At 44.9% G+C, this 57,671-nt stretch carries 47 protein-coding genes and 1 riboswitch (2 of these 48 cut by a window edge); of the genes, 5 read left to right on the forward strand and 42 right to left on the reverse strand.

All coding sequences use genetic code 11. From position 1 onward, the window contains the following. From NV381_RS17115 to NV381_RS17160, 10 genes are all read right to left on the reverse strand, one after another. Window positions 1-417, reverse strand: partial view of an N-acetylglucosamine kinase gene (locus NV381_RS17115; RefSeq protein WP_258214507.1) — the start only. 630 nt of this gene lie to the left of the window's left edge; only the first 417 of its 1,047 coding nucleotides appear in the window; it begins with the start codon at window positions 415-417; its stop codon lies off the left edge, out of view. Beyond that, window positions 414-1,229 (reverse strand): HAD family hydrolase, encoded by an 816-nt coding sequence (locus tag NV381_RS17120; protein WP_258214508.1) that lies wholly within the window; start codon window positions 1,227-1,229, stop codon window positions 414-416. The genes NV381_RS17115 and NV381_RS17120 overlap by 4 nt, the downstream gene beginning before the upstream one ends. Next, complete coding sequence (locus NV381_RS17125; RefSeq protein WP_258214509.1) at window positions 1,226-2,050, reverse strand: carbohydrate ABC transporter permease; 825 nt, start codon at window positions 2,048-2,050, stop codon at window positions 1,226-1,228. The genes NV381_RS17120 and NV381_RS17125 overlap by 4 nt, the downstream gene beginning before the upstream one ends. 72 nt (window positions 2,051-2,122) lie before the next feature. Further along, window positions 2,123-3,076: a carbohydrate ABC transporter permease gene (locus NV381_RS17130; protein ID WP_258214510.1), complete on the reverse strand. Its 954-nt coding sequence runs from the start codon at window positions 3,074-3,076 to the stop codon at window positions 2,123-2,125. Window positions 3,077-3,221: 145 nt separating this feature from the next. After that, a complete protein-coding gene (locus NV381_RS17135) occupies window positions 3,222-4,532 on the reverse strand; it encodes an ABC transporter substrate-binding protein (RefSeq protein WP_258214511.1) in 1,311 nt (436 codons plus the stop codon). Between the two features lie 58 nt (window positions 4,533-4,590). Continuing rightward, window positions 4,591-5,439 carry a MurR/RpiR family transcriptional regulator gene (locus NV381_RS17140; RefSeq protein ID WP_258214652.1) on the reverse strand — a complete coding sequence of 283 codons (849 nt, stop codon included), beginning with the start codon at window positions 5,437-5,439 and terminating at the stop codon, window positions 4,591-4,593. Window positions 5,440-5,734: 295 nt separating this feature from the next. Then, window positions 5,735-6,565 (reverse strand): carbohydrate ABC transporter permease, encoded by an 831-nt coding sequence (locus tag NV381_RS17145; protein ID WP_258214512.1) that lies wholly within the window; start codon window positions 6,563-6,565, stop codon window positions 5,735-5,737. Beyond that, window positions 6,565-7,479, reverse strand: a complete 915-nt coding sequence (locus tag NV381_RS17150; protein WP_258214513.1) for a carbohydrate ABC transporter permease — start codon at window positions 7,477-7,479, stop codon at window positions 6,565-6,567. The genes NV381_RS17145 and NV381_RS17150 overlap by 1 nt, the downstream gene beginning before the upstream one ends. A 120-nt stretch (window positions 7,480-7,599) precedes the next feature. After that, window positions 7,600-9,018, reverse strand: a complete 1,419-nt coding sequence (locus tag NV381_RS17155) for an ABC transporter substrate-binding protein (RefSeq protein WP_258214514.1) — start codon at window positions 9,016-9,018, stop codon at window positions 7,600-7,602. 51 nt (window positions 9,019-9,069) lie between these two features. Further along, window positions 9,070-11,028 (reverse strand): glycoside hydrolase family 127 protein, encoded by a 1,959-nt coding sequence (locus NV381_RS17160; protein ID WP_258214515.1) that lies wholly within the window; start codon window positions 11,026-11,028, stop codon window positions 9,070-9,072. Between the two features lie 181 nt (window positions 11,029-11,209). On the opposite strand from NV381_RS17160, the gene NV381_RS17165 reads away from it, so the two are divergent. Then, on the forward strand, window positions 11,210-12,100 hold the full coding sequence (locus NV381_RS17165) for an AraC family transcriptional regulator (protein WP_258214516.1): 891 nt from the start codon (window positions 11,210-11,212) through the stop codon (window positions 12,098-12,100). A 109-nt stretch (window positions 12,101-12,209) separates the two neighbouring features. Here the strand turns inward: NV381_RS17165 and NV381_RS17170 are convergent, their stop codons facing one another. Next, window positions 12,210-12,929 (reverse strand): copper amine oxidase N-terminal domain-containing protein, encoded by a 720-nt coding sequence (locus tag NV381_RS17170; protein WP_258214517.1) that lies wholly within the window; start codon window positions 12,927-12,929, stop codon window positions 12,210-12,212. Window positions 12,930-13,295: 366 nt separating this feature from the next. On the opposite strand from NV381_RS17170, the gene NV381_RS17175 reads away from it, so the two are divergent. Then, window positions 13,296-14,672 (forward strand): hypothetical protein, encoded by a 1,377-nt coding sequence (locus NV381_RS17175; protein ID WP_258214518.1) that lies wholly within the window; start codon window positions 13,296-13,298, stop codon window positions 14,670-14,672. A 546-nt stretch (window positions 14,673-15,218) separates the two neighbouring features. Here the strand turns inward: NV381_RS17175 and NV381_RS17180 are convergent. Together NV381_RS17180 and NV381_RS17185 are read right to left on the reverse strand one after the other, a co-directional pair. Continuing rightward, window positions 15,219-15,971 carry a Cna B-type domain-containing protein gene (locus NV381_RS17180; RefSeq protein ID WP_258214519.1) on the reverse strand — a complete coding sequence of 251 codons (753 nt, stop codon included), beginning with the start codon at window positions 15,969-15,971 and terminating at the stop codon, window positions 15,219-15,221. A gap of 355 nt (window positions 15,972-16,326) precedes the next feature. Continuing rightward, window positions 16,327-17,373 carry an alpha/beta hydrolase family protein gene (locus NV381_RS17185; protein ID WP_258214520.1) on the reverse strand — a complete coding sequence of 349 codons (1,047 nt, stop codon included), beginning with the start codon at window positions 17,371-17,373 and terminating at the stop codon, window positions 16,327-16,329. Window positions 17,374-17,820: 447 nt separating this feature from the next. Then, window positions 17,821-17,956, forward strand: a riboswitch (cyclic di-AMP (ydaO/yuaA leader). Between the two features lie 5 nt (window positions 17,957-17,961). Here NV381_RS17185 and NV381_RS17190 point away from each other — a divergent pair. Continuing rightward, window positions 17,962-18,615, forward strand: a complete 654-nt coding sequence (locus NV381_RS17190) for a CAP domain-containing protein (RefSeq protein WP_258214521.1) — start codon at window positions 17,962-17,964, stop codon at window positions 18,613-18,615. 109 nt (window positions 18,616-18,724) lie between these two features. On the opposite strand, the gene NV381_RS17195 is transcribed toward NV381_RS17190, so the two are convergent. The 14 genes from NV381_RS17195 to NV381_RS17260 form a co-directional block, all read right to left on the reverse strand. Continuing rightward, window positions 18,725-19,771, reverse strand: a complete 1,047-nt coding sequence (locus tag NV381_RS17195; RefSeq protein WP_258214522.1) for an alpha/beta hydrolase family protein — start codon at window positions 19,769-19,771, stop codon at window positions 18,725-18,727. Between the two features lie 4 nt (window positions 19,772-19,775). After that, complete coding sequence (locus NV381_RS17200; RefSeq protein ID WP_258214523.1) at window positions 19,776-21,395, reverse strand: response regulator transcription factor; 1,620 nt, start codon at window positions 21,393-21,395, stop codon at window positions 19,776-19,778. Further along, entirely contained in the window at window positions 21,388-23,220 is a 1,833-nt protein-coding gene (locus tag NV381_RS17205; protein ID WP_258214524.1) for a cache domain-containing sensor histidine kinase, read from the reverse strand. The genes NV381_RS17200 and NV381_RS17205 overlap by 8 nt, the downstream gene beginning before the upstream one ends. A 76-nt stretch (window positions 23,221-23,296) precedes the next feature. Then, a complete protein-coding gene (locus NV381_RS17210; protein ID WP_258214525.1) occupies window positions 23,297-24,637 on the reverse strand; it encodes an ABC transporter substrate-binding protein in 1,341 nt (446 codons plus the stop codon). 29 nt (window positions 24,638-24,666) lie between these two features. Further along, on the reverse strand, window positions 24,667-25,497 hold the full coding sequence (locus NV381_RS17215) for a carbohydrate ABC transporter permease (RefSeq protein ID WP_258214526.1): 831 nt from the start codon (window positions 25,495-25,497) through the stop codon (window positions 24,667-24,669). A 14-nt stretch (window positions 25,498-25,511) separates the two neighbouring features. Next, window positions 25,512-26,447: a carbohydrate ABC transporter permease gene (locus NV381_RS17220; protein ID WP_258214527.1), complete on the reverse strand. Its 936-nt coding sequence runs from the start codon at window positions 26,445-26,447 to the stop codon at window positions 25,512-25,514. A gap of 230 nt (window positions 26,448-26,677) precedes the next feature. Then, a complete protein-coding gene (locus tag NV381_RS17225; RefSeq protein WP_258214528.1) occupies window positions 26,678-27,271 on the reverse strand; it encodes a CBO0543 family protein in 594 nt (197 codons plus the stop codon). 358 nt (window positions 27,272-27,629) lie between these two features. After that, on the reverse strand, window positions 27,630-29,342 hold the full coding sequence (locus tag NV381_RS17230) for an adenine deaminase C-terminal domain-containing protein (RefSeq protein WP_258214529.1): 1,713 nt from the start codon (window positions 29,340-29,342) through the stop codon (window positions 27,630-27,632). Window positions 29,343-29,363: 21 nt separating this feature from the next. Then, a complete protein-coding gene (locus tag NV381_RS17235) occupies window positions 29,364-30,425 on the reverse strand; it encodes an ABC transporter ATP-binding protein (protein WP_258214530.1) in 1,062 nt (353 codons plus the stop codon). A gap of 15 nt (window positions 30,426-30,440) precedes the next feature. Then, window positions 30,441-31,229: an ABC transporter permease gene (locus tag NV381_RS17240; protein ID WP_258214531.1), complete on the reverse strand. Its 789-nt coding sequence runs from the start codon at window positions 31,227-31,229 to the stop codon at window positions 30,441-30,443. Between the two features lie 5 nt (window positions 31,230-31,234). Then, window positions 31,235-32,056, reverse strand: a complete 822-nt coding sequence (locus NV381_RS17245; protein ID WP_258214532.1) for an ABC transporter permease — start codon at window positions 32,054-32,056, stop codon at window positions 31,235-31,237. A 34-nt stretch (window positions 32,057-32,090) separates the two neighbouring features. Continuing rightward, window positions 32,091-33,023, reverse strand: a complete 933-nt coding sequence (locus NV381_RS17250) for a nucleoside hydrolase (RefSeq protein ID WP_258214533.1) — start codon at window positions 33,021-33,023, stop codon at window positions 32,091-32,093. A 102-nt stretch (window positions 33,024-33,125) separates the two neighbouring features. Beyond that, window positions 33,126-34,223 (reverse strand): ABC transporter substrate-binding protein, encoded by a 1,098-nt coding sequence (locus NV381_RS17255; RefSeq protein WP_258214534.1) that lies wholly within the window; start codon window positions 34,221-34,223, stop codon window positions 33,126-33,128. A gap of 277 nt (window positions 34,224-34,500) precedes the next feature. Next, complete coding sequence (locus NV381_RS17260; RefSeq protein ID WP_171652152.1) at window positions 34,501-34,848, reverse strand: DUF2294 domain-containing protein; 348 nt, start codon at window positions 34,846-34,848, stop codon at window positions 34,501-34,503. Between the two features lie 334 nt (window positions 34,849-35,182). On the opposite strand from NV381_RS17260, the gene NV381_RS17265 reads away from it, so the two are divergent. Next, window positions 35,183-35,686 (forward strand): Crp/Fnr family transcriptional regulator, encoded by a 504-nt coding sequence (locus NV381_RS17265; protein ID WP_258214535.1) that lies wholly within the window; start codon window positions 35,183-35,185, stop codon window positions 35,684-35,686. A 73-nt stretch (window positions 35,687-35,759) separates the two neighbouring features. On the opposite strand, the gene hmpA is transcribed toward NV381_RS17265, so the two are convergent. The 4 genes from hmpA to NV381_RS17285 all read right to left on the reverse strand — a co-directional run bounded on the left by hmpA (window position 35,760) and on the right by NV381_RS17285 (window position 41,085). Continuing rightward, the gene (hmpA, locus tag NV381_RS17270; protein WP_258214536.1) at window positions 35,760-36,974 is read right to left on the reverse strand and encodes an NO-inducible flavohemoprotein; all 1,215 of its coding nucleotides are present in this window, start codon (window positions 36,972-36,974) and stop codon (window positions 35,760-35,762) included. Window positions 36,975-37,432: 458 nt separating this feature from the next. Beyond that, on the reverse strand, window positions 37,433-38,803 hold the full coding sequence (locus tag NV381_RS17275; protein WP_258214537.1) for a PDZ domain-containing protein: 1,371 nt from the start codon (window positions 38,801-38,803) through the stop codon (window positions 37,433-37,435). Window positions 38,804-39,064: 261 nt separating this feature from the next. Further along, complete coding sequence (locus NV381_RS17280) at window positions 39,065-40,066, reverse strand: Gfo/Idh/MocA family protein (protein ID WP_258214538.1); 1,002 nt, start codon at window positions 40,064-40,066, stop codon at window positions 39,065-39,067. Between the two features lie 5 nt (window positions 40,067-40,071). Further along, window positions 40,072-41,085: a Gfo/Idh/MocA family protein gene (locus tag NV381_RS17285; RefSeq protein WP_258214539.1), complete on the reverse strand. Its 1,014-nt coding sequence runs from the start codon at window positions 41,083-41,085 to the stop codon at window positions 40,072-40,074. A 381-nt stretch (window positions 41,086-41,466) separates the two neighbouring features. Here NV381_RS17285 and NV381_RS17290 point away from each other — a divergent pair, with 381 nt between their 5' ends. Then, window positions 41,467-42,543 (forward strand): NAD(P)H-dependent flavin oxidoreductase, encoded by a 1,077-nt coding sequence (locus tag NV381_RS17290; RefSeq protein ID WP_258214540.1) that lies wholly within the window; start codon window positions 41,467-41,469, stop codon window positions 42,541-42,543. Between the two features lie 459 nt (window positions 42,544-43,002). Here NV381_RS17290 and NV381_RS17295 read toward each other — a convergent pair whose 3' ends face one another. The 11 genes from NV381_RS17295 to NV381_RS17345 all read right to left on the reverse strand — a co-directional run. Then, the gene (locus NV381_RS17295) at window positions 43,003-44,223 is read right to left on the reverse strand and encodes an ABC transporter permease (RefSeq protein ID WP_258214541.1); all 1,221 of its coding nucleotides are present in this window, start codon (window positions 44,221-44,223) and stop codon (window positions 43,003-43,005) included. Window positions 44,224-44,237: 14 nt separating this feature from the next. Next, window positions 44,238-44,951: an ABC transporter ATP-binding protein gene (locus tag NV381_RS17300; RefSeq protein ID WP_308861971.1), complete on the reverse strand. Its 714-nt coding sequence runs from the start codon at window positions 44,949-44,951 to the stop codon at window positions 44,238-44,240. A 1,715-nt stretch (window positions 44,952-46,666) separates the two neighbouring features. Continuing rightward, the gene (locus NV381_RS17305; protein WP_258214542.1) at window positions 46,667-47,521 is read right to left on the reverse strand and encodes a protein phosphatase 2C domain-containing protein; all 855 of its coding nucleotides are present in this window, start codon (window positions 47,519-47,521) and stop codon (window positions 46,667-46,669) included. A 24-nt stretch (window positions 47,522-47,545) separates the two neighbouring features. Next, window positions 47,546-48,763: an extracellular solute-binding protein gene (locus NV381_RS17310; RefSeq protein WP_258214543.1), complete on the reverse strand. Its 1,218-nt coding sequence runs from the start codon at window positions 48,761-48,763 to the stop codon at window positions 47,546-47,548. 79 nt (window positions 48,764-48,842) lie between these two features. Beyond that, window positions 48,843-50,537: an ABC transporter permease gene (locus NV381_RS17315; RefSeq protein WP_258214544.1), complete on the reverse strand. Its 1,695-nt coding sequence runs from the start codon at window positions 50,535-50,537 to the stop codon at window positions 48,843-48,845. Continuing rightward, window positions 50,524-51,612, reverse strand: coding sequence for an ABC transporter ATP-binding protein (locus tag NV381_RS17320; RefSeq protein ID WP_258214545.1), 1,089 nt, complete (start codon window positions 51,610-51,612; stop codon window positions 50,524-50,526). The genes NV381_RS17315 and NV381_RS17320 overlap by 14 nt, the downstream gene beginning before the upstream one ends. Window positions 51,613-51,876: 264 nt before the next feature. Continuing rightward, entirely contained in the window at window positions 51,877-52,950 is a 1,074-nt protein-coding gene (locus NV381_RS17325; RefSeq protein WP_258214546.1) for an ABC transporter substrate-binding protein, read from the reverse strand. A 119-nt stretch (window positions 52,951-53,069) separates the two neighbouring features. Continuing rightward, on the reverse strand, window positions 53,070-53,849 hold the full coding sequence (locus NV381_RS17330; protein WP_258214547.1) for a response regulator transcription factor: 780 nt from the start codon (window positions 53,847-53,849) through the stop codon (window positions 53,070-53,072). Beyond that, window positions 53,842-55,659, reverse strand: coding sequence for a cache domain-containing sensor histidine kinase (locus tag NV381_RS17335; RefSeq protein WP_258214548.1), 1,818 nt, complete (start codon window positions 55,657-55,659; stop codon window positions 53,842-53,844). The genes NV381_RS17330 and NV381_RS17335 overlap by 8 nt, the downstream gene beginning before the upstream one ends. A gap of 128 nt (window positions 55,660-55,787) precedes the next feature. Next, window positions 55,788-57,299 carry a DUF3604 domain-containing protein gene (locus NV381_RS17340; protein WP_258214549.1) on the reverse strand — a complete coding sequence of 504 codons (1,512 nt, stop codon included), beginning with the start codon at window positions 57,297-57,299 and terminating at the stop codon, window positions 55,788-55,790. A 3-nt stretch (window positions 57,300-57,302) separates the two neighbouring features. Further along, a protein-coding gene (locus NV381_RS17345) for a sulfatase (RefSeq protein WP_258214550.1) crosses the window boundary here: on the reverse strand, window positions 57,303-57,671 show its end. The gene runs 1,083 nt beyond the window's last position; the window shows 369 of its 1,452 coding nt (coding positions 1,084-1,452); the start codon falls outside the window, past its right edge; it ends in the stop codon at window positions 57,303-57,305.

Raw genomic sequence — 57,671 nt, forward strand, 5'->3', positions numbered from 1 at the left:
CGGGTCGAAGCCGCAGCAGATAGATCCTGTGCCTGAGATTAACACCATCCCTCTCTCGCCAAACGTTCCCGCAGCAAGCGCTGTGATAGCGTCATTGTACACAGTGATCACAGCTTGCTGGGGCAGTTCTGCTGCCAGGTGCTCTACAATGCGAGCCTTATCTTCGGGTCTGTCGCTTCCTGCCAAACCAAGAACGATGCCTGCCACCTGCTCCCGTGAAGATCCGGACAACTCCAAGCCACGGCGAATCAACCCGGAGAGCTCGGTTTTCACTTCGTCCCATGGCCTCGACTTTAAATTGCTGGAGCCTCCGTAGCTAAGGGAAAGTACATGTCCTTCTTCATCTCCAACCAAGAGAGCTGTCTTTGTTCCACCGCCGTCAACGGCAAGGAAACGTCTACTGCTCTTTCCTGTCATATCGAATCCTTCCCTTCTGCGCTCGTACGCCCGGAAGCCTCCGAATCCAGACAATTGAACAATTCACTAAGGTCGCTAATCACATATTCGGGAATGTAGCTTTCCGGTAAAGGAGCTCCCTCCAATTCCGGATTTTCCTGAACGGCCAGCTTTTCCAGCAAAACAAGTAGGCCTTCACTTTGTGTCCGTTCCTTTGGAGTCAAAGCAAGCAGCTCCTCTTGCATACGACGATTGATAAGCACCGCTGTTACCCCTATTCTATTTGCTATGGTAACATCGTGATCCAGACGGTCTCCTACGTGCGCGACAATTTCTCCGCCTTGCAGCAAGCCGTCTACCATACGTACATCCGGCTTAGCAAAGCCGACCCGCTCCGGAGTAACAATCTCATCCAGCCATTCGGTTAGCCCGAGCGCTTTCATAACCGGGTATTGATATTTATAATACCCGTTCGTTACAGCAGCAACTGAATACCCTTCTTCTTTTAACCGCTTTAAAGCTGGAAGAACCGTATCGTCAAGCAAATATATTTTGGGTCGAACCGAATGCTTAAGCACCAGCTCTTCGATATTAAACTCTCTGTTCAAGCCCAGCTCTTGTGACAGCCTCTTAACAATTGCATCCCAGTCGTAGGCCGCTACAATGTCTCCACTCACCAGCAAGCTTTCGTGCCTGGCTAGCAGCTGTTTCTTGGCTTCATAAGGAGCGTTCAACTCCCCAGCCAGGATGCCTTCAATCTCTGGAAAAATCCAGGAACCAAAAGGATTTTGCATAAGCGTTCCATCCAAATCAAATGTAACCCACCGCTTCATGATTTCACCGCCCCTGCTGTTAATCCTTCAATAAATTGTCGTGATGCAATCAGAAACGCAATAATCATTGGCAAGGAGGATAAGGTAAGACCGCTGAACAATAAATTCCATTCCGTGTCATACTCACCGAACAAATTCAACATCCCAAGAGGAATAGTCCCCTTTTCTGTCGATTTAATAAAAACCAATGGATAGAAGAAGTCATTCCATACATGAATCAAGTCCGTAATCGCTACGGTAGCCATAGCAGGACGCATAAGCGGAAGCACTATTTTGTAATACACCTGAAAATCATTGCATCCATCAATTCGAGCGCTTTGATCCAGATCCTTGGGCAGCGTCCCGAAGAAACCGAAGAATAGAAAGACTGCAAACGATATATGGCCAGCTATATAAACAATGATCAATCCTATGAGTGAGTCAAGTAAATTCAACTTCATCAACTGCATATACAAGGGCGAAATAGCCAGCTTCATCGGAAGCATCAAACCAAGCATGAAGAAGAATAAGACGGCTCCGTTCCATCGGAACGTATATCTGGCAAGATAAAACGCGGCCATCGAGGAAATGATCAAAATAATAATTACCGATACGCCACTGACAAACACACTGTTAACGAAATATTCATCAAAATGTACCTTATTCCAAACTTCAATAAAATTGACAAAAGAAAAACTGTGAGGAAGGCCGAGCGGCGAAGTAGTAATCTCTTTCTTCGTTTTAAAGGAAGACATAATCATTAAAAATATAGGGTACAATGATATGAATGAGAAAAGGGTCATAACGGCATATTTGGATAATTGTTGTAGCCGGTGTTCCATACACATCCTCCATTACTTACGGAATCCTGTTGATTCGTCTAATTGTGCGAGTTAATAAAACCAGTTCCAGCTCTAGTAGTCGACCGCTTTCTTCTTGAAGAAGAACATGGATATGGCGGTTGCGGCAGAAATAAGGGCAAGCAAAACTACAGCAAGCGCAGAACCGAGTCCGATGGAATCTCCCCCGCCTACAGTGCCAAACATCAAACGATAAAAATAAAGCGCTAACACATCCGTTGAATAATACGGTCCACCAGATGTACCCTGCATGGCATATATCATCTCAAACGATTCAAAGGATGAAATGAAGGTTAGAATCGTCATGATCATTATAGACGGCATCGAAAGAGGAATCGTAATTTTGAATAACAGCGTCAATCCGGCTGCTCTGTCTATTCTGGCTGCTTCATAAATTTCAGTGGAAATGGACTGAAGTCCAACTAGAAAGATAAGTACCGCAAATCCGAAACCATACCAGCTGTCTACCATAATAACCGTAAGAAATGCCGTCTTCGGATCTCCCAGCCATGGCTTGGCCAGCTCCGCCAGCCCAATTGCCTTCAAAAACGTATTCAAAGCTCCGTAGGAAGGGTTCAGAATCAAGCTGAACAAGAAACCTACCACAATAACCGATAACAGCTTGGGAAGAAAAAAGACCGTTTTGAAAAACTCTTTACCCTTTAACTTGCTGTTAATAATCAAAGCCAGCATATAAGCTACCATCAACTTAGCCGGTACAGTAACCAGGAAGAAAATAATATTATGCCCGAATGCATTATAAAATGTTTCTGCGTGGGGCGACTCGGTAAACAAGCGGATAAAATTGTTAAACCATATGAAATCTCCGCGTTTTAATCCTGTCCAGGCAAACATACTGTTCAAAAGCGCTGAAGCGATAGGGTAAACCATAAATCCGACGTAAAAAAGAAGCGACGGAAGCAGGAATAAATGTACAAGATGCTTGGTGTAATTACGTTTTCGTTTCCTTTCAACACCTGTCACTGCTAACTGCGGCCCTTCATTCAAGCCAGTTCGCCTCCTTCGTAAATAAGGTTCCTTACACGGGTCTAGCCTCGGTGAAATTCATTCCGGTTATTTCCAGATTAATTAGCTGCGAGTTACAGATCAGATCGGAAGCGCTGGAGAACAATCCAGCGCTTGCCTGAACCTGTTACGGCTGAGCTTTAAACCATTTACCGCTTGAGGTTTGCACGGCTTCCGCTACCTGCTCGGGAGTCAGCCTGCCAAGATACATACCTTGCAGCGAATCCTCAAATGTAACCTTGGTTGGTGGAGTTCCCAGATTGAAGTTGGTCAGGATCAAATAAGGAGTTGAATTTTTACTGCTGATAGATGCCATCTTTTTCAACAAAGGATGGGTCGGCTCTACTCCAGTAATAGGACTTACACGAGTCAGCTTTTCACTGAACATTTGTCCGAATGTTTTGGATGCGATAAACTCCATGAACTTCAAGGATTGCTCTTGATACTTGGAATCTTTGGCTACAGCATACGAACCGTCGACCCAAGTAACGATATTAGGCTGATCCCCTTTTTTCGCAACAAATCCGGTGAAAAAGTCAACAGGGAAATCCAATTTATTCGCCTCGAAGGTTTCTAAACGATGGCTTCCATTAATATACATGGCAGCTTGACCGTTATAAAACAACGTCTGAGCATCCTTATCATCTATCGCGATAAAATCTTTAGGGAAGTAAGGCTCAAGCTTCTTCATCCGGCTAATTGACTCGACAAAGCCTGGATCCTTGAAATTGCTTTTGCCTTTCAGCAGTGAATCCACGAAGGCATTACCGCCATACGCGCTTTCCCCTATTACAGAATGAGTCATGGAGAGCAAGTAAGCCGCTTTACCGGATTGGGCGATCGGTACTATATTTTTGCTTTTTAATTTTTCACATACTGCCAAAAATTCCTCGAACGTTTCAGGTGTTTTCAAACCCTGCTCATCAAACATCTTCTTATTATAGAAGATAACCGCATTGTTGAGCATGAACGGTATGCCGTACACCTTATTATCACTGCCCTTTGCCGCAGCCAAATAGGAATCAGGAATTTGATCGACACCTTTGACCTTGTCCAGAGCTGTTAAATACTTCCCATCCGCCAAAGTTGTCGCAACATCATAGGGACGCAGTTGAAGGATATCTACCCCAGAGCCCGATACAAGCGTGTTGTTTAGAATGGTGTTGTACTCCGTTGATTTAAATGGCTTGAATTCCACTTTAATATCAGGGTTCTGCTTCTGGAATTCGCCGATTAACGCCTCGTACCCGGCTTTATCCTCAGGTCTCCAGCTGTACATCGTCAGTTTAACCGGATCACCGCCTTGTTTAACCGAAGCTTCGCCCGCCGGCTTCTTGCCGGATTGTGACGGAGTTGTTGCGCTTCCGCCGCACGCGGTTGCTAATATACTCGTCATTAGTAAAAGGGTAGTACCAAATAATAATTTGCTTTTCTTCATTCTTGACCCCTCCAGATAATAGTTATTTATATGAAACCAATAGGTGATTCCAAAAAAGTTAAGTATTTTTGCTGACTGCCTTGCGGGTTTTTTCCAAGGATTTCACGTGACGCTCATGGTCTTTTCGGGCGATACCTACGTACAAAATATCAATGACATTCAGTTGAGCAATTCTCGATGCCATAGCTCCGCTTCGAATGCTGTTCTCCAGTGAGCTCGTGAATAGATTAATTTCAGCGGCGCTTGCAACCGGATTGCTGCCAAAACGCGTGAGTGACAAGGTGACGGCACCGTTTTCCCTAGCAAGCTCAAGAGAATGAATCACATCTTTCGTCTGCCCGGAATAGGAGATCCCAAAAGCAACATCGCGCTCGTCCATATTAACTGCAAGTGTCGCCTGCTCATCCAAACCAAGACCTGTTTCGCACCAATAATTGATCCTCGTAAGCTTCTGCTTCAAATCCATAGCAATTACCGCAGAAGCTCCAACGCCGAAGATAACGATTTTCTTCGCCTTGCTCATGACATCTATAGCCTTCTCCAGACTTTCATTAGAAAGAACTGTCAAAGTGTCCTGTATCGACCTCATGTTATTGTGTGAGATTGAAGCAATTAATTCAGATATAGGTCCATCGATCTGGATCTCTTGATACGAATCCAACTCATCCGTATTTTTGGACATATCGGCGGCAATACGCAGCTTCAACTCTTGAAACCCTTTAAAGTTGAGTGAGCGGCAGAGACGAATTAAGGTAGCCTCGCTAACACCAGCCAATACCGCTACTCTTTGTACCGAACTATTAACTACTTCCTCTGGATTCTCTAATATGTATTTCGCTGCCTTCTGTTCTGTCGGCTTCAAGCTGGAAATTGCCGCTTTCAAACTAATTAAGCCGCCCTTCAACATGGATATCACTTCCTTTTCCAAAGAGAGTACTGCTTTAAGCCATTTACGTTCCTTATTATAATACTTTATTTCATTTTGTAAATGATTTTATGAAATTTTATTTCACGCATGTGTTATATTTCATTACATTTAATTCGTTAACCGGTCTTGGTATAAGCAGTGATAAGGAGATCTATGCAGAATGTACACACAGATCCACGAAGATAATTAACCATTGGTCATCAGAAAAAGAAAAATCGCGCAAGATCCTGCAATCGGCTGGATCTTGCGCGATCTTTCTCTTTTTATACTCAGCTTACCCTTTTATTCCAGTCGTAGCAATCCCTTCAATAAAGTAGCGCTGCCCGATAAGAAAGACTACTACAGCAGGCATTACCATGATCGTAGTCCCGGCCATCAATAAATTCATAGGTGTGTTATTAGCTCCGCGAAGCGTGGATAAGCCTAATGAAACTGTATATTTATTGCTATCATTCAGATAAACCAACTGCCCGAGAAAGTCATTCCACACCCCAACAAATGTAAAAAGCAGAACCACAACGATAGCCGGTTTAATGAGAGGAATAATAATTTTAAAATAAATGGCGAAATAGCCCGCTCCATCAATAACAGCTGACTCGTCCAGTTCTTTGGGAATCGTCATTAAAAATTGTCTGAGCAGAAAAATATTAAAAGCGCCTCCACCAAAAAAAGCAGGAATAATTAAAGGCCAATATGAATTCGTTAGTTGCAATTTGGACCAACCGATGTAAGTTGGAACTAGAGTTACGATACTCGGCAGCAGAATGGTCATAATGATAAGCGTAAACCAGAAATCCTTAAGCGGAAATTCCAGCCTGGCAAACCCATATGCGGTCAAGCTGCTTGTTAAGGCAACACCAATCATAACGGGTACGATGATCATCAGTGTATTGATAAAATATTGGGCAAAATTAATTCTTTCCATAACCTCTGTGTAATTTTCCAGACCAAATGTATGAGGAATCCAGATCGGAGGAAATTCCAAAATTTCTACCAAGCTCAGAAACGAGGATCGAACGATCCAATACATAGGAAAAAACACAATAATCGCCAAGAGTGTCAAGAAAAAATAAGTGACAATTCGGCCTCTCAAACGATAAGTCATTATTTCTTCCCTCCCTCGTAATGCACCCAGCCTGAAGAGGATTTAAACAGCAAATAAGTAAAAAACGATACAATGATGAATAGTACCCATGCCAATGCACTGGCATACCCCATGCTTTGCCGCTGGAATGCTTCACGGTAAATGTAAAAGGCATAAAACAGCGTAGAATTTTCGGGACCTCCTTGAGTCATCGAGTAAGCTTGAGTGAACGCTGTGATCGAATTGACAAACCCAAGGATTACATTATAAAAAATAATGGGCGTCATGAGTGGAATCGTCACAGACGTAAGCTTATGCCACCAACCCCCACCATCGATTTCCACTGCCTCAAGTAAATGCTTGGGGACATCCTGCAAGCCGGCCAGGAAAATTACAATAACGTTACCCGATCCCCACACCGCAATAATGACCATAGATAATACCGATGTATCCGGACTGTTAACCCACATTTGCTTCTCAATACCAACAAAGCTCAATAGATGATTAATAATGCCGAAATCCGGATTGTACAGCCACAGCCAAATAATACTTGTAGCCAGCACCGGAATAATGGAGGGTAAATAAAAGACAGCGCGGAAGAAGGCTCTTCCTGTTATATCCTGATTCAAGAACAGTGCAACAAGCAAGCAAAAAACAATTGAAGCAAACACACAGCCGATGGAATACAAAGCCGTTGCTTTAAGCGAATCATAAAAAAACAAATCCTCGGTAAAAATGGCCTTATAATTGGCTAATCCGATCCATTGCATAGGCTTTAATATCGTCCAGTCAGTAAAACTTATATACAAGCTGTACAGCAAAGGTCCTATTGTAAAAATTAGCACCCCTAGAATGGCCGGTAATATGCAAATGTAACCGACTAACACCTGCTGTCTCTTATGGCTTCGATAACTGGCTGACTTTATTGTAGACATATCGGTTGTTGCCTCCTTCATACCCTTTACTAAAGTGTACAGAGGCCACCCGCGCACCCGCAAGGATCGGCCTCTATACACGAACGAATTCCAGGCTAATGCCTACCAAAGCAATGCTTATTAATTGGCTTTCCCGCTTTCAAAGATCGGCTTGATTTTGGGCATCATTTCGGTAATGGCATCCTTTGCTGTTTTCGTTCCTAACCAGACAGGATCGAGTCCCGGATTGAGTATGTCCCCGATTCTGCTGTAGGTCGGCAAGAAGAACCATGGTGTTGGATAAGTCGCTTTAAGAGCGTAATCGATAACGGCTGTTTTATATTCAGGAGGATGAACAGGCGATTGCGTCCATCTCTTGATTTTGTCCGCATCCGTATACCAGCTCGCTTCAGCCGGCATCCATACGCCGCTATCGATATTAGCCAAATTTTTCTCCGTATTCATTAACCACTTGTAAAGCTCAACGGTTTCTTTGACATATTTGGTGCTTTTATAGATGACGATAGGGGTTCCGGTATTGGTTGTTGCAGGCTTTTTGAAAATTGGCAGAACGCCAATGCCATTTTTCAAGCCCTTGCTTAGCTGAGGATTAATATTTACGAGTTCCCATTGTCCCGATGTCACCATCGCCACCTTTTTAGATAGCAGCAGTTGACCTACATCTCCGGGAAGCCCTGAAGATTGCGCTGCCGTTGGGGAAACATGCTCTACATTCGACAGATCGGCAATTTTCTGAATCGCCTCAATCGTCTCAGGCTTATCCAGGAGCAGCTGTTTACCGTCTTGACTTACTTCTCCTCCGCCATTGCTGATCGCAAATGGTGTCCAGAAGAAGTCTTGACCATGACTGACATTTATTCCGTATTGAACGATGTTTTTGACATCAAACCCGGCTTCGTTTGGATGCTTGCCGTTCTTATCCTTCGTCAATTTTCTAGCGACATCCAGCATCTGGTCCCATGTCCAAGCTTTCTCCGTCTCAGCCGGCGGATAAGGGAGCTGCGCCTCATCGAACATTGTTTTATTGTAATGCAGCAAAATAATTTCGTTAGCCACACTGTAGCCAAGCAGCTTGCCATCCGGCGAAACAAATTTGTTGCTCTCCAGCTTCGGAGTAACGGAACCATCCTTATAAAAGGATGACAGATCCATCAGAATACCGGATTCTGCGTATTTAAGTGCTTGAGCCTCCAGCATCGTGCTTATATCCGGCAGTGTATTCGAGGCAGCCATAGCGCTTAGCTTAGCGCCGAATTCACTTAATGCTACGTTCTGATAGTCTACTTTAATATTGGGATTCGCCTTCTCAAATTCGTTCAGGCTGATGCGAGTTGATTTGGCTTCTTCGTTGTTAGCCCAGTCGGTAAAGCGGATCGTCACCTTCTCTGTGCTTGCAGGAGTTTTGGTTTCTGCAGTTGGAGCCGCAGCGTTAGGTGCAGGCGCTGAAGATGGACTTGAGGTCGGATTGCAGCCCGCTACAACAGCCAGCGATAGAGTGGTGAAGGTGCATGCTTTCAAGAATCGTTTCATTGAACTCATAGTAACCCCTCCAAATGATATATGATGGTTTCGTAACATTTAAACCTGGATTCAGCTTTCTCTAACCCATACTGCCATTTCTCCGCGACCCCGGTTAGCCCAGGAAAAATAAGGAATGAAAGTAGCTGTTACCGACTCGGTTCGAATGTTGTCTTCCACTTTATACAGAAGGTTATCCCAACCATCCGTTTGCTCCCTGTAAGCTTCAACGCTCAGAACCTGAAGCCCTCCCAGCACCTCTGCATGATATTGGACCTGCTCTTGAGTCTGCCGCGCAATCACGATTTGATGCAGGTTCGGCCCATTGTCGGCCTCCTCCATACAATACACAATCGGTCCTCGCTGCAGTGCTACTTTTCCAATCGTCTCCCGAAGCAAGGGATGTCCTTTCATGCGGTTAACAGGCATGGGAAGATTAAGCTCCACCGTATCGCCTGATTGCCAAACCCTGTTGATATACACATATCCATCTACCAACACATCGTCTGTTTGAAACGTTATGCCATTTAGTCGAATCTCAGCTGCTTTGCACCACTTTGGAATTCGTAAAGCTAATGTAAACTCGACTGCTCCTTCCACTGTTAGTTCAAAATGTACATTGCCTTTCCAAGGGAGCTGCGATTGCTGCAGCAAGCCTATCTGATGACCGCCAAGCTCAATGTCTACCTGGCTGCCTATATAAAGATGAGCATAAAGCGTCTGATCTTTCGTGGAGTACATGTAACGCCCGAGTGAAGCAAGCAATCTGGCAATATTGGGTGGACAGCAGGCGCATCCGAACCAGCCCTGACGCTGAGGCTTGACATGACTCAAATTTTTGTTCTTATCACAAGCTTGAGGCCAAACCTCCAACGGATTCACATAGAAAAATTGTCTCCCGTCACGTGACATGCCGCTGATCACTGTATTATACAGAGCCTGCTCCATGACATCGGCGTATTCGCTTCTGGTTTCAATCTGCAGCATACGCTGTGCAAAAAAGATCAAGCCAATCGAGGCGCATGTTTCGGCATAAGCCGTATCGTTAGGCAGATCATAATCCAGAGAGAATGCTTCACCGTGGGCCATCGAGCCAATCGCACCCGTAATATACATCCGCTTGTTAACTATATTGCTCCAGAGTCTTCGACAAGCCTCCAACAGCTCTTCATCGCCCGTTTCGGCGGCAACATCTGCCATGCCCGAGCACATATATACAACCCTAACCGCATGCCCCTCCGCTGTTTCCTGAAGCCTCACCGGCAAATGGGCCTGGCTGTAAGATCGGTCGCGAACCATGTTCAAACCGGAAAAGTGGGTTTTGCGATTGCGGCGTTCGAACTCAATATCGTAGAAGCTCGGACTCGTACCTCGCTCATTGAGGAAATACTGACTTAAGCTTAAATAAGAGTTAGTTCCGGTAGCATGGTAGAGCTTTACCAGTGCCAGTTCGATCTCTTGATGACCATCATAGCCATGGAGCTTCCCAGCTTCCGCACCAAACACCTCATCAATACAGTCCGCCAAGCGACAAGCGACATCCAACAGCTTCTTTTTTCCAGTCGCCCTATAGTAAGCAACCGCCGCCTCAATCATATGACCTGCACAGTACAGCTCATGACATTCCGCCAAATTCATCCATTTCATTTCCGGTTCCTTTAGAGAAAAATAAGTGTTAAGATACCCATCCTTTTGCTGAGCTTTTGCTATGATTTCGATAACTTCATCGGCCAATCGCTCCAAATCGGGGTCCTTTCCTGTTTCGAGCAAATAACTGACAGCTTCCAGCCATTTGGCCACATCGCTATCCTGAAACACCATGCCGTAAAACTCTCCTTGAGCCAAGCCTGCGGCAATTTTGAAATTTTGAATCGCATGACTCGGCGCAGCACCCTCCACTCGATCGTTCAATGCCTCCCACTGATAAGGGACAACAACCTCACGAATCAATCGAATATATTCAGACCAAAATTCATCTTGAATATGAACATTAGCTAATGGAAGCGCTCTGGAGATCGATAGATTATCCATAGTACTCTCCTTTCTTATCTTGCAAGAACAGCTGCTCCAAGACCTGAGTACGGCTTTATTTTTTAAATAATTACAACGTTACAGTAAGCGCTTTATTTAATATATTACATGTAGTAATATGGTATGAATATAGGGTTTTACAACCACTTTTTTAAAAATTTCAACCTATGGAGGCACCGCGATGAATTCACCTATCCTTCATTTCATTTCACCGCCAGTCCCTTATTTTATAGATTGCGGCAGAGCTTATTACCGTCGTGGAGAGTCTCATATTAGCAGGAGCAACATCGGATCCTTTGATTTGATTGTGGTGACTAAAGGGACTTTGTTTATCGGGGAAGGTACGAACGAATGGGCGCTTCAGAAGGGGGAAGCTTTCATTCTCAGACCTGATGCGAATCATTACGGAACTGCGCCTTGTGTGGAGGAAACCGAGATCATCTGGATTCATTTCCATACCTTTGGCGCCTGGAATGAGTGCGAGGGGATGAACGCATGTCTGGAAAACCAGTCTGCTCTAATAGAGCAGCATAAACAAACCGCCTATTTGAACCATGCGGAGGTTTGTCCGATATTCATTCCGAAATATATGCAGCTATCTCAGAAGGCAATCGATATTTTGGAGCAGTTTTTTCAGTTGGAGCACGAGCCGCGATCCCTTCGGAACTGGAAGAGACAAACAGCCTTTCAGCTATTTATGCAGCATCTGGATCGAGACCTGGCAGCAGCATCGGATGCAACAGCCTTCCATCTGGCCGAGAAGGTCGAATTGTTTATTCGCCAAAATTACACACAACGTGTATCCAACCCCCTCCTACAAAAAGAGCTCAATTACCATCCTAACTATTTGGCCAAATGTATGCTGAAGGTTTATGGGATGACACCAATCGACTACTTGCAGCACTACCGCATAGAGCAAGCCAAGAAGCTTCTGATTCAAACGGAATGGTCTATTACCCGTATAGCCGAGGAGATTGGTTTTCAACACGGTTCTTATTTTTCAACCTGTTTTTTAAAAAAAGAGGGCATTTCACCTCTGAGCTTTCGCAGAAAATTTATAGGGAATGCTTAAGAACGCCGAGCCTTCGGTTCAATAAAAATGCCGCATTGATCAGGTTTTCCCTGCCAATGCGGCTTTTTGCCAATAAGATATCGATGAGATTACACGTCTGTCTTCCGAACTATTTGCCAAGCATCGGCTCACCGATAAAACTTTTGTCACCTTGAACGTAGATTCGAAGTGCTTTAGTATCCTTGATGTCTAACTCCAATTCTGTTAATGTGTTCCCTTTTACTTTAAGCTCCTTCACCGCGACATTATTTTCATCCACTACCTTAATTTGCAGGTCTTCTTTAGAAAGGGTATCCGAGGACCATATTTTCGCTTTGAATTTGTTGTATACAAAATTGGTATTAACTTCAATGTTTACAGATCGGGAGCCTCCGGTCACATAGCCATAGTTCAGCACTGTGCCATCGCCTGTAGTAACCTCGGCTGGTGTTCTGCTTGCCAGTCTATAAGTAGCATTCCCGTTATGAACAAATTCTGGGGAAACTTTGATGAAGTTGATACTGTCTTTTGAAATAGTTCCCGCCACATCACCCAGATAAGCCGTTTCCGTGTTGGCATCCCATGTAACTTTAATCCCCGCTGCTTCAGCCACTGCTCTCATCGGCAAATAGGTTGACCCTCTGTAAGTGATCGGCACAAGCTTCGTCCCATCATCCGGATCAACAGGCTCGAAAGCTTTACCATTAAGCATGACCTTGATGCCTGTATTCAAAAATACTTTTACCTCCGTTAATGTTCCTGCTCCCCATACATTTAAAGAAAGACTTAGACACAGCATAACTCCAAGCGTAGTAGCAACTATGCCTTTGCGATTCAATAACTTCCTCATCCCTTGCTCCTCCTCATTATCTGGAATTGAAATTCCAAAATTGATTTTCATTGTAATTCACTTCACCTCGTAAAAACAGTCACTTCAATCCCATGTCCAAGTCACTATTTGTGCAGGTAAAATACTATGACTTTGTATGACCAAGTCATCTATCAATCTGGGAACAGCATTCAATACTCTCGACACTGTGGATGCGGATAAATTGACTTGTTTGTGCCTGATTCGTTACAAACATTGTTGTTCCAACAACGAAGTTCACGTATACTTAAATGCGTCTGGATTTTTTATACAAATTTTTCAGGGATTCATCCACATGGCAGCCTGTCTACGTATGTGCCGACATGTGAGAGGAGGACAACGAGGAAGATGTTTTTGCAATTGGCATACTTTGGGGCTATATTTTGGTTCGGTTTGTATATCATCAACAGAGACTTTAGAAATGTACGTCTGGTTCTAGCAGGTCTTGCTTTATTAGTTCACTCTTGCGGTTTAAGCACAGCTCTTCTATCTCATTATGCTCAAGAGGCATTTCAAAGCATCGTTTTGTTAAAGGTTCAAGACATTTCCTTATTTCTGCCCTTGGTATTGTGGCTGGGTATTATGATTTCTTATACTTCCGATCAGGAAGGTAAGCACATTGTATTATGGCCCCTATGGAAATACGCGGTTTTGGTACTGGCTTTATTCAGTTGTATCTGGCTGATATGCGTTAAAAATTCGTACTGGTATGCAATCTCTTACCAAGCAATTTTATGCACCACTCTCCTCCTCATCCTTGCACTTTCTTTATGGGGAGCCCTTTATTACGGTACCAAAGTATCGGGAATCCATCGCATTTTATTATACTTGCCGCTTATTTTGTATGCTTGTATAACAATTATGACGTTTATCTTACAGGATGGTTCATGGAAGCTGTGGGGTTATGCAGGAAATGGCGTCGGACTGCTGTTGTTTGCATTCTGCATCATGATAACTGAAATTAAGGGCCAGGGGGAATCCTGGCTACCCGATTTTTTCCGTTCATTTGATTATTCCGTCTTTTTTACGCTGCTGTTTTCCGGACAGGTGGCCTTGATCATTAAGTGGGGGGCTGGCTTCAATTATACGATGGTTGCTTTGCTCTTGATCAGTATCGCCATCTCCATCGCATTCCAGGTATTTGTATATCCGATTCGGGCCATGCTGGACAACATCGCATTTGTAACTTTCCCCAAACTGCGCCAAGCGCGTTCGCGGTTAAGGCTCGAGGAAAGCGTTCAAGTTCGTGTGGACGAGGAAGCAGCTCCCGAGGAGATGAATGAGGAGGACTTGTATCGTTTCACGCGGCGAGCTTTAAGCCATATTGGCGATTTCCAGCGATTAGCTTCGAACCCGTTGACGCAATTGAAATGGATAGACAAGCGGCTGCAGGAGCGTGGTGCAAACAATGAGGTGCTTGAGCGGGCTATCGAATTAAAGTCGGTACTGTTGGAAATCATCCGGCAATTAAAGCCACACGGAGATGAGGAATTCGGCACTACCGATGAATGGAGACATTTCAACGTACTCTATTTTCCCTACATTGTAGGCATTAAACCTTATAGCTTGCGTTATTCGGCAGAGCATTTGGATGCCCCGTCAAAAGCTGCTTTGGAATGGTTTCGCACTAATGTGCCGGAACGTACATTATACAATTGGCAAAATGCCGGGGCGAGAATTATCGCGCTAAGCTTGAAAGACAGAGCATCCGTTAACTTAAAATGAATGTTTCCAGAACCGTTAAACACCCGCTTTAAAAGTGGGTGTTTAACGGTTCTTTTGCTCACTTTAAGTTGAAACAGAAGAAAATGATAGCAATTAACTCCTCTGCCGGTGTTCCATGTACGGTTAGCTTCATTATACTTTTAGCGCAGAGATCCCTGCACATACATAACCCTAAACAACACGTCGGTACTGCATCCACGGAAGTGAAGAGTAATGCGGAAGTAATTGTTCCTTTATCACCTGAAAAGTCCAAAAATCAGAGTGATAAGGGAACAGCCAGTTCCGTTATTACTCTGATTTGTGCATAAATGCTCCGATTCGGCCAGCATAACGGAATTCCCGCTTCCGCTATTGCCCCAGATTGGAGGCGGCTGATGGAATAACGGAACTTTCCGTTCCGTACAAAATCCTCCAGGGCTCATCGCTGCTATCCCTATAAAATCCCCCTTGATCATGGGGTGCATTAAAACTTTCTTATAAATTAAAAAAAAGCTTAACCACAAATAATGTGATTAAGCTGGATCAGCTATGAATTTAAGCCAGAATTTACTCGAAATAAGTAAACTCCCAATCGCCTTCTTCTGCACTCCATTTAGTAGCATCCGTATATTCCGGTACTCCAGTGAATTCAAGTGTATACTCGATCTCTTCTCCTGGTTTCAAGTTCACTTTCAAGTTGCTGAAATATTGATCTGCAACTTGTTTACCTTCACCAGCATCATTGAATAAAGAGATTTTCACATCAACTTTGTTTACAGTATCGATGTTTTTGCCACCAATATTTTTGAAAACCCCACCGGCTTTTAAAGTACCGTTGTCATAGCCAAGGCTTGTAACTACAAAATCAAGCGCTGCTTCAGCTGCAGGAGCTGCTTCAGGGGCTGGTGCCGCTTCAGGAGCTGCATCTTCAAAATATGTAAATTCCCAATCGCCTTCCTCTGCACTCCACGCTGTAGCATCCACATATTCTGGTACGTCTGTAAATTCAAGTGTATATTCTGCTGTCTCGCCTGGTTTGATATGGACTTTCAAGTTAGAGAAATACTGATGAGCAACTTCTTTACTTTCTCCCTCAGCATTAAAAAGAATAATTTTAACATCCACTTTATTTACTGTTTCAATGTTTTTGTCCCCAGTGTTAGCAAAAGTACCGCTAGCTTTCAAAACTCCATTATCATAACCAACTGCAGTTACTACAAAATCCAATGCAGGATCAGCCAATGCTGCTGATGAAACTCCAAACAATGATAAAAGGACAACTACTGAAGCAAATAAATAATTCAACATTTTCTTTTTCATTTTCTCTCCCACTTTCAATTGTAATATAAATAAAACTGTAAAGCTGAATTCCTATACCTTATCTCTCTCTAGGGCTCCTTAACTTGCATACCCCATATTTTATCGATTCCACAAGTAATAATCATGTGACTAAAGTCATAGAAACTCATAAAAAGGCAGAAAAACACGCATTAAAAGGAATGTTGTCACATTTTAGATATATTTAAATAAAACCTAGTTTACTATTCTCGGAAACCTCTATGAATAACGAAACAGCCTGCCTATAAGGCAAGCTGCGCATACTGCTGTTTAAAGTTTTTTTAAAATGCCTTGATTCAAGGCTTCGAAGTATGAACTTAAGAAGTGCCGTAACGCTTCAACTAAAGCTGTCAGCTGCTTTTGAAGCCAATACCCTATTCAACCAATCATAGGCATGTTTCCCGGATATCTCATGCGTCCCCTCAAACAAGCTCAATTCCAATTGCTCGCTTGCTCCCAATAACTCGTAAACCTTTTTTAGCTGCTCGTGCGCTTCCCGTGTTGCGTGAACGGGAAAAATCGGATCACTCATCCCCGCTTCAAGCAGCAATGGCTTGGGAGAGATCAAACTGAGCAGATCCGGCAGTTCCGCGGTCAATGACAGACCGGGAACGTAGTTGTCAATACAATGATGCATAGCCAGAATGCTCGATTGGAACGTGTTCGCATAGCCGCTTACAACGGCAGCGGAAATCCGGTCATCAAGGGCAGCTGCGAATGAACAAACCATCCCGCCGCCCGAAATGCCCATGCAACCAATGCGTTTCACGTCTACATCCTCGCGAGTGTACAAGTAGTCTATGAGGCGCAGCGTTTCATACACGCGATATCCAGCCATCGTCTGTCCCATTGCCAACAGAAAGGCGGACAAACGCTTGCAGGAGTTCGATTCCAGGTTATCCTCAGCCAGCTTCCGGTCTCCAAACCCGAATAACTCTGGAGCAACAGTTATAAATCCCCGTTGGACCAGCTCAACAGCGAAGTTCTTCTGATAACCGAGATCTGTCGTTTTAGCTGTGCCATCCGGGTTCAGACCTACAATATCCTTGCTGCCGTAACCGTGGCCGTGGCATGCAATAACAGCCCCAAGCTTGCCCTCGTGCTGAGTCGACTTAGGGATCAGCACGAAAAAAGGCATATGAAGATGTGCGTAGGTCTGAATCTGCATACGCTTACGGATATAGGTTCCACAGTCCACTGATTCGAGAACAACCGGTTCAAGATCAGCAGCCTCGGCCGGGAAACCACCGAGAAGCTCAACGAACCGTTGTCGTAAACGATTCCTCCACTCGCTCCATTCCTGTTCTGAATTCGCCCGGAATCTTTCTATCGGGCTGATGCTGTCATACAAATACTTCAGATAATGATCCGGATTCCACACCATTAATCCACTCACCCTCCCGCATCGCATTGTACTCGCATATTAAGTGTTAAAAGTCATAGTAGGTTCCTTATAACATAACCCAATCTCGCCATTGTTCCAAGTCAATATTTTGTCTATAAACAAGGGTACGTTCGGATTGTTCTACCGCAGCTTCGATTATGGCGACCGCTTATTCATAATGGGAATGAAACTTACTTATATAATTGAGTCAATAATACAAATTAAGCCCGGTATGGGACGTCTTGCGGACGGACCTTACCGGGCTATTCATATCATTTCATTCATCTCAATCATGACCCTCTATGATCTTTTATCCTCTAATAACTTATATAATCTACGTATTTTTTGGAAAACATTGTGCAATGACCTCAGCAAATACCCGTGATAAAATGAAACAACCTCAAAAGGGACGCTAAGTTGCTAAACTTTGCCTGTTCTTATTGAGAAATAAATCAAAGGCCAAAGCTTCTTATGAAGCGCGGGGGAACCCATACTTCGGGGTGAAGCCACTTTCGTGGCAGGGTGATTGCTCTTTGACCCTAATCCGTCAGCTAACTCCGCAGGCACAAAAAAGAGAGGATGATTTAAATGCGTTTCAAGAAATCCGTATTGACAGGTGCGCTTGCACTAGGTACTTTGATTGGGGCTGGAGTTGTTTCAGCTGCTCCTTACCAGGTAACAGGAAATGATACTATGTGGCTGATTTCCCAGAAACAAGGTGTTAGCTTAACCTCCCTGATTAAAGCTAATCCTCAGGTGGTCAACCCGAATATTATTTGGCCTGGACTGGTATTGAATATTCCTGGAACAGGAACAACTGCCGGCAGCGGTTCAACTGTTCAACAACCAGGAGCTGGTACAACTGCAACCGTGTCCGATTATGCCAGCCAAGTAGTTACCTTAGTGAACCAGGAACGTGCCAAAGCAGGCGTTAAGGCGTTAATAAGCGACAGCTCTCTGTCGTCAATGGCGCTCGCCAAAGCGAAGGATATGTACAATAATCATTACTTTGATCATACTTCCCCAACCTATGGATCTCCATTCGACATGATGAAATCATACGGCATTAAATATTCGTACGCCGGTGAAAACATCGCTATGGGTCAACGGACACCACAGGAGGTTATGAATTCCTGGATGAACAGCCCAGGTCACCGACAAAATATTTTAAGCCCGAACTATACCAAAATCGGAGTAGCTTATTATAATGGTGAATGGGTACAGGAATTTATCGCGAATTAAGCAATCAGACTGTCCGCAGGACAAGTCTCCCCAGACTGCCGGGAATTACCGGCAGTCTTTTGCTTTTATTGCAAATGCATTAGAGGTAATAATGCCTGAAAGGTTACAATTAAAGTCCCCATTGCTCTCTTACAAAATCCCATACACGGTTTTTAAAATAACGGTGCCCTCCGTCTCCAACAAACAGCTCGCAACGATCAGCAGAGCCGAATTGTCCGTATATATTTTGTACATGCTGGAAGGAAATATGTACCCCTTCAATGGGAAATAGCGGATCTGTCTCTCCATTGATCATTAGCACAGGACGCGGAGCAATCAAGCCTACCACATCATACATTTCCCCGACTTGCATCATCCCCGGAACGACATTACAGATACAATGATGAACAGATACAATCGAATGCTCGAACGTACAGAAGTAGCAGCCCGGAGCTACCAGACTAATACGCTCATCCAAGGCCGCTGCGAATACGCATACAGCACCGCCGCTTGAATTACCCGTTATCATGACCTTCTCCATGTCAAGCTCCGAACGAGTTGCTGCGTAATCCAGCACTCTGCTGAAGTCATGAACCCGTTCACCAATTAAGGACCGGCCTAACAATAGCGATATTCTCTGCATATCATCGCAAGACTTGCTTTTCCCCTCATCCATGTCCTCTTGACGAGCCATCTCCCAGAACCCCCGTACTTCCGGTACAATTGCGGCATATCCCTGCGAAACCGCCTGCTCCGCCAAGTTTCGATCCTGAAGAATAGCCTGTTCCCGATCCTCTGGAGTCTCGAAGTTTCCAGCGTAATCTTCCTTGCCGCGCCTCCCATGTCCGTGTGCGCATATTGTCAATGGCACCGGCTTGACCCCATTGTGCGGCAGCAAAAGATAGAACGGCACCTCTATACCCGTTTCGCTTGTTATATAGATCTTCTCCCGCGTATATTGCGGGAACTCAATGGTTTCCGTTATTCGCGGCGACAGCGGTACGTCAATTGACTGTCGTCTTATGAGCTCAAAACCTGTGATTTCAGCCAGCCTGCTACGAAAAGACTGCTGCCATTCCTGCCACTCTCCTGTATCCAATACATTACGATAATCGAATTCACGTTTAGTTTTCTCCAGTACCGTCTGGATATACTTCTTTTCGTCAAAATAAATCATTCGTTTACCCTCCTTGTTTCATTGCCCCGCTGTAGGCCAAGGGCGACACACCCATTTCATTTTTAAACAGCTGGATAAAATAACGCTTATTATCGTAGCCTAACAAATAAGAGATTTCTTCCACTGTTTTGTCCGTGTTATCCAACAGCTCTTTAGCCTTATTCATCTTGGTTTGGATTACATACTCGATAAAAGTCAACCCGGTTTCCTTTTTATACAACCTGCTGAAGTAGGATGAATTCAAATGCAGGTAATCAGCCACCTCCTCTAACGTTATTTTTTGATGCAGATGCTCCTCCACATATCTCTGAGCTTTACTGATTTCTTCGCGCTTGGATTGTTTGAAAATAGTGCCCATTTGCTCAAGCATTTCATGCAGATGCACAAGCATCCAACTTTTTAATTGATTCGTATGTTCAATTTCGCTCATCGTACTGTGGAGAACCTCAACAGAGTAATTGGTTTGGAACTTTTGCAGCGATTTGAATTTGACCCGCATGTCCAGCAGAAGCTTCAAAACCCATTCTTTTATCATTTCGGGAGGAAAACGCTCTGTTTCCACAAAGGACATCCATCTGGCAGCCGCCTCCTCCAAGCCTTGGGCATCTTCATGCAAAATAAGCTGCTTCATTTCCTCCAACGCTTGCAAAAAGTAGGTAAATAAATCAGCCTTCGTAAATTCTTCTTTCGTGATCGCACCAATAAACCCCTCAGGCAAATAAAACCGATGATCCCATGTATGTAAAAGCTTCAATAGGTTAGCCTTGAGCTCCATCGGCTGGCTGCATCGATCACCTACATAAAAAGAAGCTTCTACCCTCAAATATTTATTCAGTGATTCCTGAACTTTTTTGATTGTATCGTAGACCAAGCTGTAGCCATTCTCCTTCAAAGTCAGACGGCAAGGGATGAGCATAAATCCTGACTTGATGCTATAACGAAAGCTGACCGATCCCTTCACCGGCCCGAGTACTTCGTCCATCACATTTTCTAGTGCGTAGAGCAGCATATCGTCGGACATATTCAAATTCTTCTTCGTTTGCGTATGCCGTTCGATGGTGTAGAGCACAAGCATATAAGGATTTGCGTCAAAATCAATACCATACTGCTTGATTACATTCAGCCACTCTTCCAAATGCCATATCGGATTATTCAATGTACCCAGCAAAAATTTCTGCTTCAGCTCCGCCTTGTTGTCATTTACAATATGCTCCAGTTGATGTCTCTGCTTGCGATTCTCGCTCTGCTCATCCAAGCGTCCGCAAAGCTGCCGCAATTGGAAAGCAATCGTATCCGGTGTTATGCTCTCCTTCAACACATAATCCTGCACATTAAGCTTTACCGCCTGCTGAGCATACTGAAAGTCGTTATAACAAGAAAGGATTATCGTACAAAGCTCTCCGTTTAATGCTTTTAGCTGCCGGATCAGCTCGATTCCCGATATTTGCGGCATGCCGATGTCTGTAATCAGAATGTCAGGCATTTCCGATTTTGCTTGCTCAAGCGCTTCAAGGGGATTTTCATACATACCATACAGCTGCAGATCCAGCTCATTCCAAGGGATGACTTGTGACAAATATTCCAGAACAGGGTAATCATCATCGACCAACATAACTTTATACATCTGATTGCTCCTCCCTGCGGCGCCCCTTTGGAATATAAATGTGGATCTTAGTACCCACACCATCCTCGCTTTCAATCGATAGCGTGCTGTCGTAACCATATATTAACTGCAGGCGTTCATAAGCATTTTTTAAACCGATTCCTGAGACACCTGTATAGTTAAAGCTGCTTTCCTCCGTATCCGTATTTCCGGAAAATAATTTCTTTCGCAGCTCATCCAACATCTCCTGCTTCATTCCCTCTCCGTTGTCCTCCACAATAACAGCTAATCCATTGGCGTCCTTCCGGCTGGAGATTCGAACGCTTCCTCCCTTATGCTTCAATCCGTGATTGATGGCATTTTCTACAAAAGGTTGAATGGAGAAGCGCGGGACTTCTTCCAATAATGTCTCCGAAGCAGGGTTAAGCTCCAATACAATCGGCTCCTTATGTCTAAAGTTGACCAGCAACACATAGTTAGAGATCAGCTCCAGCTCATCGTGCAAAGAAATATACTCATTATTGCGATTGATGGTCATTCGAAGAAACGCAGATAAAGAACCGAGCAATTCAGCATTTTCCAAATCGCCCTTCATCCATATTTTCATCCGAACGGAATTAATAATATTGAACAGGAAGTGAGGGTTCACCTGTGCCTGCAGCATCTCAAGCTCCGCCGCCCGCTTCCCCGTCTGCTCCAAAGTAATCTGCCCAATCATTTGCTGTATACGGTCGAGCATATAATCGAATGAATGGGCAAATTCTCCGATTTCATCTTTAGTCGTTATATTTGATCTGATGGATAAATTGCCTGATCGTACTTTGGCAGCTACCTTACCCAACAGCTTGATCGGCTTGGTCCATTGATTCATAAGGTAGAGCAATATAACCAAAAACAAGCCAAAGCACGTAATAGTCAGCAGTAAAACATTTTGATGGACACGGCTGATTTTATCGATCGCTTCTTTATAAGGCGCCAAGCTTACTAAATACCAATCCGAGAACGGCAGCTTATGTGTGACCAGCAAAAAATCTTTGTTCTGATCTTTAACGATGAGCGGATTCTCGTTCTCATTGCCTCCGATCCCCACCCCATTGCGTTTCATGTAGGGAAACGTCGTACCGATTTTGGCTGGGTTCGTGTGCGAGAGCACAGCTCCGCTGCTGTTCACCAGCATAATCTCCTGCGTACTGTTGTAATTTTGAAAAATATTATGTATATCCGTTTCGAACATACTGGCGATAATATACCCGCTTGTGATAGAGGAATTTCGGATCGTACGGGCAACCGTAATCAGATACGGACTTTTACGCGCACTTGAAGCAATATAGTTAGCCTGCGTTCCAACCCAATAGGTATCCAATGCATCTAAATTTTCCAGTTGCTGAAACCAGTCCAGACGAGTGAAATTCAACGGATCGTAATCCTGAAATTCGGAATAATTGGAGTAAGCGGTTCCCGCAGTATCTATGACGGCCAAATAAACTGGATTGCTTGCAGCCGTCTCCACATTGGCGAACTTCTCGTTCATCTTCTTTATATGAAAAAATTGGGCTGTAGAGCCCTTATCCGGAATCCTGTCATTCAAAATAGCAGTAACCTCATTATCAAACTGAATGACATTCGTGGTGTATATCATATTGCTGATCAGATTCGTAATATAAATATCCATTGTGTGCAAAGATTGCTCCATATTAGCAACCGCCTGTTCCTTAAGCACATCCTTGGTGGCATAGTTGGATATAAGCACAGCAATGACCATTGGAACAATCAAACATAGAATCGAGGAAACGAGCAGCTTTTGCCTAAATGATTTGATGTTAAAGATGTGTGCCCTTCCGTTCATACACTCACTTCTTTTCCGTTGTTAAGAAAAGGATCGAGGAGATATCTTCTCCTTGATCCTTATACTTTAAGTTTCATTACTTTTTGTTTGCCGACACTATTTTGTTCAATGCTTCGGTCCCTTTGGAAATCGTTGTATTGAGGTCCTGGACGCCAAGTAAAAATTTTTCCGTTTCAGCATTGAATGCTTTCGAGGCTTCCGCACTATATGACGGAGGCATATCCAGCTCTGCAAACTTGAATGTATTCAATACGTGCAGGAGCGATTCCTTATCCATAAATTGCGGTTGCGCCACATTACTCATGACCGTATCTACAAGCTTGGATTTATCCGCTTTCTTCCATGCCGGAAACTCCTTGCCTTGAAGAACCAACCCTTCCGTCGATAAATACCTTGCCACCTTATAGGCTTCTTCCTTATGCTTAGACTTGGAGGATACGGCGATGAAATCTCCATTAACTCCCGTTAATCCGCTCGGATCATCCTTGGAAAACTTAGGATATGGAGCGTATACCGTTTTGAAGGTTGCCGGCAGCTGTGCCGTGCCTCCGGATTCCTTTACTAGCCAGGACCCGTCAAATACCATAGCGATATTACCTTTCATATAAGCGGCCCGGCTATCCAGCTTTTGCGCGATGATATCTGCATACGGCATTGCCGTTTTATCAATTTGCTGCGCTTTCCACATCATTTCCAATGATTTTTTTGTTCGAGCGTTATCGAGATTTGGCGTTCCGTCTTTTCTATACATCCCATTTTCCTGCGCTTGATTCGAGAGCACGGGATTCAACAAAGTATTATGAAAATGTCCCCCGTATATTTTTTTAACACCCTCGCCTTTAGTCAGCTTCCTGGCATAATCCATGTAATCATCCCACGTCCAATCCGTTGGTACGGGAAGTCCGGCAGCATCCAAATATTCTTTATTCAACAGTACCAGCTTTGCACTGTATTTTCCAGGTATAGCGTAATATTTCCCATTAAATTTCATATCCAGCATGTATTCTTCGGTGTAATTGATTCCTTCCTTCTTCATATACTCATCAAGCGGCTCCAGCATCCCCATGCCAATACGCTGCGTGTAACTACTGGAGCTATTCAGTACAAAGACGTCTAACTGCTCACCGGATGCAGCCAATAAATCCAGCTTTTTCATCGCGTCAATCGCACTTTCAGTTAGAAATTCATACTCAAGCTTAATACTGGGGTTCTTGGCATTGAAATCGTCAACCGCCTTGTTGATCGCTTCCCTTTCGTTCGTGTACCAACTGTGCAGCTTGATGACGATTGGCTTCTTTTCAGTCGAATTGACGTCTTTATTTTTCGTGTCCGGCGTGCTTTGCCCAGAGGAACAACCGATCATTGTGCCAAAGGATAAGACAACTATAGGCAGAACCGCTATCCATTTAATTTTCAACCTATTTCCCCCTACTAAACGTTTGAATTTCAACCTTTTACACCCCCAAGAGATATCCCTTCAATAACCTGCCTTTGCCCAATAACGAAAATAACGAGCAGTGGAATAATCGCTGAAACGGTGCCTGCCATAATAAGTGAATAAAATTGACCATTTTCGTCTGCAAAAGATTGAATGCCTAATTGAAGCGTATACAAATGCTCGGATCGAAGAAATATGAGCGGATTCTGATAATCATTCCAGCTCCATATAAATCGCAAAATCGCATAAGTGGCAATCGCCGGACGAACAAGAGGGATACCGATATATAAGAATGTCCGATAATGCCCTGCACCGTCAAGCTTTGCTGATTCCAAGAGCTCCTTATTAATTCCAATAAAAAACTGCCTCAGTAAAAAGGTCCCGAGCACGCTAAAGCTGCCTAGCAAAATGAGACCCGTATGACTGTCAAACAATTGCAACCATCGGTAGAAAATGAACTGCGGTACCAGAATCGCTTCATGCGGAATCATATATGTACATAACAGCAGGAGGAAAAGCACATTTTTCCCTTTAAAATCGATTTTCGAAAATCCATAGCCAGCCATGCAAGAAATCACAATGGACAAGCATGTTGTGATGCCGGTTACTTTCAGAGAGTTCCAATAGAAAAGCGGGAAGGGGGATTTCCCCATCCAAACAGCTTTATAATTTTGCACCGCATTCCAGTGCTGAGGAATCCATTCTACGGGATAGTTGAACACATCAGCCTCGGGCTTCAATGAGGCAGAAAGCATCCAGATAAACGGTAGCAGAAAAGCGATTCCTAAACAAGACATGATAACGGTGATAATCATTTTTGTCGGGCTGAGCCTCGTCATGCCTCCAACTCCCCTTAATAGTTAACCCATTTCTTTTGCCCATACCATTGGATAAGGGTGATAATTAAGACGAACACGAAGAGCACCAATGCCATCGCCGATGCATACCCGATATTCAAATTAATGAAAGCCGTTTCATACAAATAATAAACGAGAACCGAGGTCGACCGCGCCGGACCTCCCTGCGTCAAAACACTAATAATATTAAACACTTTGAAGGAACCGATAATCCCTGTCACCAGTAAGAAGAACGATGTCGGCGATAGCATGGGAATGGTTATTCGCGTGAGCTGTACCCACGGACTAGCTCCATCCATTTCCGCCGCTTCGTAAAGATCCTTCGGAATTGACTGTAAGCCGGCCATATAAATAATAAGGTTAAACCCGATACCCGCCCAAGTCATTATCCCCATTAGAGAAGGAAGCGCATAATCTACATCGGCCAGCCATTTGGGAGGGTTGGAAATTCCCATGGAGATCAGCATTTGATTGACCGGACCATGGCTCGGATGAAATAAGACTTGCCAGACGATTCCAATAGCTACAATACTCGAAATATACGGCATAAAATAAATAATTTTAAAGAAGTCCTTGCCATAAACCGATTTATTGATAACAACCGCCAAGAGAAGAGCGAGGATCATCGTCAAGGGAACGATCAGAATGAAAAGCATATTATTCGTAATCGCCCTCCAAAAAATCGGATCGGCCTCTAACCGCTTAAAGTTTCCTAAGCCTACGAATTTCATCTGATCAATTCCCGCAACAAAGTTCCAGTCGGCAAAGCTTAACAACAATGAAGCGATGACAGGCACCATTACCAACAAGAGAACTCCGAGCAGCATCGGACCCACGAATACATAACCGGTCAGCGTTTCGATGAGCCGAAGCCGACTCTTGCCAACCGCTGCCTTTCTTGCCTGCAAACCGACAGCCGTATTGGAATGCAATGAAATATCCCCTTTCCATAAGAAGCTTTTAGTTGATCAACTAAGTTAGTTTCATTATAGAGAAGCAAATTTTTTTTCGTAATGCAGAGGTTTGACCGAAATGTAATTATTTTTACTAAACCAATAAATGTAACAACAACACATATGTATAAACTAAAAAGCAGGAGACAAGGGTATCCCCGTTGCTCCTGCTTGACCAACCAAACTTCACTTTTGAATTATAAAACTGCCTACACCTTAACGGCTTCCTTGTTTTCTATTTCAAAATCAATCCTTTTTGAAGAGTTAGTCGGTAATACATTCGCAAATACATCATTAAGACGTGAAAGTATGCCTGTACTCTTTTGCTTGGCTGCCGGTTTATTTTCTTTAGTCCATTCTTTTAATAATCCTACAAACCCTCTAATTGTGAACAAGGTGAAATTAATCGATACAAAAGTATGCAAAATAGACCAAGATTTCCATTTAAACAAATTCGTCTTTTTCTCCAATATCCATTGTGCTATAGACATAGGAACACTAAAGTATAAGCTTCTTAGAATGGTTACCGATGGTTTAGTATTGTATGTCGATCTTACCCACAGCACGCTAAGGAGAGGATAAAATAGCAGATCATACAAAATATTCGTATCAAAAATTTTGGGGTAAGGGCGAACTGGATATTCAATTCTTTTGCTTTTAATAAAAATGGAATCAATTGAGCTCGATAATACGCCTTTCGCGAAAAAAACAGTTAGGTACATAAGCAAGTTTTTTCGTTTAAACACGAATGGAATAGAGGCAAAACTAGATACCCACAGCAATCTTAACAATAACCTTTCCAAATTAAATTCCTCCCTACTTGGCAACCTCTTATAGTATTAAAAGAAAGGAACCTATCTATGTATTTAAAATAATTCTAAATTTCGGAAAAACAGTGGACTCTAAACTACCCGCCAATACTAAATCCACGGAAGTGAGGGCAATGCGGAAGTAATTGTTCCTTTATTAGCTGGAAAGCCAAAAAAACAGAGGAATAACGGAAGCGCTTGTTCCGGTATCCCTCTGTTTTTATTCATAAATGTCCAATTCAGCCGACATAACGGAATTCCTACTTCCGCTATTCCCTTAGATTAGAGCTGGCTGATGGAATAACGGAACTCTTAGTTCCGTACAAAATGCTACTTCTTATATACAATTGAACTAATCACCGATTATTAAAGAAACAACTTTGCCTTCATTCACATCAATCAAACCATGATCCGTAATTTTCAACGCTGGGCTGACTGCCAATGAATGTGTGCTAATCGACATAATCGGGTTATAATGCTTATAGCCTAACGACTTCATCGCTTTGCGGATCGACTCCAGCTCCATAGCTGTCTGCTCCAACGAAGCTTCCGTTAAAATTCCGCCTACCGGAAGATGAAGATTGGCAAGCAGCTTACCTTCATCTACCACACAAAAGCCGCCTTGATTCTTAATCACTTCATTGGCAGCCAGCATCATATCCTCGACATTATGCCCTACAACAAGCAGGTTGTGATTGTCATGGGAATAAGACGTTGCTACGGCTCCTCGTTTGATCGTGTCGCCGCCGATTAAACCGTATGCTCGATTCCCGTTTTTTCCGTAGCGTTCAAATGTAGCAATGAGCCCGTAGCCACTTTCCTCCCAGCGAAGCTCGCCTTCACGAACTTCTGCCTCGCCCTTATGCTCTTCAGTAAAAGTCGAACCGTCTTTTACCATCATCACACGGCATGCATAGCGGCCATCCGCAGAATCTACTGCCACGGAGAAAGCTTTCTCATCCAGCAGCGGCAGTTTAACACTTGTGTAGTAATGCGCAGGAAAGGCACCCTGACTTGCTTTCGGGCTATATGACTCCGTGGCGTCGTATACTTTCCGGCCATCTTTAAATACTTGATCAATGGTTAGCTCCGAGAGGTTGGAAATCAATAAAAAATCACTGATTTTTCCAGGAGCAATAGCTCCACGATCATACATTCTCATTCTTCTCGACGGAGTGAAGGTACTCGCGTAAATCGCTTTCTCCGGCTCCATCCCCATTTCAATGGCTTTGCGAACGATATGGTTCAAATGCCCCCGCCGCTGGAAGGAATCCGGCATCACATCATCGGTTACGAAGCAGAAGTGCTCGGAAACATCATGCTGAATCAGATAGTCCATCACTTCTTGCGTCATTGATTTTTCCTGGATCTCAATAAACATCCCTGCACCGATCCGTGCTTCCATTCCTTCAATCGTTTGATGGGTATGATCGGAATCTACCCCGCTGTATATAACCCTTTGCAAATCCAGGTCAAGCAGCTTTGGGCAATGCCCTTCGATGATTAGATGCGGATAATTATTGCGGATATGATTTAAAATTTGATTCGTCTTGCAATCAGGATCCTTAATAATATCTACATAGTTCATAATCTCGCCTAAGCAAATGATTTTTTCCGAACGTAGGAGCTCATCCAAATCTTCAATTTCGATAGCTCCACCCGTCGTTTCCATGGAAGTTGCGGGTACTGAGCTTGGAATCGCATAAAACATATCGGCTACACAAGCTTTGCTCGCCTTGATCATTTCCCTCACGCCATCAAGCCCAAAAACATTGGCCATTTCATGAGGCTCCGGCACTATGGTCGTTACTCCATTCTTAATAAGTCCATAAGAGAAAGTTTCCGGTGTAACCATCGTGCTTTCAATATGAAGATGGATATCAATGAGTCCGGGAATCATGTAGCGTCCTTGTCCATCGAGACATTCACCCGCCTCGAAGCTTTCGGCGCCCCGATTTCCGATATATAGAAACTTTCCATCCAATACCGCGGCATTGCCAAGGATGAATTTTTTAAAATAGCTGTTGTAAATTTGCACATTTTCAATCAGCAAATCGACACGCATTTGCTTGCACCTCCAAGTTCACTACTCAACTAAAACCAATTTCTCGCTAGGAAATAGAAGACGGATTTCACTGCCATTAGAATAAGGGTCTTCCATTTCTTTGTTAACGGTGAAATCTCCCAAATCAGTCTCCACCACGTACTGGTAGCTTCTCCCCAAGAATGTGCTTACCTTCACACGTCCTGCCAACCGGTTCGGACCCATTTCTATTTCCTCAATCGAACCGATAATGACATCCTCAGGGCGAATAGCGCCCTTCTTGCCCTTCTGCTCACCTTTGCCAGGGTTTTTAGCCGCGATAAAAGTATAGTCCTTAACCTTAAGTTCGACCTCGTCGTTTCTTTCTTGTCTTTCATCAAAGGTTATAAAATTATTAAAGCCGATAAATCGTGCTATAAACTCTGTCTTCGGATATTTGAAAATCGTAGCAGGCCGATCCAGCTGTTCTATAATCCCTTTGTTCATAATAGCCACCTGATCCGAGATAGAGAAGCACTCTTCCTGATCATGGGATACATAGACGGTAGTAATGCCCAGCTCCTGCTGAATACGGCGGATTTCCACCCGCATGTTCACACGCAGATTGGCGTCCAAATTGCTCAACGGCTCATCGAAGAGCAGCAAATCCGGCTCGATTACGAGTGCCCGAGCGATTGCGACCCGCTGCCTCTGGCCTCCAGACAGCTCCTTAGGGAACCGCTTTTCAAAGCCGGACAAGCTAACCGTATCGAGCATTTTACGCACGCGGCGGTCCAGCTCAGCTCCGCTTACCTTGCGCAGCCGGAGACCAAACGCTACATTGTCGTATACCGACAAATGCGGGAACAAGGCATAGCTTTGGAACACGAAGCCAAAGTTGCGCTTATTGACAGGTACACGTGTGTAGTCCATACCATTTAACGTAAATCGGCCTTCCTTGGCCTCCAAGAACCCAGCGATAAGACGCAGAGTTGTTGTCTTGCCGCAGCCGCTAGGGCCGAGCAGCGAAATGAGACTCCCTTTTTCCACACTGAGGTTAAAATCCTTCAAAATATATTGCTGGTCATAGGCAACCGATACACTCTCCAGAGTTAGCAAAGCCATAAGCGAAAGCCTCCATTATCGTTTGGTAAAATAGGATAGACCCATCAGCCGTTCAATTACGAACATAAACACCGCTGTAAAGATCATAAGAATTACGGATATTGCGGCAATCGTTGGGTCAAAATGGTTTTCCACGTACGTCAGCATTTGTATAGGCAGCGTGCTGACCCCCGGACCGGTCATAAACACGGAAATATCGACATTATTAAAAGACTCCAAGAAAGCGATAAGAACGGCTGCTATTATGCCGGATTTAATATTGGGCAGCACCACTTTGAAAAATGTTTTGAGCTGTCCAGCACCCAGACTTAAAGCTGCTTCTTCTATAGCAAAGTCAAAATTGGATAGGCTTGATGCGATAACTCGTATAATAAAGGGCAGCATAACCACCGTATGTCCAATCAACAGTGCCGCATAAATCGGCAGGTTATACGTCACGATTACATATTTCAGCATCGTAAATCCAAGTACAATACCTGGAATAAGTACAGGTGAAATAAACACAGCATTCAGTAAACTCTTCCCTTTGAACTCAAATCGGCTTAATGCATACGCCGCCGGCATACCTATCAGCAGCGCCAATAAGTTACCAATAAGCGATACGATGATCGAGGTGTAGAAGGTTTTTGTGAACATGGAAACTTCCAAAATGTTGCTGTACCACTTAAGCGAGAAGCCTTGGGGCGGAAATTTCAAGACGCTCCCCGGTTCGAATGAAGTGAAAGCAATGATTACAAGCGGTCCAAGCAGAAATATATATACAAGCAGCGTAAACAGGCCTAACCCTCGATTCTTCTCCTGCATCCCTTCTACCCCTTCGGATTTAATTTATTAGCCAGCTTGTTCATGAGGCCAATGACCAGGAACGTGATGATGATCATGATCGTGGCGATGACAGAGGCCAAATACCAATCGTTAAGCGTAATGGCATTTTGATACAGAAATGTGGAAATGACTCGCTGTTTCCCGCCTAACAAGGCTGGGGTCGTATAAGCTGTAAAGCTTCCGACAAAAACAAGAATACTCCCTATAATTAATCCCGGTACGCTTAGCGGCACGATAACCTTGCAGAAAGCTACAAAACGGTTAGCGCCAAGACTCTCCGCCGCTTTGATCAGATCAGGATCGATATTCTCCATAACACCAACTAAAGTAATGATAATTAGCGGTAAAAACAAATGGACCAGACCGATTATCATCGCAGTAGGTGTGTACAAAATGTCTAAAGGCTCTTGAATTATCCCTATGGCAATAAGCGAGTTGTTAAGCAATCCCTTTTTGCCCAAAATGATCATCCAGCTGAAGGAACGAACAACCGAGCTTGTAAGCAGTGGAAAAATAGCCAGCGCAAGCAGAACCGCCTTTTGCCTAATAGAACGCCTGGAGATGTAATACGCAACAGGAAACCCTATAACTATGCACAACAACGTAGTGAATAGGCTGACACGCAATGTGGTCGCCAAAATTTTAAGAAAATAAGGATCCTTGAAAAAGTGCATATACCCTTCAAAGGTAAATGCTCCTTTATTGAAAAAGGTTGAGCCAATCGTCAGAAGAATCGGCACTACCATGAACACCGTCAGAAACAGCAGACCCGGTATCAATAATAAATATAAATACGTTCTCTTCATGTAACTTTTCTCCTGTTCCTTGAGTTAGCTTTCGCTAGGCACGCAGAGCCCGGGTAAATAGCTGGAGAAATTCGTCTGCCCTTACCTCGAGGCAAACATGGACATTCGGCTCCCTAGACAAGCGATTCTGGAAATCACATACCGTTTGCCCATCGCAAAGCTCGCTTTTCGTTTCCACATCCACATAATAATGTTTAGTGGTAACCAATGTCCGGTCAATAGCTACACCTACGGCCAACGGGTCATGCAATGCACAAGCTCGGACACCATACCGCTCGTAGTAGCGCTTCATATAATCGGCCGTGCTTTCCTGGACATAGCGGCTGATTGGAGTATCTCCCAGGGATTGAATATGCTCCTCCGTCAGCAATGCCTTCCGCGTAACGTCCAAACCAACAAGCGTTAAGGAAGGGAAGCCGGCTTGAAGAACAATCTTCGCTGCTTCAGGATCTACATAGATGTTATATTCCGCAGTCGGGGTTACATTTCCGAAGCTCGCCACTACACCGCCCATAACTATGACTTCCTTCACTTCATGAACCAAGGCAGGATATTTCATCACGGCAAGTGCCAGATTTGTCAGAGGCGCGGTCATTATCAAGGTGACTTCCCCGGGTTGACGTCTTACCTGTTCAATAATGAAATCAGTGGCATGCCCCTCCTGAACGGTTTTAAGAACCGGCATCTCGCTTAAGGCTCCGCCTAGTCCGTCCTGTCCATGAACCCGATGCTCAAAATAGGACGTACGCATTAGCGGCTTATCTGCCCCTCGAACGACTGGAATCTCTTGCTCCACTCCAGCCAGCTGCAAAATTTTGCATGTATTTACAGTCGCCTGATCCAAGGATACGTTGCCATTCACTGTGGTGATTCCCAGTATATCCAGCTGCCCGCAACGGATCGCCAGTAAAATGCCAAGGGCATCATCAATTCCTGTATCCACGTCGAGGATGACTTTCTTCTTCATAATATTTCCCCCCTTATTAATAGCCGTGACAGAACAGATAACAAGGGTACATGCTCTGTCATGCTAGATCATATACCCTTGCACTTCTATATTATTGAGCTCTTATTGGGTTACTTCACGATTCCAACGGTCGATCCAGGACTTTAGATTCTGGTTTACAGCTTTCATATCCAATTTGCGAAGCTTGCTCACAACATCAGCGCCGTAAGTGATTCCAGTTGCTTCTTCAGGAGACAATTTCAGCGTTGTGTTGACCGGAGAATCTACTTTAGCTTTAGCCGACTTCTCTTGTACTTCTTTGCTCAAATGCCAGTTGATGAAATCTTCCGCTACTTGCTTGCTTTTGCTTCCTTTAATCACATTGACTGTATTCATGATGGCGTAACCGCCCTCTTGCGGTGTAATGAACTTTGTATCCGGTACTGCAGTTTTCAAATCTTTAACGTACATTTCCATAATTGGTCCGGCAGCAATTTCGCCTTGTGCGTACATGTTCACGAATTCGGAGGTTTGGCTGTAATACTTAACAACCCCTTTGTTCAATTCCTTGATCTTGGCAAAAGCCTGGTCCGCATTAAATGCAGTATTGCCAGCTACAACAGATGCTGCATCCAAAATCATCGGACCGCTTGTGGATGTGATGTTAGGCAGAGTCAGCTTCTTAGTAAGCTCAGGACTCCACAGGTCGCTCCATGATTTGATTTCTTTACCCGCGGCTTTCGGGCTATAGGCGATACCCAATTGACCGATGGTATACGCTGGACCATAATCTTCACCAAGCGGAGCTTTGGCCAGATCATAAATATCCTTCAGGTTTGGAATGCGGCTGCGGTCGATTTTATCGAACAAACCTGCTTCAATACCTTGCTGTGCATAATAATCGGATAAATAAATAAGATCCACGCTTGAGCTGCCTTGCTTAACTTTGTTAAGACGCTCAGCATTGTTACCGGTTTCCAGTACGATTTGTACGTTATGTTCCTTCTCGAACGGTGCGTATACTTCTTTCTTAAAGAAATCATCGGAGAAACCCCATGTAGAAATAACCAGCTTGGTTGGTTCGCCCTTCGGTGCTGGTGCTGGTGCAGGTGCAGTACCGCCTGCTGTATTCCCTTGCTCTTTGGCTGGAGCTCCACATCCCGTCAAAGCCATTCCTACCACGGTTAAGGAAAGCAGCCCTTGCAACATTCTCTTTTTCATAATCATCGTCCTCCCATTTTTTGTATAGATATATAATTTGAATCGTGAATCCCTGTTTTATAATACTAGTATCCTTTCCATATCCCGGAATATACACGGAGTGCCAAACGATACCACTAAAACAACCTTCTTATGTACTAAAAAAAACAAAAAGTACCCTTGATAGAATAAAATCTTCTAACAAGAGCACTTTTCATTGTAAACAATGCAAAGAGACATCCGTTTCATATCATGTGGTTTCCTCTTAAGATAGATCAAAAGAGAAACGCCGACTGGACTATTCAGTTTGTTTAAGAATAATGTTCGTAATGGCCCATTGTGTCGGTGGATCATAATCCCTTAATACGGCTTCGATGGATAGGCCCATTTCGAGTTCCAGCTTCTCCCGGATTTTCTTCTTGTAAATGGAGGACATATAAAAATCAACCTCATGCTTCAGCGTCGGGGCTTCTCCCTCTAAAGCTGAAGAGCGCGGAGAACGGCGATGCTTGGCATGAATCGTAATGATATTATGATCCAATGATGCCTTTAGCAGCGTAGTGCCAAATCCGAACAGCTCCTTGGCAATCTCGTTATAGAGGTGACACAGCTTCTTCCTGTTTTCACTAGAATCTATTAGCGGCATGGGATCACCTTCTGGAGCATTTTTTGACCCATAATCATATAATCTATTTGTATATAATACATAGAATTGAACAATTTATCAAGCAATCGTTCGTCTTTTTATATAAAAAAAGCTGATTTTCATTCTGTTTTCATAAAAGAGTGACTGTTTCCCGAATGGGTTAGTAAAATAAGGATAATTTCGCTATTTTTGCTCAACATTTCAACCTGATATAATAAATAGAGAATCTGCAAAAAGCGGGCAGCCCATTAGTTCAGACTCTCGCTTTTTTACATAGACTAGTGTTTAAAATGCCAGCTTTTCTGTTGAAAAGCTCCAAGGAGGCTATAGGAATATGATTTTACATAGGGGAGAAACGTTGTTTAGGCAAGGAGAATCTGGCCCGCTCTACCATCTGAGAAAAGGTCTCCTGAAAATTACCCGAATTCATGAGGATGGTAATTCTGTACTGTTGAATATCATTGTGCCCGGAGAAATTATCCCCCATCATTCGCTCATTAGTCCAAATCCTTATAATGGAACAGCCGTCGCGCTCGTTACCTGCGAAGTTATAATGCTTCCAGCGGCAGATTGGTATATCGAAAATGAGCGTGATCCTGAGAAGTGCCGCGCCATCGCTCTGCAGCTGCAAGAGAAGCTTCGTATGATGCAGCAGCGTATCGATCAGCTTACCGAAACCGCTCCACTCGAGAGACTGCGTAAGCTGCAGCTCTGGTTCCAGGCTTATATCGGACCAGGCAAGCTGACCGATGTGCTAACGCAGGATGAGATCGGTCAGTTCATCGGGCTTCGCCGGGAAACGGTTAACCGATTGCTGCGGATCAATCCGCTTCAATAAGCGACCTTGATAGCGGCTGATTTGGCTTGGGAGTGACATGCATATGCAATGAAGGAACTGTAAGGTATACCTTCTACAATGTGCTGGCCGGACCAAAAAACTCATAATGAATGTTCGTCTCACGAACTCCCCACTCTTTAAGTATTTCATTGACAGCCTTCATAAAAGGTATCGGTCCGCAAAAATAAAAGCTGGACTCCTTAGTGCCGACAACGCTTGTCAGCCATGGAAAATCAATTAAACCTTCTTTATGAAATGAGTTCAACACCCGATCCCGATCCGTTGGTTTCGCATAACACCAATAGACGGATAATTGCGGATGCTCAAGCGCAAGCTCCTCCACATGCTCGCGCATCGCGTGCATATCTCCATGTTGAGCGGCATGGATGAAGGTCACGGGACGGCTCGAATCTGTTTTTGCCAATGTGTTCAGCATGCTGATCATCGGAGTTAATCCCACTCCTCCGCTTATTAATACTACGGGCTTGGCATCCTGCTGCTCCAAAGTAAAATCGCCAGCCGGCGCAGAGATTGCAAGAACATCTCCTTCTTTAACCTGCTCATGCAAAAATACCGAAACCTTTCCAGCGGGATGCCCCTGGATCGAATCTTCCCTTTTAACCGAAATTCTATAATAAGGTTTCCCTGATGCATCTGAGAGGCTGTATTGACGAATATGAGTATGGGGATCGTCCGGGATTTGTATGTTTACACTAATATATTGACCCGGTTTAAAAGCTGCAATCGCTCCGCCATCCTGCGGAACCAAGTAAAAGGAAGTAATTACGTCGCTCTCCTTTACCTTACGTGCTACCCGGAATGGCCTGAACTCAGCCCATCCTCCATACTGCTCTTGAGATTGCTTATACATATCAGCCTCAACACTAATGAATACATCCGCAATAACGTTATAGGCTTCTCCCCAAGCTCGCAGAATCTCAGCATTAGCCGCCTTGCCCAGCACTTCTTGGATGGCTGCTAGCAGATGCTCCCCTACAATTGGATAGTGCTCGGCTCGGACACCTAAACTCCGATGCTTATGGGCAATCTGTTTAACTACCGGCAATATAGCTTCTAATTTATCTATATGCTGTGCAGCTGCGTATACTGCATTAGCTAATGCAGTCTGCTGCTTGCCTTGCTTTTGGTTAGCATGATTGAAAATATTCAGCAGCTCGGGATGATTGGCAAATAGAAGCTCATAAAACTTTTTGGTGATAGCCGTTCCATGCACTTCCAGGACAGGTACTGTTGATTTTATGGTTTGTATAGTTTTTTCACTTAGCATTGGGTTCGCTCCTTTGAAGTCACTTGATATGACTGTAAGTATAAACGAAGGAACGGCCCCCCTTAGTGATCTCAATCACATCAAAAGGCAACGATTTGTGACCGGTTCGCGTGGTATACTAAATAAGTCCTGAATAGGCTTAATCGAAGCTGTAGGTTGCTACATCGACGGTTTGATTAATAGCGGAAGTCATCATTCCGGTATTTCCAAAAAGAACATAAAAACGAAGAGATAGAGGAACCTTTCGTTCCTGTATCTCTTCGTTTTAACGCATAAACTGCGCGCTTTCTTCCTAATAACGGAATTACGCTTCCGCTATCGTCTCGAATTTGGCGAAGTAGATGGAATAACGGAACTTTCTGCTCCGCAACAGTAATTCTCAGCTCATTCCATGGCAGCACTGGTATTAGGTTTGGGCCGCTGTCTTCCTAAGCACCTTTAGAACAGAAAGAGCTGCCCTATTGTTTTGGATGCAGCCTCAACCAATTCAACATATCATCCAAAGTACGAACAGGCACGATCTGCATTCCTGGCGCTCCTTTTCTCGCATCCTGCTCATTGGAATAAGGCACAAAAAACACATCTATCCCCGTCCTGCTTACGGTATAAGCTTTTTGCTCCAATCCGCCAACAGCACCTACCGAACCGTCCGCCTCAATCGTTCCAGTTCCCGCTACCTTGTTTCCATAAGTTATGCCGCATGGGGTTAGTTGATCGATCAATGTAAGAGCGAGCATAGCCCCATGCGACGGTCCTCCTTCATGAAGCAAAAAGCTGCGATAGTTAACGGCTTGTGGAATATCATATTGCAGTTTATTGCTAACAATAATTCCAAAAGCAGCCCTGCTTGGGTCTGTAGGATTTACCTGTGTTTTTGTTCGAAAAGTCACCGGTTTAGCATCGCGCAGCACTTGAACCTCCACCTCGCTGCCGGGCGTCACCGATACCATGAACTCCGTCAGTTCCTGAGCATTCGAAATTTTATGCTTGTTGATCGCCTCTATCACATCACCTGGCTGGAGGATGCCTTCAACAGGGCTGTTTTTCGTAGTCGCCGTGATAATAACTCCGGTCGAGGTGATTCCTTTTCCCAGTCCAAGCTTCTGAAAAGCAATGGCGCTCCCCGCAGCGTTGGCATCCTCCTTCATGATTCGTACTTGTTTGTTGTATTCCCCCAAAGAAACCTGAAGTTTATTAACTTCAATCCCGTAATGGGGCAGCAGCTTCGCATATATCCAATCGATTGGGAAGGCAGGCCTTTCAAACACGAGGACGCCTGTCATTGCTCCATGCGCACTTGCTCCAGAGGCCTGTGCATACCTGTTCATATTGACGGTTAATCCCGGGTAGGTGACCAAATAGCCCGTTGGGCAGCATAAAACAACCAGTAAACCAATCGTTGCAATTAACGTCCACAAGCTGCGAACGGGTATTCTCCGATTTTTTCTTTCCCTAAGCATTAAATCAACAAAAATGAGTAACCAGGCTGCAGCCAAAGCACTCATCCAATACTCCAGCTGTTTGGGCTGCGTAAGCATAAAGAACAGTGCAACTGCTCCAGCGGCGAACACGGCTGCGCTTCTTATTAGAGCTGCAGCAGCATGATGAGTTGCATGATTACGCAGCATAGCTAAGATAATCAGTACAGATGCTGACATCCATAATAATGGAATAAGTGCAACCACATAAACTAATAAATCCAGAGCTTCAATCCAATAAAGCCCAGTTCCGAATCGCAGTGGATCAGGCAGCCAAATTAACTCCCCTGCTATAATTAACAATAGAGTCAATGCCATACCCGAATAATAAAGTCGCTGCGCAAACCGCAATAGCAATTCCCCCAATTAATCTCATTTTTCAATTGTTTTTTCATTTGCTCTTTCAAAGTATAAACCTTTTTTCGGAATCCATGCTAAAAAATTCCCCACAAAGTGTGATCTTGCTTCGAAGTTGATTCAGAACCTTTGCGGGGAACCCCGAAACATATAAATTCTGGCGTAAAAAAAGAAAAGTCAGTCCCGCACATCGGCGGCTGACTTTCCTTCATTCCTTAAAGTCCCAGCTTAAGGAGCATTCCCATTCCCGACAGCTTATGCCTCCAGCAGTTCGCTTATCGCAATCGTATCTTTGCGCTTCATCGATTCGTAAGCTGCAAGCGCGACAGCTGTCGCCTGCAGACCATCCTCTCCCGTAATCGGGACCGTATGACCTTCAGCTATGGACTGAACGAACGCCTGCACCAAATAGCTATCCATTCGATCACCCCAGTAGCTCCATTGAGCTTTCAGCTTATCATCCTCGTAGATCTCGTTTTTCTGGGCAAAGGCATCGATGCTAATTACACCTTCCGTGCCGATGATTTCCATTGTAACATCCCCCCAGAACGGGAACGATTTGCTGCGTGACCAACTCGTATCAATAACGCCTACTACGCCGCTGTCGAATTGGATATGAACCATCCCTGCATCCTCTACAGGTATGTCGTGAAACAGCTTGCCCGATTCCGCATACACAGTAGCCGGTTCGCTGCGAACTATCCAGCGCATCAAATCCATGACATGCACCGTATGGTCAAGGATGGCACCGCCACCTGACAAGACAGGGTCAATGAACCATCGCCCCGGCATCGTGCCGCGGTTCGTTCCTTTGACTGCTATGATGCTCCCGATTTCGCCGCGGTCTATAGCTTGCTTGGCTTCGATCACAGCCGGCAAATAGCGGCAGGGGAATGCTGTCATTAGTTGAACCTGGTTGCGCTCACATGTTTCGATCATTGATCGCATCTCACTTACAGTTATCCCTAACGGCTTCTCGCATAACACATGCTTGCCGGCATTCGCGGCATCCATCGTAATGCGGGCGTGGTGTACGTTCTCCGAGCATATGATCACAGCGTCCAAATCAGCGGCCAGGAGAGCATGATAATCTTCGTAATAAGCGATCCCATGATTGCCGGTTACAGCTTCTACGCGTGCTCTCTCTTCGTCAGCAATACCTACGATTTCAACCTCGGGCATCACCAGCAGCTCTTGTAAATAGCTGTTGGCATGAGAGTGCGCGAAGCTGATCATCCCTATTTTCACTTTGGTCATTTCCATCAGCCCTCCTTAACAGACAGTCCGTCGGATTCCTTGAAGAAAACAGGCTTGCCCGACTCTGCGGATTCCATTGCTGCAAAAGCGATTTCCATAGCTCTGTAGGCATCATCTGTTGTGACGATTGGAGCTTCATCCTTAATTATACAATCGATAAAATGCTTCAGCTCATAGTAGTAGGGATCATGAAAAGCCGGGCTTGAGGGAACCGCTACCCGCGGACTGCCTTCCTTTAGTTCCGAGGGCGCCTTCTGCAGACGAATCGAGGATACTTCATTCGAGTTAAAACGAATAATGCCTTTGTTTCCGGCAAACTCCACCGCTGTTGTGAAAGGACCCGGATAGCCCCAATACCCTTCCAAATTAGCAATGGCGCCACTTTGGAAACGAAGGGTAACCAAGGCATAATCCATCTGCATGCTGGTCCGGTTCATCGCAAAAACCGACTGAACTTCACCGAGCACGCTGCGTAAATAATCTATGTCATGAATCAGCAAATCAAGAATAACGCCGCCGCTTTTGGCTTTGTTGCCATACCAAGGCTTAGCTTTTGCAGGATGTCCTCCAACGCGCTTCGTATGTGCAACTCCGACTTTACCGATTCCCCCTTGATGGATTCTGCGCGACATATCGGTATAATTCGGGAAGAAACGGACGACATGTGCTATGAACAACCGGACACGGTTTTGTTCGCAAACACGTATCATCTCATTAGCCTCCTCGAGGGTAGGGGCTATCGGCTTCTCGCAAATAATATGTATGCCAGCTTGCGCGGCCAAAATGACATATGGCTTATGCAGATAGGTCGGTAGACAAATACTGATCACATCGGGTTTGACCGCAGCGATCATTTCTTCAAACTGCGTATAAGCGGTCGTACCACAGTCTGCTGCCAGCTGTGCGCCCAGCTCCTCCTGCTCATCACAAACACCGGCAAGCTCAACCCCCGGCATAACTGCATAATTCCTGGCATGGGTTTGACCCATGATTCCACAGCCGAGTACGGCTACTTTCATCTCTATCACACACCTTTCTTCGAGTCTGGCATGACAAACCACGAAGCGGTTGTACTTCACCGCTTAGGGTCACAAAGGTCTTATTTTTTGTTATACCTCTCATAAGCGGCTTTGTAAACCTTCATTACTCTTTTGGATCCATTTTTTCACATTTGACGTATATTTGTCCCATTCACTTGATGCCACAGCACTCTCGATGGTAGGTACAACCATGAATACTGAGTGTCTCATTCCGTTTTTTTGGCGAATACGGTATCATCTAAAGTGTAGAAAATACTAGAGATATTCAAGTTCGGGTACAAGCTCCTCCTGGGAGCTCAAGCTACTTAGGGTAAAACCAATAGAAATTTGCCGCAAATCCATATAAAGGAGATCACTATCATGAGCATTCAACTCGAAACAAAGCTTTGCCAATTGTTTAATATCCGTTATCCTATCTTCCTGGCTGGAATGGCGGGAGGCCCTTCAACAGCAGAGCTAGTGGCTGCAGTATCCCGTGCAGGTGGAATTGGTACTCTGGGAGCAGCTTATATGGAGCCTGCTGCGATCCGCCAAGCCGTTCTCAAAATCCGCCAATTGACGAACTCCCCCTTTGCTGTCAACTTATTTGTGACTCATGCTGCTGACGATAACTCGAGAATCGGGGAAGTCCAGCAAGAGCTGAACCGGACTCGGGATATCCTTGAAATCCCTCATGCTTCCGCGCATCCCGTTCAAACACCGGACCGTTTTGAAGAACAGTTTGCGGTGCTGTTGGAAGAAAAGGTGCCTGTCATGAGTACGGCCTTTGGCGTTCTTCCGGAAGCATTGATGAAACAGGCCCAATCAGCGGGTATTCGAGTTATTGCAATGGTAACTACCGTAAACGAAGCGATCCTGGCTGAGCGGGCGGGATGCGATGCAATTGTTGCTCAAGGAGGCGAAGCTGGGGGGCATAGAGGGACCTTTGATATTTCAAAGCATTCGATGGGTGCAAATATCGGTACCTTTGCCTTAGTGCCGCAAATCGTTGACCGAATCAAGATTCCAGTCATTGCCGCTGGAGGCATTATGGATGGACGCGGGCTTGTCGCAGCCCTTGCGCTTGGGGCACAAGGAGTCCAGATGGGGACCCGTTTTCTGACTGCCATTGAATCTGGAGCACACTCCTCTTACAGACAAGCATTGATGGAAAGCACGGAGGAGAGCACAGTCTTAACCAAAGCATTCTCAGGCCGCCCGGCAAGAGGAATTATCAACCCATTTATTAAGCAATGGGATGCGAGCGGCATAGAGCCCCTCCCTTTCCCCACGCAAAACACAGTGACGCGTGACATTAGAAATGCGGCTGCCCAGCAAAGCAAAGCGGATTATATGTCTTTGTGGGCAGGACAAGGCACCCGCATGCTGACTTCCGGACAGCATGCCGAAAGCATCGTTGCCGAGACCATCCAGCAGGCTCTTGCTATATTGTCATAAGACTAAGCTGCATTCATCTTTTCCAATGCGCGCGAATCCTGGGCGCGCGTTGCGGCATTGCATGGCGGCAGGTCGAACCCTACGAGTCCTTTTGTAAAGTAAACATGGTGCTGTCCCTAAAGTAGCTTTAACTACTAGGGGACAGCACCTATACTCTCCAAAAGTTTATGAAGTGTGAATTCTAAAGGGACTAGGATTTTCGGACCGCTGTTGAAAGAAAGGTGATAGATGGAAATCCTCCCGTTAATCTAGCCTGGATATCGTTTGAAAGCAATCTAACTGGAAAAACTGCATCTAATATAGGTAATATCGATGATATTAGCCAAAATACGTAGATTTAGCATGAGAAATTCCAGCTATAGGGCCAGGAACGCTATTTTTCGGTATAATTAACATGACATTTTCCTGATATTTACCTAGGGTTCACTAGGCTGCCATAGCCCCGTTTTATGATTAAATTCAATACCAGCTTGTGAAGACTGACGATGCACCGTAAGCCAAAGGAATCGCAGCTCCCAGCATCAATAGAGGTCCCCACCAGGTGAAGAAAGAAATGCCCACACATAGACTAATTAATAGAAGAGCCGGCAGTACCAGAACAGGCAGCGCTGCTTGGAGTGCTTGATGTTTGGCATTATCTTGTATATCAAACAGCTTAAGAAATGGTGCAGATAATTCTTCCTTGCAGAACAGCTTTCTCCAATAGGCCAGCAGGCATGCCGCGGCTATCCAGACGATGATTTTGAGCGGTTCTGGCAAGAAAAACAAACCGAGACCCATCACAAGTACAAACTGAATAGTTAACTTCCATTGTGTACCATTACGAAAGAAAGATTTGGTCAGGAAATCGGATAACCCGCTGCTCGCTCCTGTGCCGCGGAACAGCCGCTGAGATTTTCCGAACATAATTGGACGTTTGCGGGCCGGTCTGCGTTTCCTCTCTGAAACCTGTATCAACATGATAGATACGATTCTCATCCGCGAATCCCTCTCGCGAGCGATATCGGCGAAGAAAGCCCCCTTCTGCCGCAGCCGGAGTTTACTCAAGAACACAAGCAGAACCAGTAATAGCGCAATACCAATCCAGCTATAAACAAACGTATTACTCAGATGAGTGACAGGAGCTTGGTACAAGAAGAAAACCCCTGCAAACAGCGCAACTCGTACCAGCCAAAGAACGATTCCGTACAAGTGAAGTGCGAGCAACTGGCGAGCCAGTCCCAAGTTTATTTTTAACAGATAAGTAAAAATAAACAGGCATGTAACCTGTGCCGCAGTAAAATTAAAGGTTCGAACCAATAAAGGAAGGAATACGATCATTAGCAGTAGAGTAGTAGCACCCTGTAAAATAAGTGAGTATCTCCATCCGAGAACCATCAGATGTTTAAACCAGCTTTCATTCTGCCTTAGGAACAGCTGATCCCCTTCCTCCACAAAGTAACGAATGGTCCCTAGCCAAGCAAATAAATAGAATATTGCAGCAACAACAGGTAAAGGAATCCAACTAAACCATGCAGGCTGAAGCTGCCACAACGAATAATATTGATAGCCTACTACAAGCAGCAAGGGGATTACAAAATATAAAGCTATAATCCAATCCACTGCTGTTCGCAGCGCTCTGTACTGATAACCCCAATCGGAAAAAACTCGTCGAATAAAAAGCTGCCGGCTGCTCTTCAATGTGCCGCCCCCCATCATAATAAGGAATGAAAGCAATCGAATAAGGGAGCGTCCGGCATGCCGCACTGCTTTTGAATGTCCTGCAGCGTACCGTTAGCTACCAGCCTGCCACCCGAGAGAAGCACGAAAGAGGTACAAATTCGTTCGGCTGTATCCAGCACATGGGTACTCATCAGAATGCCCGCACCTCGCTTGCGTTCCTCATCCAGCATACCAAGAAAATCCTTAATGGCTTTAGGATCTAACCCTATGAAAGGCTCGTCCACGATGTACACATCCGGCTTGTTAAGAAATCCGAGAATTAGCATTATTTTCTGCTGCATTCCTTTGGAGAATTTTCCGGGCAAATGATGTTTTTCATCCAAAAGCCTAAAACGGCGCAATAAATCATCCGCTCTATCCAGAAAAACGGTTCTATCCAGCTCATAAACAGCAGCCGCAAACTCCATATGCTCCCATAACGTCAGCTCGTCATAAAGAATCGGATGCTCAGGAATATACGCGTAGCTCCTCCGTTCACCATAAAAGGAAATCTCTCCTTTAAAATCCTTCAGCAAGCCTAGAATACTCTTGATCGTTGTACTCTTCCCAGCACCGTTAGGTCCCAGCAGTCCAACAAGCTCGCCTTGCCGCACATCAAAATTAATCTGTTTGATAACATCGGCCTGTCCTTCATATCCGGCTTGCTCAATATGTACTTTTAAAACCTCTAATCGTTCCTCTATCACTTGTGCTCACTTTTCCTTCCTTTATATGCAATGACTCTAAGCGATGGTCGTGATAGTTAGTATGGAATAGCAATGCTCTCTTATCGAATTATAAAACACAATACCAAATAAATCATCTTTTGCTCATTCGCGGCAAGTGTGAACGGCTAGGGTGTCTCTATGTACAATTTACGTTTGTGCCCGGGAATGGGATGGGGGTGTAGGATACGGATCGATGCAGATCGGATTACGGTATCTCTCCTCTATAGCTACACACCTACACTGCGGCATCACCCTGAATTTATGACTCCACTGCTTATTGGATATGCACTTCTGTAAAAGTTAATTGGGATGAATACCAATATAGAGTCTCGCTGTGACCTGAACATAGTTGCTTGCATCCGCTACACACCTACACAGCGGCATCACCTCTGGATTATGACTCACTGCTTATTGGATATGCACTTCTGTAAAAGTTAATTGGGATGAATACCAATAAGGGGTCTCGCTGTGACCTGAGCATAGTTGCTTGCATCCGCTACACACCTACACTGCGGGATCACCCTGGATTTATGACTCACTGCATATTGGATATTCACTTCTGTAAAAGTTAATTGGGATGAATACCAATAAGGGGTCTCGCTGTGACCTGAACATAGTTGCTTGAATCCGCTACACACCTACACTGCGGCATCACCTCTGGATTTATGACCCACTGCTTATTGGATATGCACTTCTGTAAAAGTTAATTGGGATGAATACCAATATAGAGTCTCGCTGTGACCTGAACATAGTTGCTGCACCCGCGGTTCAAGATAATAGCGGAAGTGATCATTCCGTTATTTCAATTGAAAGCACAAAAACGGTGAAATAGAGTAACACTTCTTTCCGTTATCTCTTCTTTTTGCAGGTATAATGCCTGCATTTCCCCAAATAAAGGAACTGTTGCTTCCGCTATCGTCTCGAATTTGACGAAACGGATTGAATAACGGAACTTTAAATCCGTTAAGGCATTTCTTAACTTCTGGAATGCCAGCACTGGACTTGACCGAGAAGCGTACGCAATATTAAAAAGGTGAAGCTACCGTTCAAACTTACTTTTCTAATAGTTCTACGCTGTGCTGCCTGCCCCTTCTTTCTTACCTAACCGGTTCGGTTTTCGATCCGGTATTCATAGCCCTTTTCCCTTTTAGCGCTGCCTGTGAGCTACCAATCATTTGCTTAGACGGAAGTGAGGTGCGCTATTTCATTGTTTTAACGATATTATTCGAGTGAAGCGGAACTATGATCCCTTATTTGCGTTAAAATATGGCATTTCAGTCTATTAAAGTCGGAATAACGTATCGTAGTTCCGCGACTTCATGAAATGAGATGGGTTTCCGACCAATAGAGCATTGACGTTCCGTTAGTCAGCGGAATTCATGTTAGATGGATCCAAAGACATCGCACAGGATAGATGAAAGTGTTCATCATGTCCCCCCCACCAGCACCCCCGCAAGAGAGACTTCCCCTGCGCTCTAGAAAGTGAATGAAGCAGTCCCAAACCAAGTACAAAGACGCCTCCAAAACCACTATGCAAGTGGGGATGTAAGCGTCTTTTTTGTAAGGAAATTCCCATCAGAGTGGAAGTTCGAAAATCCAGAAATGTCTTTTGGGACAGCCCCAAAACGTATAAATTTTGTTAAAAAGGACAGACAAATGATAACTCCATTTGATCCGCCCTTAGTCATCCATTTTTAAAATTGTATCCACACTGCCGTCTTATCGTCCGACACTTTAAAGCGAGGGTATTTCTGGCAGTTAGAGTCCTCAACCTCTAACGATATTAACCAATCCGCATACGAGGATAATGATTTTTCCATAACCGCCTGAACCAATCTTTCCAACCCTCCTGAATCATTGCTTCCGCGCTCTACAGGATGAAATAATCCATCGGTCACCATAAGCATTGCTTTTAGGTTAATACGATTGAGAGTGCCGTACTCGACCAAATCGGCCAGCTCCGGCTCACCGCTCAATACCGAATATCCGCTAATCGTATTCATCCGGGATTTGTTCTTTATAATAACGGGCTTTACCATTTCCCAAAGCTGTTCGCGACTCGTAATGCCGTTACGAATGCCCTCCTCCCAAATTCGCTTGGATTCCAGGTCAATATGCGCCACCTGATCTCGCGATACAACCCGAACGCTCTTATCTTCATAAACAGCCGCGATCATACAATCTCCGACTTGGGCATAATCCACACTATAATCGTGGACACGGATCAGGGCTAGCGCACTCGTCCACAAAGAAACCTTGTCGGCAATGTTTACTCCCGCCTCCACCATTTTATCCCTTAATCGCTTGTTAGCCTGAATGACCACTTGCTTCAAAGTAGTGCTGTCAACTTCCTCCGCTCGCAAATCCTCCAGATAATGCTTTATACAAGCGGAAGCCAAGTACCCGCCGGTTTCCTGGTTCGGCCCCCGGTAAGGATGAATCGATGTGGCTCCATCCAATACTCCATAAATATGCAAACTCTCATTCATAACCAACGCATCTTCATTCCATTCTCCGCTGCCTTTAATGGAGATCGTATCAATGTTCATATGTTATGTTCCTTTCTTACGACTTTATGGAATAACCATTTTTTTCTTCCACTCTGTTATAGGGACGCCAGGCAACAATTCCAATTGCTCCAATACCTCATTCCTCTTTTTCCAGCGGATAACATCCTCGGAAGAAGGGAGCTTTGCCAGCAACAACAAAGCAGGGTCCAGCAGTCTTTTTCTTTGAGGGTCTAAGTTGCCTTGTAGTAATTTTCCAATGGCCTCAATTCTCGCTGGGATAATACCCATATTTTTCCATATATTCATTTGGGTTTGATCTTCCATCATATAGCGGATGAACGCTTGCTCTGCCTTTTCTTTTATACTGTCTGACTTGAGGACAACCATCCCGTCAACTTTGGGAACAATCCCTTGCCCTGTTAGAGGAGGAAAATCACTCATTCGAAATACAAATTTACCGCCGACATAACGTTCAACAATGGGCAGCTTATCGGACGAGGATAAGAAAAAACCGATTTTCCCGTTTATAAACTTACTGGCAGCCATATGATGATTAAGCGGCTCCATTACTTTTCTGCCATGTACCCAATCTTCCCACAATGCTAAGGCCGGTCCTGCCGTTTCCCATTCCTTTTGGTCAGCAGGGTTATAATATAAATTTTCGAAGAACCATGGAAGCTCTGTATCTACGGCAAGTCCGTTTTTTTCCTCCGCCCCACTCCCTGAATCCTTGATCATTCGCTCGGCAGCCTCTATGACCTCATCCCATCCTGTGAAAACCTTGGGCTCAAGCACTTCACGTTTGGACAAATCTTCTTTGTAGAAAAGAACCGGCAAACTCCCGCCCAGCGGGACAGCCCATTGATGCTCTTTGTACTGAAACGGGGTGGAAAAGGCAGGTACCATGAGACTGGAGTCTACCCAATTCTCCAAAGGAACGATCGCCTCGCTATCAGCCAGCTGAGTTATCCCGTAAAAGCTGTGAACCTCAGCCAGCTGAGGGCCTGTATTCGCCGATACGGCTGCGACCAATTCATTCATTAGCTGTTCGCTGGATCGAAAAGTTCGGATATCCATACTGATTTGCGGATGCTTCCGCTGAAAATCGGCAAGAAGCAGGCTCCATTCTTTGCTGTAAACCCATATGGTAAGCGTAACAATTTCTATATCTTTGCGGGGGGAAGCTTTGTCCTGAGGGCTATACCATAAATAGTAACCTGCCCCTGCGCATACAAAGGTTAACATGATAGCTATGGCTAGCAGCAGCTGCTGTTTCCTCACGATTTATCCTCCATGTTTCCAGCATTCTTACGCCTCATTGTAGCACGGTTCGAGCGCGGAAGCATCGATGTATTACAGCTTACAGCTGCAGCCCTTTTTTACTTAACTTGTTAGCAATCAAAAGTGAAATCAACGTGCTTAGCGACAGCATAGAGGCTAGTGCCGCTCCAGTGCCATAGTTGGATGTAAATACTTCACTATAAATCGTCACTGAGATCGTTGCCGTTGCTCCATAGTACAAAACGACGGTGGAGCTTAGCTCATTGATCGTTGTAACCCAGCTAAGAATCGCCCCGGAGAGCACGCCAGGCGCCATTAAACGACCTGTTGTCTTGAAAAAGGTTTTCATTGGTGGAACGCCGAGACTTATCGAGGCCTCTTCTACGCTTCGGTCAAGCTGATGCAAAATCGCCGTACTCGAACGAATCGTATAAGGCAGCTTTCGCACGACATAAGCAATAACCAGAATAACCCATGTACCGGTTAGAACAAACGGCGGGTTGTTGAAAGCAATGATAAGACTTATCCCGAGCACGGTACCCGGCATGACATAGGGGATCATGAGCAATCCATCCAGCATAGCCGTAACCTTCGATTTACGTCTAACCAGTACATAAGCAATCAGCATTCCCATTACAATCATAATAACTATGGAGATCAAGGAGAAGGTGTAAGTATTAGCGATAGCTTTAGGCACACGGAATAAAATTTCTTTGTAGCTGCCCAAGCTGAAGCCTGATTGAAAAACCGGCCCCTTTGTTTTGATAAAAGAAGTTACGATGACTGTCGCCTGCGGTATCATAGACACGCAAGCCACAAACAATGCGGCAGCAGTAAATAAAAATTTCGGCAGCGGCTTCAATTGTTTGATTTTGGGCGTCCGCATCCCGCTTGTATTGTAATTTTTTCTGGACACAAAATAACGCTGCAAAAACAAAATTGCCGTCGAGCATACGATTAAAATGACACTAAGCGTGCTCGCCATGGCAGGGTTTCCGCCCATTTCACTAATAAACTGTTCATAGGCAAGAATAGGCAGTACTTTAAACCCTTGCCCGAGCAGCATCGGTGTGCCGAAATCGGCAAATGCCGCCATAAAAACCATTAACGCGCCTGCGGAAAGTGTAGGGAAAATAAGCGGCAGCGTTACAGTCCGCAGCCTGTGAAAGCTTGAGCGTCCCAGGCTTTCCGCAGCTTCCTCAAGCGAGGTGTCGATTGTTTTCAAAGCACCTGTCACATATAAAAAGATATGAGGGTAAAACTGCAGTGTAAAAACGAATACGATGCCCTTCCACCCATAAACAGAGGAGAACGGGATGCCAAGGCTGTGCAGAAAATTGGTCAGAAACCCGTTGTTCCCGAGCATTAATATCCACGAATAAGCACCTATAAACGGCGGGGACAGCAGGGACATAATGACCATGATCTGAATGAGTCCCTTGCATTTGATATTATAACGGGCATTCACATAGGCTAGCGGAACACCGATAAGTATGGCAAAAATGGTAGTGAAAAATGATACCTTCAAGCTATTCCATAAGGCGCTGTAAAAATATTTCAGCTTGATGAAATTGGCATAATTCTCAAGGGAAAACAAGCCCTTGTCATTGAAAAAACTATTGAATAGCAGCGAAAACAAAGGGTATACGATGAAAGCAAACATAAAAACATACACAACTACTGTAACCCATGTCCAGAAATCCCAGCCTTTTAACCGAAGCTTAAGACCTGATGAGAACCGTCCTGCATTCGGTGTAACACTAGAAGGATGCACGATACAGGACCTCCTTCCCGCTCTGGTCAAACATGGTCGTTTTCTCCAGCTGGAGATTTACGAAGATCCGATCCTTCTCTTTCCTTAAAGATTGCGGTTCGATAGCATGCTCCTGTACATCGATTAACATACCTTCAGCTAAACGGATCAAGTAGCTCGCTTTTTCTCCAAGAAATGTAACACTTTCAATGTGGCCCACAAGCGTATTTTCAAATGGTTGGGCTTGAAGCTTGATTCTCTCGGGACGAAGCGCAAAAATCACTTTGCCTTGATAAGCTTTATTAGTCCGTAAATGGAATTCCCCTCCCAGCAAACGGATCGTCGCTGCTTCACCGTTAGCCATACACTCTCCTTCCAGGAAGTTGGAGGTTCCAATAAAATTGGCAACAAACTGGTTCTCGGGATAAGCATAAATATCTTGAGGTGAAGCAATTTGCTGGATTTGCCCCTCGCTCATAACCGCAATCCGGTCTGATACAGCCAGCGCCTCCTCCTGATCATGTGTCACATAGATCGTGGTGATATTAAGCTCCTTTTGCAATCGGCGAATATCCGAACGCATCTTGATCCGCAGCTTGGCGTCCAGATTGGACAGCGGTTCATCCATCAGCAGCAACCCTGGACGGATGACTATGGCACGAGCCAGCGCAATCCGCTGCTGTTGGCCACCGCTCATATCCGACGGGACGCGGTCCCGCAGATGCGTCAGCTCTACAAGCTCAAGCGCTTCCATCGCCCGCTGCTCCATCTCCTTCTTCGGAACGCTGCGTGCTTTAAGCCCATAGCATACATTCTCGTATACGGTCATGTGCGGGAAGATCGCGTAGTTCTGAAACACCATGCCAATATTGCGCTCATGGGTCGGGACATCGTTGATCTTCTGAGCTCCGAAGTAGATGCTTCCTTCCTCCTGGCGATAAAAACCGGCAATCGCACGAAGCAGCGTCGTTTTGCCGCATCCGCTCGGTCCCAGCAAGGTGAAAAATTCCCCTTCCTCTATCGTAAAGTGAGCATCATTCACAGCACGGTGCCCGCCAAAATATTTGGTCACATGGTCAAAAACAATCTTTTGCATATTCGTTCCTCCAATTCGTTGCTTGCTTGAAAAAAAGGATGCCTTAGCTTGAAGAGGTTGTTCAAAAAGTCCCCTTTTGATCACAAAGTAACTCAGGAAGCCTATTCGGCATCGAATGCTGCGTTACCCTCGAAGTCCGGTGCTCATGCAGGTTTTGCCTGCACTCTGCTCCTCTTCTACGGGTTCTCGCAACCTTCTCAGTGCTGAAAAGCTGACTTTTTAAACTCGCACTTAAAGTAAGGCACCGCTTGGGTTTAGCGTTCTTTATTCTTGACCTGTTACGATTTTACCGAAGCGCTTGATGATATCGTCTTTTTTGGTTGCTGCAAAATCGAAATCGTAATCAACCAGTTTGATGTCTTTCGTTTGTGCCACTCCTTGTACGGTTTCAGCGTCCTTGCGAACGGAACGGCGTTTGAATTCCTTCTGAATTAGAGCCTGAACATCCTTGCCAACAAGGAAGTCGATGAATTGCTTGGCTTGATCCATGTTTTTAGCGCCTTTGATTACCGCTGCTCCATCCGGTACGGCCGAGGTGCCCTCTGATGGGTAAATGATGCCAACCTTTGCACCGCCCTCAACATATCGAAGCGCTGCTTCCTCCAACGTCACGCCCAAAGCAAATTCTTTTTCCGCTACGCCCTTATAAACAAGACCCGACCCGGAAAGAATTTTACCATCCAAGTTAGTCACAAATTTCTTAACGAAGTCCCAACCCTTGTCTTCCTTGCCATAAGCGGTCAATATAGTCACTAATTGCGTATAGGATGAGCCGGATTTAGCCGGGTCTGCAAACGCGATTTTACCCTTCCATTTGGCATCCAGCAGATCGTTCCAGCTCTTAGGTTCTTCGCCTTGCTTTACCAAATCCTTGTTGTACATAATAATCATCGGCAGAGCGGCAAATGGAGTCCATATATTATTCTTATCCACGTACTGCGGTGACAAGTTATCGAATTCCTTAGTTTTGTATGGCTCAAAATATTTCTTGTAGGCTTCCAAAGAATCCGCGCCGCCTGCCCAGAATACATCACCAAGCGGATTGGCCGCCTCAGCCTGAACCCGTTTGAGCAAATCGCCGGTACCACCAGAAATCAACTGCACCTCTATACCGGTACGATCTTGAAATTCTTTCACAATCGGATTGTTCACTTCCGCTGCATTTGGCGAATAAAGCGTCAGTTTGCCTCCCTTTTTAGGCGCTGGCTGTTGTTGGGATGCATTGGGACTTGCCGGTGTCTCCGGCTTTTTGTCCGTAGCGGCCTGCTGCCCTCCACAGCCAACTAAAGATACCGATAGCAGTAAGGCCGTTAAAATCGTTGAAACGGATTTTCTCATGTTTATACCCCTCTCTACTTGCATTGTTTATTATATTTGTAATACTACAGCTCATTTGAAGCGCTTTCAATGCGACAGAATTTCATTTTTGTTAAAATTTTTGCACAAAAAAATCCGCTTTACAGCGGAAGAACCTCAATGCCGTATCGTTTTCGAAACTCTGTTGGCGTTTCTCCAGTGTATTTCCGAAACACCTGGCTGAAGTAACGGGAATCCTGGTAACCTACTTGAATAGCGATTTGATATATTTTGAGGCGGGGATTTAACAACAGCTCCTTGGCGTGATTTACCCGAAGATCGGTCAAATAATCCATAAAGCTTACACCTATTTGTTTCTTGAACAATCTGCTGAAATAGCTTTCGCTCATGTTATAACGATCGGCCATGCTTTGAAGAGTAATATCCTCGCCATATTTTTCTTTAATGAACTGCTCAATCTCCTTAAACCCGCTGTTCTCCCTGCTTTCCAATACGCTTTTGTGAATCCGGTTCCACTCCCCCGCCTCGGCAAGCACCTTCCGTTCCCCGACCAGCTGGTTCGTAATCCTTGTAAACACCTGGACAAGCTCTTCGGGATTCGTTGGCTTCAGTACAAAGTCCGCCGCCCCCAATTTGACCGCTTTTTGAGCATAGCTAAAATCATCAAACCCTGTTAAAAAAACAATTTTTAGATGGGGGTACAGCTTGACGGCCTGCTCAGCCAGCTCAATACCGTTCATCGCCGGCATCCGAATATCGGTTAATAAAATATCCGGAGCATGGGATTGAAGCAGCTCAAGTGCATGCAAACCATCGCTCGCTTCCCCGATAATTTGGCAATTCACTTCATCCCAAGGGATCGTTTGCTTCAGTCCCTCGCGAACAAGCCATTCATCTTCCACTATAAAAAGGTTAAACAAGCCGCTCTCCTCCAGCCTGCGTCATGACGGGAATCTCAACAATGACTGTTGTTCCCTCACCGTAAACGCTCTCAATATCAAAGCAAAAATCATTGCCAAAGTATAGCTCCAGCCGCTTTCGCAGATTTTCAAGGCCTATTCCCGTTTTCTCGCTTGAACTTGTCAAAAATTGACCGCTTCTAATATGCTCTACCACCTCAGGCACCATACCCACACCATTATCCCTAATTTCAAACCGAATTCTTGAGGCTGCTCTTGTGCCTTTGATTTGCAGCAGTCCTTTTCCGAGCTTCATCTCTAACCCGTGGGTAACCGCATTTTCCACAATAGGCTGAAACAGCAGCTTCAAGGTGTACAATTGCTCAATTCCGTCTTCCATTTCGATGTCGGCGTCAAATTTATCACCGTACCGCATTTTTAGAATAAACAAGAAATTATGAATCTGTTGAATATCCTCACGAATCGGGATAAAAGGATTGCCCTTACGTATACTGAACCGCAGCAGCTCCCCAAGTGAAATGGCTGTCTTGCTTATATTATCCAGCTTATGAATCCGTGCCATCCAATTAATAGAGTCAAGCGCATTGTATAAAAAATGGGGATTAAACTGGGCTTGAATCGCTTTTATTTCGGCCTCCTGGACCATCAGCTGCTTTTTATACACCTCGTCTATGAGCTGTTTGATTTGCAATACCATTGCATTAAAGCTGAGCCCCAGCTGTCCAACCTCATCCCTGTATTTTGACGAAAAGGCCACATTAAGATTGCCACTTTCAACTTCAAACATAAGCCATCTAAGTTTACGTAAAGGTTTGGTAATGTTCAAAGCCAATATATAGGCCAGCCAGCAGGAGATGATGAATCCCAGGCTGATGCCGAAGAGCGTCAAATTTCGGATACTCAAGCTGGCTTTGCTAAGGGAGGTAACCGGCACGATGCTGATTAGCTTAAACCCGGTTAATTCAGATGTATCATAAACAACCATTCCATCGGCTCCATCTTCAAGCGTTAGCTTAAAGTACCCCTTTATCCCCTTCAACACTTGTTCTACATACGGGGCATCGAGCTTGGTGCCAATCTGGTGCTTGTACGGCGTGCTTGAAATAACGTAACCGTTGCGGTCCAGCAGCAGCACCTGCCCTCCGTTCTCCAGATGGGCTTTGTTGTACTTATCGGCTAACGCGGATTCCATAATATCGATGGCAGCATATCCGATCGGTTGATTGGTATCAATTTTCTTTAATAGTCTTCCGCTGCTCAACACAATCCCAAAGTCATCAGTCTTCTTCATGTTGTAATGCGTATCCCAAACTACATTGCCACCGCCGAGCCGCATTCTACGGAACAGCCCCCAGTTCACATTGAATTCATCATATTGGGAGGGGAGCAAATCGCTTGTAAAATATCTGTCACCGTTTTCACCCATTAGGTAAATGGAGATATCCCAGTTTTTAAATCCGAGCAGCGAATCCAGAATGTCTTGCATTTTTTTCCGGTCTTGCTGTTTTTCTGCGAGAGAACGGTTTTTATCTTTGGATAAAACATCCTGGATTTCACGGTTGCTGTAGATGTACATGGTGAGCTGCTCAATATCCTTAACAAAATAATTCAGGCTATAGTTAACCTGGGATAAATTTTCTAATATCGTCTGACAAACTTGATTTAACACGACCTCCGATGACTTATAATACGAAAATGTGCCAAGCAACGATAACGGTATGACAACCAGAGGGAGAAACAAACCAATAAACTTATTTTGCAAATTGATGCCGAAAAAAAATCGTTGTAACCTGCGAAGCAAGCCCTTCATGCTCTCCCCCCTCTTACCTCACACATTAAGCCCCGCTGCGGAAAACGTCAAGTAGGAGTCTGTACGGGGATATGAAAACCACAAAACCACAATACGAGGGTTAGTCGGATTGTGGTCGTTAGCTTTCTTTAAGGTGTCAGCACATAAATCGGTGAAATCCAGGCAAATTGATTATTCGTTTGGCGAATCTCAGCATGATAAACGTCACACCCAGAAGCCGAAGCTTCAGCATCCGTATCCGTCCACACTTCGCTAAAGCTGTACTCATACTCAGGAACGGCACGGTGGAATAAAATCGCCTCCGAGTTATGAGCTTTTAGATGAACGCTGCGGCTTCCCTGCAGGAGCTCGCCAATCGTTGCGGATAGCTGCTTCCCGTTCAGTGTTACATCAATGACAGTAGAGCTATCTCCATTAATTTCAAAAATCAAGGCAGCCGTATGGGAATGCAACGTTGTCGGATTTTTAAAGGTCGTGCATGTCCACGAAACCTTCGTTTCCGTTTGCTCAAGCAGCTCGTTATGCAGCTCATTAAGATCCGGGTTATCCTTCATCTCGGGAGTCGGAGCCAGCACGCTGCGCCCTCTAAAGCATGGTTCCACAGATTCCATAATACCTCCTTGTATGTTGGCTGCCCCTTCCCAAAAGTAGCCATCCTTGGAGTCACCCCAGCCCATTTCTACGCGTACCTTAAATTTGCCGGCAGATGGATTGCATCTCGTACGCAGCGATTCACCGGTAATCGTCTGCCAAGGCTGAAAGTTTTTATAAACAACGACTTTATCAAGACGGTCACAGCCCTTCACATCCAAACGGACTTCCCGATTGCCTGCTGCTTGAATCTCGCTGCCCATATCGGCACCGTTAATTTGAAAGCCGCATTGTATTTTATCGCCCGTCACCGCGTAGGTGCGGCGCGCTGTCATAGCTTCCCATATGGAATCGCGCGTTTTCTCCTTAGAAAGAACCGCCAGTCGCCCATCGCCGTATGATCCTGGGTATCCTGCGTGATGATCCGTAGAACCGACAAATCCAAAACGAAGTCCCTTACGGATTCCGGCAAGCACCGTGCTCCGCGAATCCCTTGGACCCATATCGTGTAAATAAGGGTGGGTGCTGTCATCTGACATTCCGCAGCCATGCTTGGAATATACTTCGACAATCGGGCTGATTGTGGAGTCGAATGTATCCCAATTGCCCCCGCGGTATCCCGGTGTATAACCGACATGATGGGGAACGGCAATGACTTCCCTCGGCTTAAGAGCATTTACAACCTCATAAGGCGAAATACCTTGAAACAATGGCATATCATCTTCCTTGCACAGAATATGATGATCGCCGTATTCGCTGGAATGCGCCTCATATCCCTGAAACGTGACAAATTCATGGGGGACGTTCGCTTTTTTTACCGTCTCCAAAATTTGCTCCCAACGCGAAGCCAGCTTGGCAAAGCCCTTTTCATGAAAGTCGATAAGGAATTCAAGCTCCTGACTTCTTTCAGGCATATCGTGCCATGAAGCATGCCCAATAATGGAGACGAAATCAAGCTGCCCCCGCGCCGCTTTCAGAGCATTTTCCAAGCTGCCGTAACCGTAGCTAATTCCGCAATGATTGTGAATATCTCCCCAATAAATGTTCATATGTTATTCTCTCCCCGAATATTTCATTTTTAATGCATCTGCTTGCTTGTTCCACCCTGCTCTTTCCAGCCTTCCTACCCATTGCTCCGGCAGCATATAACGGAAAGGTCCGCCCGTCCGGATAATTTCCTGCATCGGATCAATTGTCCGTCCGGTTTTGTTCAAGTTCTCCGTCACCCAGCGTTCCAAGCGCTCCTCCATCAATTGGATGATCTCCGGATACTCTTCGGCTACACTAACGGTTTGATTGGGATCGTTCTGCAAATCATAAAGCACGACCTCATCGAATTCGTACATCCCCTCATGATACGTGCGGATATAATACCACCGTTGATCGCGCACAGCTCTCTGACAAGCGTACAAGCCATGCTC

Origin of the sequence: Paenibacillus radicis (ex Xue et al. 2023), from assembly GCF_024722015.1 — a bacterium.
Taxonomy (GTDB): Bacteria; Bacillota; Bacilli; order Paenibacillales; family NBRC-103111; genus Paenibacillus_S.

Excerpts from the sequence above, each read along its gene's own strand:
- NV381_RS17205 (WP_258214524.1), bottom strand. The coding sequence starts at position 23,220 with ATGAACGGAAGGGCACACATCTTTAACATCAAATCATTTAGGCAAAAG.
- NV381_RS17320 (WP_258214545.1), bottom strand. The coding sequence starts at position 51,612 with ATGCAAAAGATTGTTTTTGACCATGTGACCAAATATTTTGGCGGGCAC.
- NV381_RS17280 (WP_258214538.1), bottom strand. The coding sequence starts at position 40,066 with ATGACCAAAGTGAAAATAGGGATGATCAGCTTCGCGCACTCTCATGCC.
- NV381_RS17165 (WP_258214516.1), top strand. The coding sequence starts at position 11,210 with ATGAATTCACCTATCCTTCATTTCATTTCACCGCCAGTCCCTTATTTT.
- NV381_RS17150 (WP_258214513.1), bottom strand. The coding sequence starts at position 7,479 with ATGTCTACAATAAAGTCAGCCAGTTATCGAAGCCATAAGAGACAGCAG.
- NV381_RS17125 (WP_258214509.1), bottom strand. The coding sequence starts at position 2,050 with ATGGAACACCGGCTACAACAATTATCCAAATATGCCGTTATGACCCTT.
- NV381_RS17230 (WP_258214529.1), bottom strand. The coding sequence starts at position 29,342 with ATGCGTGTCGATTTGCTGATTGAAAATGTGCAAATTTACAACAGCTAT.
- NV381_RS17180 (WP_258214519.1), bottom strand. The coding sequence starts at position 15,971 with ATGAAAAAGAAAATGTTGAATTATTTATTTGCTTCAGTAGTTGTCCTT.
- NV381_RS17135 (WP_258214511.1), bottom strand. The coding sequence starts at position 4,532 with ATGAAGAAAAGCAAATTATTATTTGGTACTACCCTTTTACTAATGACG.
- NV381_RS17335 (WP_258214548.1), bottom strand. The coding sequence starts at position 55,659 with ATGAAGGGCTTGCTTCGCAGGTTACAACGATTTTTTTTCGGCATCAAT.
- NV381_RS17285 (WP_258214539.1), bottom strand. The coding sequence starts at position 41,085 with ATGAAAGTAGCCGTACTCGGCTGTGGAATCATGGGTCAAACCCATGCC.
- NV381_RS17265 (WP_258214535.1), top strand. The coding sequence starts at position 35,183 with ATGATTTTACATAGGGGAGAAACGTTGTTTAGGCAAGGAGAATCTGGC.
- NV381_RS17170 (WP_258214517.1), bottom strand. The coding sequence starts at position 12,929 with ATGAGGAAGTTATTGAATCGCAAAGGCATAGTTGCTACTACGCTTGGA.
- NV381_RS17200 (WP_258214523.1), bottom strand. The coding sequence starts at position 21,395 with ATGTATAAAGTTATGTTGGTCGATGATGATTACCCTGTTCTGGAATAT.
- NV381_RS17290 (WP_258214540.1), top strand. The coding sequence starts at position 41,467 with ATGAGCATTCAACTCGAAACAAAGCTTTGCCAATTGTTTAATATCCGT.
- NV381_RS17145 (WP_258214512.1), bottom strand. The coding sequence starts at position 6,565 with ATGACTTATCGTTTGAGAGGCCGAATTGTCACTTATTTTTTCTTGACA.
- NV381_RS17235 (WP_258214530.1), bottom strand. The coding sequence starts at position 30,425 with ATGGCTTTGCTAACTCTGGAGAGTGTATCGGTTGCCTATGACCAGCAA.
- NV381_RS17175 (WP_258214518.1), top strand. The coding sequence starts at position 13,296 with ATGTTTTTGCAATTGGCATACTTTGGGGCTATATTTTGGTTCGGTTTG.
- NV381_RS17325 (WP_258214546.1), bottom strand. The coding sequence starts at position 52,950 with ATGAGAAAATCCGTTTCAACGATTTTAACGGCCTTACTGCTATCGGTA.
- NV381_RS17140 (WP_258214652.1), bottom strand. The coding sequence starts at position 5,439 with ATGTTGAAGGGCGGCTTAATTAGTTTGAAAGCGGCAATTTCCAGCTTG.
- NV381_RS17215 (WP_258214526.1), bottom strand. The coding sequence starts at position 25,497 with ATGACGAGGCTCAGCCCGACAAAAATGATTATCACCGTTATCATGTCT.
- NV381_RS17260 (WP_171652152.1), bottom strand. The coding sequence starts at position 34,848 with ATGCCGCTAATAGATTCTAGTGAAAACAGGAAGAAGCTGTGTCACCTC.
- NV381_RS17255 (WP_258214534.1), bottom strand. The coding sequence starts at position 34,223 with ATGAAAAAGAGAATGTTGCAAGGGCTGCTTTCCTTAACCGTGGTAGGA.
- NV381_RS17240 (WP_258214531.1), bottom strand. The coding sequence starts at position 31,229 with ATGCAGGAGAAGAATCGAGGGTTAGGCCTGTTTACGCTGCTTGTATAT.
- NV381_RS17185 (WP_258214520.1), bottom strand. The coding sequence starts at position 17,373 with ATGGTGTGGAATCCGGATCATTATCTGAAGTATTTGTATGACAGCATC.
- NV381_RS17195 (WP_258214522.1), bottom strand. The coding sequence starts at position 19,771 with ATGATTTATTTTGACGAAAAGAAGTATATCCAGACGGTACTGGAGAAA.
- NV381_RS17305 (WP_258214542.1), bottom strand. The coding sequence starts at position 47,521 with ATGAACATTGATACGATCTCCATTAAAGGCAGCGGAGAATGGAATGAA.
- NV381_RS17190 (WP_258214521.1), top strand. The coding sequence starts at position 17,962 with ATGCGTTTCAAGAAATCCGTATTGACAGGTGCGCTTGCACTAGGTACT.
- NV381_RS17245 (WP_258214532.1), bottom strand. The coding sequence starts at position 32,056 with ATGAAGAGAACGTATTTATATTTATTATTGATACCGGGTCTGCTGTTT.
- hmpA (WP_258214536.1), bottom strand. The coding sequence starts at position 36,974 with ATGCTAAGTGAAAAAACTATACAAACCATAAAATCAACAGTACCTGTC.
- NV381_RS17340 (WP_258214549.1), bottom strand. The coding sequence starts at position 57,299 with ATGAACATTTATTGGGGAGATATTCACAATCATTGCGGAATTAGCTAC.
- NV381_RS17155 (WP_258214514.1), bottom strand. The coding sequence starts at position 9,018 with ATGAGTTCAATGAAACGATTCTTGAAAGCATGCACCTTCACCACTCTA.
- NV381_RS17250 (WP_258214533.1), bottom strand. The coding sequence starts at position 33,023 with ATGAAGAAGAAAGTCATCCTCGACGTGGATACAGGAATTGATGATGCC.
- NV381_RS17160 (WP_258214515.1), bottom strand. The coding sequence starts at position 11,028 with ATGGATAATCTATCGATCTCCAGAGCGCTTCCATTAGCTAATGTTCAT.
- NV381_RS17120 (WP_258214508.1), bottom strand. The coding sequence starts at position 1,229 with ATGAAGCGGTGGGTTACATTTGATTTGGATGGAACGCTTATGCAAAAT.